This is a genomic window from Plantactinospora sp. B5E13 (assembly GCF_039871775.1).
In the GTDB taxonomy this organism is placed as follows: domain Bacteria; phylum Actinomycetota; class Actinomycetes; order Mycobacteriales; family Micromonosporaceae; genus Plantactinospora.
The window spans coordinates 57,672-101,340 of sequence record NZ_JBDPLT010000027.1 but is presented as its reverse complement, the minus strand read 5'-3'; the positions used below and the strand labels follow the sequence as shown (position 1 = coordinate 101,340).

At 71.7% G+C, this 43,669-nt stretch carries 39 protein-coding genes, 1 tRNA gene and 1 other RNA gene (1 of these 41 running past the window's edge); 29 read left to right on the top strand and 12 right to left on the bottom strand.

Going from position 1 to position 43,669, the window contains the following annotated elements; translation table 11 throughout:
• The first annotated feature begins 254 nt into the window (after positions 1-254).
• From ABGB05_RS23340 to ahcY, 8 genes are all read left to right on the top strand, one after another.
• Positions 255-926: an endonuclease V gene (locus ABGB05_RS23340; protein WP_347655600.1), complete on the top strand. Its 672-nt coding sequence runs from the start codon at positions 255-257 to the stop codon at positions 924-926.
• A gap of 176 nt (positions 927-1,102) precedes the next feature.
• Positions 1,103-2,485: a hypothetical protein gene (locus ABGB05_RS23335; protein WP_347655592.1), complete on the top strand. Its 1,383-nt coding sequence runs from the start codon at positions 1,103-1,105 to the stop codon at positions 2,483-2,485.
• A 124-nt stretch (positions 2,486-2,609) separates the two neighbouring features.
• Positions 2,610-3,995, top strand: coding sequence for a phosphomannomutase/phosphoglucomutase (locus tag ABGB05_RS23330; protein WP_347655591.1), 1,386 nt, complete (start codon positions 2,610-2,612; stop codon positions 3,993-3,995).
• A 62-nt stretch (positions 3,996-4,057) separates the two neighbouring features.
• A complete protein-coding gene (locus tag ABGB05_RS23325; protein WP_347655590.1) occupies positions 4,058-4,279 on the top strand; it encodes a Trm112 family protein in 222 nt (73 codons plus the stop codon).
• Positions 4,279-5,472, top strand: coding sequence for an SIS domain-containing protein (locus ABGB05_RS23320; protein WP_347655599.1), 1,194 nt, complete (start codon positions 4,279-4,281; stop codon positions 5,470-5,472). The genes ABGB05_RS23325 and ABGB05_RS23320 overlap by 1 nt, the downstream gene beginning before the upstream one ends.
• A 52-nt stretch (positions 5,473-5,524) precedes the next feature.
• Entirely contained in the window at positions 5,525-6,493 is a 969-nt protein-coding gene (locus tag ABGB05_RS23315) for a cation diffusion facilitator family transporter (RefSeq protein WP_347655589.1), read from the top strand.
• A gap of 3 nt (positions 6,494-6,496) precedes the next feature.
• On the top strand, positions 6,497-7,684 hold the full coding sequence (gene manA, locus ABGB05_RS23310; RefSeq protein ID WP_347655588.1) for a mannose-6-phosphate isomerase, class I: 1,188 nt from the start codon (positions 6,497-6,499) through the stop codon (positions 7,682-7,684).
• Between the two features lie 457 nt (positions 7,685-8,141).
• Positions 8,142-9,641: an adenosylhomocysteinase gene (gene ahcY, locus ABGB05_RS23305; protein ID WP_347655587.1), complete on the top strand. Its 1,500-nt coding sequence runs from the start codon at positions 8,142-8,144 to the stop codon at positions 9,639-9,641.
• Between the two features lie 131 nt (positions 9,642-9,772).
• Here ahcY and ABGB05_RS23300 read toward each other — a convergent pair whose 3' ends face one another.
• A complete protein-coding gene (locus ABGB05_RS23300; protein ID WP_347655586.1) occupies positions 9,773-9,916 on the bottom strand; it encodes a hypothetical protein in 144 nt (47 codons plus the stop codon).
• The gene (locus tag ABGB05_RS23295; protein WP_347655585.1) at positions 9,913-11,115 is read right to left on the bottom strand and encodes an RDD family protein; all 1,203 of its coding nucleotides are present in this window, start codon (positions 11,113-11,115) and stop codon (positions 9,913-9,915) included. The genes ABGB05_RS23300 and ABGB05_RS23295 overlap by 4 nt, the downstream gene beginning before the upstream one ends.
• Positions 11,116-11,158: 43 nt before the next feature.
• On the opposite strand from ABGB05_RS23295, the gene ABGB05_RS23290 reads away from it, so the two are divergent.
• Positions 11,159-12,193 (top strand): stage II sporulation protein M, encoded by a 1,035-nt coding sequence (locus ABGB05_RS23290; RefSeq protein WP_347655584.1) that lies wholly within the window; start codon positions 11,159-11,161, stop codon positions 12,191-12,193.
• 36 nt (positions 12,194-12,229) lie between these two features.
• Here ABGB05_RS23290 and ABGB05_RS23285 read toward each other — a convergent pair whose 3' ends face one another.
• The 5 genes from ABGB05_RS23285 to ABGB05_RS23265 form a co-directional block, all read right to left on the bottom strand.
• Positions 12,230-13,540 carry a DUF58 domain-containing protein gene (locus ABGB05_RS23285; protein ID WP_347655583.1) on the bottom strand — a complete coding sequence of 437 codons (1,311 nt, stop codon included), beginning with the start codon at positions 13,538-13,540 and terminating at the stop codon, positions 12,230-12,232.
• Positions 13,537-14,466, bottom strand: a complete 930-nt coding sequence (locus tag ABGB05_RS23280; RefSeq protein WP_347655598.1) for a MoxR family ATPase — start codon at positions 14,464-14,466, stop codon at positions 13,537-13,539. The genes ABGB05_RS23285 and ABGB05_RS23280 overlap by 4 nt, the downstream gene beginning before the upstream one ends.
• 101 nt (positions 14,467-14,567) lie before the next feature.
• Entirely contained in the window at positions 14,568-16,037 is a 1,470-nt protein-coding gene (locus tag ABGB05_RS23275; RefSeq protein ID WP_347655582.1) for a DUF4350 domain-containing protein, read from the bottom strand.
• On the bottom strand, positions 16,034-16,648 hold the full coding sequence (locus ABGB05_RS23270) for a DUF4129 domain-containing protein (RefSeq protein ID WP_347655581.1): 615 nt from the start codon (positions 16,646-16,648) through the stop codon (positions 16,034-16,036). Before ABGB05_RS23270 ends, ABGB05_RS23275 begins: the two co-directional genes overlap by 4 nt.
• On the bottom strand, positions 16,645-17,490 hold the full coding sequence (locus ABGB05_RS23265) for a hypothetical protein (protein WP_347655580.1): 846 nt from the start codon (positions 17,488-17,490) through the stop codon (positions 16,645-16,647). The genes ABGB05_RS23270 and ABGB05_RS23265 overlap by 4 nt, the downstream gene beginning before the upstream one ends.
• Positions 17,491-17,839: 349 nt before the next feature.
• Here ABGB05_RS23265 and mtrA point away from each other — a divergent pair, with 349 nt between their 5' ends.
• The 5 genes from mtrA (at position 17,840) to raiA (ending at position 24,003) form a co-directional block, all read left to right on the top strand.
• Positions 17,840-18,529: an MtrAB system response regulator MtrA gene (gene mtrA / locus ABGB05_RS23260; RefSeq protein ID WP_331212357.1), complete on the top strand. Its 690-nt coding sequence runs from the start codon at positions 17,840-17,842 to the stop codon at positions 18,527-18,529.
• 76 nt (positions 18,530-18,605) lie between these two features.
• Positions 18,606-20,453 carry an MtrAB system histidine kinase MtrB gene (mtrB, locus tag ABGB05_RS23255; protein ID WP_347655597.1) on the top strand — a complete coding sequence of 616 codons (1,848 nt, stop codon included), beginning with the start codon at positions 18,606-18,608 and terminating at the stop codon, positions 20,451-20,453.
• The gene (locus ABGB05_RS23250; protein WP_347655579.1) at positions 20,450-22,267 is read left to right on the top strand and encodes an LpqB family beta-propeller domain-containing protein; all 1,818 of its coding nucleotides are present in this window, start codon (positions 20,450-20,452) and stop codon (positions 22,265-22,267) included. The genes mtrB and ABGB05_RS23250 overlap by 4 nt, the downstream gene beginning before the upstream one ends.
• A 34-nt stretch (positions 22,268-22,301) precedes the next feature.
• Positions 22,302-23,012, top strand: coding sequence for a ComF family protein (locus ABGB05_RS23245; protein ID WP_347655578.1), 711 nt, complete (start codon positions 22,302-22,304; stop codon positions 23,010-23,012).
• 334 nt (positions 23,013-23,346) lie between these two features.
• Positions 23,347-24,003: a ribosome-associated translation inhibitor RaiA gene (gene raiA / locus ABGB05_RS23240; protein ID WP_347655577.1), complete on the top strand. Its 657-nt coding sequence runs from the start codon at positions 23,347-23,349 to the stop codon at positions 24,001-24,003.
• A gap of 57 nt (positions 24,004-24,060) precedes the next feature.
• On the opposite strand, the gene ABGB05_RS23235 is transcribed toward raiA, so the two are convergent.
• The gene (locus tag ABGB05_RS23235; protein WP_347655576.1) at positions 24,061-25,371 is read right to left on the bottom strand and encodes a GNAT family N-acetyltransferase; all 1,311 of its coding nucleotides are present in this window, start codon (positions 25,369-25,371) and stop codon (positions 24,061-24,063) included.
• Positions 25,372-25,569: 198 nt separating this feature from the next.
• Between ABGB05_RS23235 and secA the strand changes: the two genes are divergently transcribed.
• On the top strand, positions 25,570-28,443 hold the full coding sequence (gene secA, locus ABGB05_RS23230) for a preprotein translocase subunit SecA (protein ID WP_347655575.1): 2,874 nt from the start codon (positions 25,570-25,572) through the stop codon (positions 28,441-28,443).
• 95 nt (positions 28,444-28,538) lie between these two features.
• On the opposite strand, the gene ABGB05_RS23225 is transcribed toward secA, so the two are convergent.
• Positions 28,539-28,901, bottom strand: a complete 363-nt coding sequence (locus tag ABGB05_RS23225) for an Rv3235 family protein (RefSeq protein WP_347655574.1) — start codon at positions 28,899-28,901, stop codon at positions 28,539-28,541.
• A 775-nt stretch (positions 28,902-29,676) separates the two neighbouring features.
• Complete coding sequence (locus ABGB05_RS23220) at positions 29,677-29,904, bottom strand: helix-turn-helix domain-containing protein (RefSeq protein ID WP_347655573.1); 228 nt, start codon at positions 29,902-29,904, stop codon at positions 29,677-29,679.
• A gap of 292 nt (positions 29,905-30,196) precedes the next feature.
• Between ABGB05_RS23220 and ABGB05_RS23215 the strand changes: the two genes are divergently transcribed.
• Positions 30,197-30,709 (top strand): hypothetical protein, encoded by a 513-nt coding sequence (locus ABGB05_RS23215; protein WP_347655596.1) that lies wholly within the window; start codon positions 30,197-30,199, stop codon positions 30,707-30,709.
• An 86-nt stretch (positions 30,710-30,795) separates the two neighbouring features.
• On the opposite strand, the gene ABGB05_RS23210 is transcribed toward ABGB05_RS23215, so the two are convergent.
• Positions 30,796-31,959: a hypothetical protein gene (locus ABGB05_RS23210; RefSeq protein ID WP_347655572.1), complete on the bottom strand. Its 1,164-nt coding sequence runs from the start codon at positions 31,957-31,959 to the stop codon at positions 30,796-30,798.
• Between the two features lie 413 nt (positions 31,960-32,372).
• Here ABGB05_RS23210 and pruA point away from each other — a divergent pair, with 413 nt between their 5' ends.
• The 11 genes from pruA to ABGB05_RS23155 all read left to right on the top strand — a co-directional run bounded on the left by pruA (position 32,373) and on the right by ABGB05_RS23155 (position 41,597).
• Positions 32,373-34,001 carry an L-glutamate gamma-semialdehyde dehydrogenase gene (gene pruA, locus ABGB05_RS23205; protein ID WP_347655571.1) on the top strand — a complete coding sequence of 543 codons (1,629 nt, stop codon included), beginning with the start codon at positions 32,373-32,375 and terminating at the stop codon, positions 33,999-34,001.
• 430 nt (positions 34,002-34,431) lie between these two features.
• On the top strand, positions 34,432-34,947 hold the full coding sequence (locus tag ABGB05_RS23200; protein ID WP_347655570.1) for a helix-turn-helix transcriptional regulator: 516 nt from the start codon (positions 34,432-34,434) through the stop codon (positions 34,945-34,947).
• A 90-nt stretch (positions 34,948-35,037) separates the two neighbouring features.
• Positions 35,038-36,159, top strand: coding sequence for a peptide chain release factor 2 (gene prfB, locus ABGB05_RS23195; protein ID WP_347655569.1), 1,122 nt, complete (start codon positions 35,038-35,040; stop codon positions 36,157-36,159).
• A gap of 164 nt (positions 36,160-36,323) precedes the next feature.
• Positions 36,324-37,004 (top strand): cell division ATP-binding protein FtsE, encoded by a 681-nt coding sequence (gene ftsE / locus ABGB05_RS23190; RefSeq protein WP_331212371.1) that lies wholly within the window; start codon positions 36,324-36,326, stop codon positions 37,002-37,004.
• 79 nt (positions 37,005-37,083) lie between these two features.
• Positions 37,084-37,959, top strand: a complete 876-nt coding sequence (gene ftsX / locus ABGB05_RS23185) for a permease-like cell division protein FtsX (RefSeq protein ID WP_347655568.1) — start codon at positions 37,084-37,086, stop codon at positions 37,957-37,959.
• A gap of 151 nt (positions 37,960-38,110) precedes the next feature.
• On the top strand, positions 38,111-38,587 hold the full coding sequence (gene smpB, locus ABGB05_RS23180) for an SsrA-binding protein SmpB (RefSeq protein WP_347655567.1): 477 nt from the start codon (positions 38,111-38,113) through the stop codon (positions 38,585-38,587).
• A 164-nt stretch (positions 38,588-38,751) separates the two neighbouring features.
• Positions 38,752-39,127, top strand: a transfer-messenger RNA (tmRNA) gene (ssrA, locus tag ABGB05_RS23175).
• Between the two features lie 427 nt (positions 39,128-39,554).
• Positions 39,555-40,145, top strand: coding sequence for a YqgE/AlgH family protein (locus ABGB05_RS23170; protein ID WP_347655595.1), 591 nt, complete (start codon positions 39,555-39,557; stop codon positions 40,143-40,145).
• 118 nt (positions 40,146-40,263) lie between these two features.
• A tRNA-Ala gene (locus tag ABGB05_RS23165) sits at positions 40,264-40,336 on the top strand.
• 474 nt (positions 40,337-40,810) lie between these two features.
• A complete protein-coding gene (locus tag ABGB05_RS23160) occupies positions 40,811-41,056 on the top strand; it encodes a hypothetical protein (protein ID WP_347655566.1) in 246 nt (81 codons plus the stop codon).
• A gap of 1 nt (position 41,057) precedes the next feature.
• The gene (locus tag ABGB05_RS23155; RefSeq protein ID WP_347655565.1) at positions 41,058-41,597 is read left to right on the top strand and encodes a DUF3322 domain-containing protein; all 540 of its coding nucleotides are present in this window, start codon (positions 41,058-41,060) and stop codon (positions 41,595-41,597) included.
• A 248-nt stretch (positions 41,598-41,845) separates the two neighbouring features.
• Here the strand turns inward: ABGB05_RS23155 and ABGB05_RS23150 are convergent, their stop codons facing one another.
• On the bottom strand, positions 41,846-42,232 hold the full coding sequence (locus ABGB05_RS23150; protein WP_347655564.1) for a hypothetical protein: 387 nt from the start codon (positions 42,230-42,232) through the stop codon (positions 41,846-41,848).
• A 230-nt stretch (positions 42,233-42,462) separates the two neighbouring features.
• Here ABGB05_RS23150 and ABGB05_RS23145 point away from each other — a divergent pair, with 230 nt between their 5' ends.
• Complete coding sequence (locus tag ABGB05_RS23145) at positions 42,463-42,864, top strand: hypothetical protein (RefSeq protein ID WP_347655563.1); 402 nt, start codon at positions 42,463-42,465, stop codon at positions 42,862-42,864.
• Positions 42,865-42,912: 48 nt separating this feature from the next.
• Positions 42,913-43,669, top strand: partial view of an AAA family ATPase gene (locus ABGB05_RS23140; protein ID WP_347655562.1) — the beginning only. The gene runs 2,069 nt beyond the window's last position; only the first 757 of its 2,826 coding nucleotides appear in the window; its start codon is at positions 42,913-42,915; the stop codon falls past the right edge of the window.

Here is a 43,669-nt window from a genome sequence, read left to right as displayed (position 1 = left end):
CGCTGGCGGACCCTTCGTCACACCACCGCCAGCCCACGGCAGATCGGCGACATCGTCCGCGCCGCTCTCCACCTCACCCACTTCGAATACCGATACCTACCGAATCCATGCTGAGATCACGTCAATGTTGATCCGTCAAGGGTGTCGTGACCTTCTGGTGATCGGGAGGCCGTTGGCGGCGGATTCTCGGTGCGCCCGGGTTGCCTCCCCGGCCACCCGGGCACCATCCTGCGTCGGTGGACGTGACAACCGCGATGACCTCGCCGCCACGTACGGTCGCCGAGGCGGAGGCCGTCCAGGACCGGTTGCGACCGCGGGTCGACCTGGTCGGGCCGGGGCCGGCCAAGCCCCGGACGGTGGCGGGCCTCGACGTGGCGTACGCCGAGGACGGTGACCGGCTCGCGGCGGCGGTGGTCGTGCTCGACGCCGCGACCCTGGCGGTCCGGGACGCGGTGGTGCTGCCCGGCCGGGCAGCCTTCGCCTATGTCCCCGGCCTCTTCGCGTTCCGGGAACTGCCGACCCTGCTGGCCGCGCTCGACCGGCTGACCGTCGAGCCGGAACTGCTGGTCTGTGACGGGCACGGGTTGGCGCATCCCCGGCGGTTCGGGCTCGCCTGCCACCTGGGGGTACTGACCGGGCTGCCGGCGATCGGGGTCGGCAAGACCCCGTTGGTCGGCCGCTGGGACGAACCCGGGCACGGTCGCGGCTCCTGGACGGCGCTGGTGGACGGCGTGGACGAGGTGGGGCGGGTGCTGCGTACCCGGGACGGGACCAAACCGGTCTTCGTCTCGGTCGGGCACCGGATGAGTCTGGACAACGCCGCCGCCCAGGTGCTCAACCTGGCCCGCCGGTACCGGCTGCCGGAGACGACCCGGGAGGCGGACCGGCTGTGCCGTACGGAGCTTCGCCGGCTCGGTGGCGGCTGAGCCCCGACGACGGGACTCGGCGCCGGGAGCCGCCATCGGTGGCCGTGGATCCGAACCGGATGTCGGGTCGGGAGTCGGACGATTCGGCCGGCGACGCACGGGGCATGAGAGGAAGGGACGGTGGTCGGCCACCGGTAGCCTGTGCCCGGACCCGAACTGCGACAAGCGAGGTAATCATGTCCCTGCGGCGTGGCATCACCTGGTTCGGAACGCTCTGCGCGGCCGTCGGTGCCACGCTCGCGGCGGGGGCCGTGCCGGCCGCCGCAGCCGGGGAGACGGTCCGGGTCAGCGCGTCCAGCAGCTTCAGCGCCGGCGGCTCACCGGGCGCGGTGTCGGTCAAGGTCTCGATGCGGTCCGGCGAGTGTGTGAACGTACGGACCCGGGTCGGCGTACAGCTGCCGGGGCTGACCCCGGCCCTGGTGCGGATGCACGTCGCGGCGGACGGCGCCTGGCGGCCGGTGCCGGTGAGTCAGGGCGGCGACGGACTTGTCGTCTCCGAGCGCACCGCGCCGGGCCAGGCCGAACTCTGTGCCCGGAAGAGTGTCAGCAGCCGGTACCGGGTCACCATGCTGGCCGGTGCGCCGCCCGGCCGGATGACCGTGCTGGGTGAGGCGTACGCGGTGGGTGGGGGGCTGCTCGGCCAGCACATCGACACCGCCCGGATGACCGGCCGGACCGGGGCGCTCGCGCTGCCGACCCGGTCGACCCCGACCCCGACGCCGGAGGCCACCGAGTCGGCCGAGTCCGACGAGCCGGCGGCGGAGTCCACCCAGGATGTGGCCGCCGGTCTGCCGGCCACGTCGAACGCCGCCGAGAACTCCGGTGGCGGTTTTGGGATCGGGACCCTGGTGATCCTGGTCGGCCTGGTGATGGTCGCGATCGGGATCGCGCTGCTGGTGGTGCTGGTCCGGCGGGGTCGGGCGGACCGGGCCGAGCGGGCCGGCCGGACCGTCGCCCCGGCCCGGGGTGGCCTGCCGCCGGTCGACACCCTGCCGACGGCGCCGATCCAACGGGGGGCCAGCCTGTACGGCGGTACCGGGCGTCCCGGCCCGACCGGCCGTCCGCCGGCCGGTCCCCTCGGTTCCGGGCCGGTTGGCTCCGGTCCGGTCGGCGCGGCACCGATGGGCAACGGCCCGGTGCCCGGCAATCCCGTGCCCGGCGGTCCGGCCGGTGCCGAGCGCACCCTGATCCTGCCGACGAGCGGATACAGCCGGTCCCGCCGGGACAGCCGGTCGACGGCGGGCGCCCCGGTTTCACCGGCACCTGGCACTCCGGTTTCACCTCCGGCTCCGGGCAGCCGGGTAGGGCCGGGTTCGGTCGCGCCGGTGTCGCCCGGCCAGCCGGTGCCGACCCAGTCGGGTGCGGAGCCGACGCAGCGAATCACGCCGGGTGTGGGTGCGGAGCCGACGCAGCGGATCACGCCGGGTGTGGGGGCCGATCCGACGCAGCGGATCACCCCGGCTGTGGACCGGACGCAGCAGATGGCGGCCGGGGACGGGGCGGCCGGTGGGGTCGACGCCACGTTCATCCTGCCCCGTACTCCTCCGCCGCAGGCGTAGGGAGGTATCTCCGCCGCCCGCCGGTACGGCCCCGGCGGGCGGTGCATCGGCATGGGGCGGGTCGGGGCGTTCGGCTCCGATACGCTCAAACCGTTGACCAAGTGGCCGGCTGAGGGGCGAGATCTTGTCTGATTTGTCCGCTATTGTCAAGGCGTACGACGTCCGTGGCACCGTTCCCGAGCAGTGGGACACGCGTGCGGCCGAGGCGTTGGGCGCGGCCTTCGCACAGCTGCTCCGTACCTCCGGGGAACAGCGCGAGACCGTCGTGATCGCCCACGACATGCGGGCGTCCTCGCCCGGGCTGGCCGCCGCCTTTGCCGCCGGGGTCCGGGCCGAGGGGCTCGGCGTGCTCGACGTCGGACTCGGCAGCACCGACCTGCTCTACTACGCCTCGGGCAGCCTGGACCTGCCCGGCGCGATGTTCACCGCCAGCCACAACCCGGCGCAGTACAACGGCATCAAGATGTGCCGGGCCGGTGCGAAACCGATCGGCCAGGACAGCGGACTCGCCGAGCTGCGGGACCGCGCGCAGGCGCTGCTGGACAAGGAGGAAGCCCGGCCCACGCCGCAGGTGCTGCCCCCGCTGGAGCGCCGGGACCTGCTCGCCGCGTACGCCGCCCACCTGCGTACCCTCGTCGACCTCTCCGGGATCCGGCCGCTGAAGGTGGTCATCGACGCCGGCAACGGCATGGGCGGACACACCGTGCCGGCGGTGCTCGGCGACGCGGTCCTGCCGGCCCTGCCGCTGGAGATCGTGCCGCTCTACTTCGAACTCGACGGCTCGTTCCCGAACCACGAGGCGAACCCGCTCGACCCGGCGAACCTGGTCGACCTGCAGGACGCCGTACGCCGGCACAACGCCGACCTCGGGCTGGCCTTCGACGGCGACGCGGACCGCTGCTTCGTGGTCGACGAACGGGGCGAGCCGGTCTCCCCGTCCGCGATCACCGCCCTGGTCGCCGTCTGTGAGCTGGCCAAGCACCCCGGCGCCACGATCATCCACAACCTGATCACGTCCAGCGCCGTGCCGGAGATCGTCCGCGAGCACGGCGGCCAGCCGGTCCGCAGCCGGGTCGGGCACTCGTTCATCAAGGCCGAGATGGCCCGGACCAACGCGGTCTTCGGCGGCGAACACTCGGCGCACTACTACTTCCGCGACTTCTGGTTCGCCGACACCGGCATGCTGGCCGCGATGCACCTGCTGGCCGCCCTCGGCGAGCAGGACGGCCCGCTCTCCGCGCTCGCCGCGGACTACGAACGGTACGTCGCCTCCGGTGAGATCAACTCGACGGTACGGGACCAGCGGGCGAAGCTGGCCGAGGTACGGCAGGCGTACCCGGACGCCGAGACCGACGACCTGGACGGGCTGACCATCCGGTTCCCCGACGGGGCCTGGATCAACCTCCGCCCGTCCAACACCGAACCGCTGCTGCGGCTCAACGTCGAGGCGCCGACCGCGCAGCGGATGGCGACGCTGCGCGACGAGGTGCTCGGGCTGGTCCGTCGATAAGATCCCTCGGGCCGGTTCGGCATGTCACCCGGCCCGCCCACCCACGTGGAAGGAGCCGCGAAGTGGCCCTCGACCCGCAGTTGCTGGAGATTCTGGCCTGCCCGGACACGCACCACGCCCCCCTCGACTACGACGCGTCGGCGCAGACCCTGACCTGCACCGAGTGCGGGCGGATCTTCGAGGTACGGGACGACGTACCGGTGCTGCTCCTGGACGAGGCCCGTGGCGGCCCCGTCGAGCTGCTCGCCGACGAGACCGGCGGACCGGCGGAGCCGCGGTCATGATGATGGACGGCACGGCGGGCCTGCGCGGACGCCCGGTCGCGGACGACACGCTGCTCGACGACGTGGCGGCGCTGAGCGAGAACGACCCGGGCGGCATGCTCCGGCACACCGCCTCGGCCGGCGCCCAGGTCCGGGAGACCGCGGCGCTGACCGCCGAGGCCAACCTCGGGGTCCTCGCCGACGAGGGACGTCCCCGAGCCGTGGTGATCGCCGGCATCGGCACCGCCGCGCGGACCGGTGAGGTGCTCGCCACCGTCGCCGGACCGCGCTGCCCGGTACCGGTGATCCAGCACCGCAGCGCGGGGGTCCCCGGCTGGGTGGGCGCGGCCGACGTGGTCATCGCGGTCAGCGCCTCCGGACGCAGCCCGGAGGCGCTCGGCGCGGCCGAGGCCGCCGCCCGCCGGGGCGCCCGACTGGTCGCCGTCGGCGCCCCGGACTCCCAGCTCCAGTCGGTGGCCGAGGGGGCCCGGGCGCCGTTCGTCCCGGTGCCCCGCCGGGCGCCCGCCCGGGCCAGCCTCTGGGCGCTGACCGTGCCGGTGCTGCTCGCCGGACGCGCGCTCGGCCTGGTGAAGGTCAACGAGGCGGACCTGGCCGAGACGGCGGCCCGGCTGGACGCCGACGCCGACCGCTGCCGGCCCTCCGCCGAGTCGTTCGTCAACCCCGCCAAGTCCCTGGCGCTCGGGCTGGCCGGATCGGTACCGATCGTCTGGGGCTCGTCGCCGCTGGCGACGCTCGCGGCCCGACGGTTCGGTGACACCCTGTCGGCGAACGCCCGGTACCCGGTGGTGGCCGGCGCGCTCGGCGAGGCGGGCCGGGGCCGCGTCGGGCTGCTCGACGGGGTCTTCGGTGGCCTGGCCGAATCGAGCCGGGACATCTTCGCCGACCCTGACGAGGAGTCGACCGGGACACGGCTGCGGCTGGTCCTGCTCCGCGACGGCGGCCTGAACGCCGACGACGACACCGACGAGCCGCTGGTCGTGGAGGAGCGCCGGGCGGACGCGGTGCAGACCCTCGCCGACCGGCGCGGGGTGCGCTGTGACGTGGTCACCGCCGAGGGCGGCTCCACCCTGGAGCGGCTCGCCTCGTTGATCGCGGTACCCGACTTCGCCTCGATCTACCTCGCGCTGGCCCACGGCCTCGACCCGATGGCGGTACCGGCCATCACCGAGATGAAGGAGCTGGCCAACCCGTGACCGAGCAGATCGTCCGGCCCGGCGGCAGAGTGCCCCACCCCGGGGTGTCGTCGTGAGCGCCGGCGGGGGCACCAGGGCCATCGTCGCGGCCCTGCTGGCCAACCTGGGCATCGCCGCGACCAAGTTCGTCGCGTTCGCGCTCAGCGGCTCCTCGTCGATGCTGGCCGAGTCGATCCACTCGGTCGCCGACTCCGGCAACCAGGCGCTGCTGCTGCTCGGCGGGCGTCGGGCCCAGCGCAAGGCGACCCCCGAACACCCCTTCGGGTACGGCCGGGAGCGCTACATCTACGCCTTCATCGTCTCGATCGTGCTGTTCAGCCTCGGTGGCCTGTTCGCGCTCTACGAGGCGTACCACAAGTGGCACGAGCAGATGGACCACCCGGGCGGCATCGAGAGCTGGCGGTGGCTGCCGGTTGTCGTGCTGGTCATCGCGATCGGCCTGGAGTCGTACTCGTTCCGGACCGCGATCAAGGAGTCGAACGCGATCCGGGGCAAGGCCTCCTGGAAGGAGTTCGTCCGCCGGGCCAAGGCACCCGAGCTGCCGGTCGTGCTGCTGGAGGACCTCGGCGCGCTGCTCGGCCTGGTCTTCGCCCTGGTCGGTGTCTCGATGACCCTGGTCACCGACAACGGCTACTGGGACGCGGCCGGCACCGCGGCGATCGGTCTGCTGCTGGTGACGATCGCGATCGTGCTCGCCTTCGAGACCAAGAGCCTGCTGATCGGCGAGGGCGCCAACCCGGAGGACGTGGCGAAGATCGAGCGGGCGATCACCGACGGCGACGAGGTCGAGCGGATCATCCACATGAAGACCCTGCACCTCGGGCCGGAGGAACTGCTGGTCGCGGCGAAGGTCGCGGTGCGGCCGTACGAGACGGCGGCGGACCTCGCCGAGGGGATCAACACGGTCGAGGCGCGGATCCGCAACACGCTGCCGATCGCCCGGGTGATCTACTTGGAGCCGGACATATACCGGAACGCGGAGCAGCCGGCCGACGGGGTTTCGCAGCTCAAGGAGGCATAGAGGGTGGAGCCGCTGCACGGACGGATCCGCGACTACGCGTGGGGGTCGCGGACCGTCCTCGCCGAACTGCAGGGTCGTCCGACGCCGACCGAGGGGCCGGAGGCGGAACTGTGGTTGGGCGCCCACCCGGGCGATCCGAGCACGCTGCTGCGCGGCGACGCGCCGGTCAGCCTCGTCGAGGCGTTCGCCGCCGACCCGGAGCACTGGCTCGGCGCGGACGTGCTCGACCGGTTCGGGCAGCGGCTGCCGTACCTGCTGAAGGTGCTGGCTCCGGAGGCGCCGCTGTCGTTGCAGGCGCATCCGGACGCGGAGCAGGCCCGGGCCGGGTACGCGGCGGAGACGACGGATCCGGAGCTGACCCATCGCAACTACGTCGACCCGTACCACAAGCCGGAGATGCTGGTCGCGGTCTCGCCGTTCCAGGCGCTCTGCGGGTTCCGGGACCCGGCCCGTTCGGCGGAGTTGCTGGAGGCGTTCGGGGTGCCGGCGCTCGCGCCGGTGGTGACCGCGCTGCGCGGCGGGCTCGACGGGTTGCGGGACGCGGTCCGTACCCTGCTCAGCTGGCCCGCCGACGAGCGGGCCGGGCTGGTCGCGGCGGTGGTGGCGGCGGAGGTCCCGCCGGGGTACGCCCCAGCCGCCGACCTGGCCCGCGACCTGGCCGTACGCTATCCGGCCGACCCGGGCGTGCTGGTCGCGTTGCTGCTCAACCACGTCCACCTGGAGCCGGGTGAGGCGATCTGGATGCCGGCCGGCAACCTGCACGCCTACCTGTTCGGCGCCGGGGTGGAAATCCTCGCGTCCAGCGACAACGTGCTGCGTGGCGGGTTGACCCCGAAGCACGTCGACGTGCCGGAGCTGCTCCGGGTGCTGCGTTTCGAGGTGCTCGCCGATCCGGTGGTCAAGCCGGTCCCGGTGGTCCCCGGCGTGGTGACCTGGCCGGTGCCGGTCGACGACTTCGCCCTGCACGGGGTACGCCTCGACGACACCGTCGGGTCGGCGAGCGTCGAGGTCCGTGGGCCCCGGATCGTGCTCTGCCTCGCCGGTGCGGTGACGGTGGCCGACGCGGCCGGGTCGGTGCTGCTCGGGCCGGGGCAGTCGGCGATCGGGCCGGCGGACGGCGGGCCGGTGACGCTGAGCGGTGCGGGTGAGGCGTACGTGGCGTCGGTGGGTTCGCTTCCTCTTCCGGACTGAGGCTTGCGGGGCGTGCCGGGTGGGGGGTGGGGGCGGGGCGGGCGGGGGGCTCTGGGCGGTCAGGCTTGATCCCGTCGCGGGTCACCCGGCCCCACCCTGCCGCAGGGCCGGGCCGCCGGGGGCGACGCGCGCTACCCGGGACGGGGGAAAACAAACGTGAGTCGCCGCGAAACGGGAATTTGCGGATCGACTTGACACGGCTTTTGCTCAGTGTGACTCTGTGGGTACGCAGCGTTATCGCGACACGGGTCCGAGACGCGCGCGGGGAACCAAACCGGGGGGATGCGCGGGGCGGCCGGACACTGGGCGGGAGACGCCCGGGGACCGACCGCCCCGCGCGCTGTCCGGCGGTCACGGCCGCTTAGTGTCCGGATTGCGACCCCACCGTGCGCTGCCCCGATCCGTGCGGCGCGTAACGTGGAGGGTCGGCCAGCCGACCAGTACGACAGGAGCGTTCATGACCAGCACCCTCCCGGCACCCGCAGGTGGTCCGTCCGCCGGACCCCGCCCCGCGACCGTCGCCGAGGGCGACTACAAGGTGGCGGACCTGTCCCTCGCCGCGTTCGGGCGCAAGGAGATCCAACTCGCCGAGCACGAGATGCCCGGCCTGATGTCGATCCGTCGCGAGTACGCGGCGGAGCAGCCGCTGCGGGGTGCCCGGGTCACCGGCTCCCTGCACATGACGATCCAGACCGCCGTGCTCATCGAGACGCTGGTGGCGCTCGGCGCCGAGGTCCGCTGGGCCTCGTGCAACATCTTCTCCACCCAGGACCACGCCGCCGCCGCGGTCGTGGTGGGTCCGGAAGGGACCGTCGAGGAGCCCAAGGGCGTGCCGGTGTACGCCTGGAAGGGCGAGTCGCTGGAGGAGTACTGGTGGTGCACCGAGCAGGTGCTGCTCTGGCCCGACGGCCAGGGGCCGAACATGATCCTCGACGACGGTGGCGACGCCACCCTGCTGGTGCACCGCGGTGCCCAGTTCGAGGGTGCCGGCGCGGTACCGCCGGTGGAGACCGCCGACTCCGAGGAGTACGCGGTCATCCTCGGCCTGCTGCACCGGTCGCTGCGCGAGGACGACCGGCGCTGGACCCGGATCGCCGCCGGTATCAAGGGCGTGACCGAGGAGACCACCACCGGTGTCCACCGGCTCTACGAGATGCAGCAGAACGGCACCCTGCTCTTCCCGGCGATCAACGTCAACGACTCGGTCACCAAGAGCAAGTTCGACAACAAGTACGGCTGCCGTCACTCGCTGATCGACGGCATCAACCGGGCCACCGACGTCCTGATCGGCGGCAAGACGGCCGTCGTGATGGGCTACGGCGACGTCGGCAAGGGCTGCGCCGAGTCGCTGCGCGGCCAGGGCGCCCGGGTCATCGTCACCGAGGTCGACCCGATCTGCGCGCTGCAGGCGGCGATGGACGGCTACCAGGTCGCCACCCTGGACGACGTGGTGGAGACCGCGGACATCTTCGTCACCGCGACCGGCTGCTTTGACGTCATCCGGCACGACCACATGGCCCGGATGAAGCACCAGGCGATCGTCGGCAACATCGGCCACTTCGACAACGAGATCGACATGGCCGGGCTGGCGAAGCGTTCCGACGTGCAGCGGGTCAACATCAAGCCGCAGGTGGACGTCTGGCAGTTCGACGACGGCCACTCGATCATCGTGCTCTCCGAGGGCCGGCTGCTGAACCTCGGCAACGCCACCGGGCACCCGAGCTTCGTCATGTCGAACTCGTTCGCCAACCAGACGATCGCCCAGATCGAGCTGTTCACCAAGACCGAGCAGTACCCGGTCGGGGTCTACACGCTGCCGAAGCACCTGGACGAGAAGGTGGCCCGGCTGCACCTGGACGCGCTCGGCGCCAAGCTGACCGAGTTGACCAAGGAGCAGGCGGCGTACCTCGGCATTCCGGTCGAGGGTCCGTACAAGCCGGAGCACTACCGCTACTGAGCGCCGGCGCCGGCCGGGCCCGCCGAGTGCGGGTGCGGCCGGCGCGCGACCGTCGGAGCAGGGGAGCCCGGACCGTGGGCGGCATGCTGGCCGTCGCCGGTCCGGGCTCCGTCCGTTCCGGGTCGGTCGGGTCACCGGCGCTGCGGGCGTACCCAGGTCCAGACGCAGTAGACGAGCCAGACGACCGCGACCGCCGTGGCGAGTGGCCGCAACCGCAACGCGTTAAGCGCGATGATCAGCGCCAGGACGAACAGCCAGGGCAGGAACGCCTTCATCGGGCGGACTCACCGGCCCGGCCGGACTCGACCAAACCGTCCATGCCCGGCTGGTGGGGCCCGGGTGGCCCGGTCAGGGGCGCCGTGGGCGACGGCAGGGTCAGGACGCCCGGACGGCCCGGACCCGCCGGAACCGGAGCGGACCAGGGCCGGGCCGCGGTGGGCGGTGGCGTCGCCGCGCGTACCGCCGCCGCTGACCGCACCGCCGGCTGTGCCTCCGGTGCCGCCGGTCGTACCGTCGGTGCCGGGACGGTGTCGGCACCGGGCGGCGGAGTCTGGTCGCGGTCGGCCCGAGTGCCTCCGTCGTCGGCCGTGACTTCCGGCCAGAGCGCCATGGTCACCGACCGGGACCGGGCGAGCCGCTGCCGGGCCCGGAGATGCCGTTCGGTCAGCACCGCCGACAGGTACGCCCAATCGGGCAGGCCCGGCGGAGGCGGTGGGGAGGTCACCGCGGCGACCTCGGCCCAGAGCGAGGCGGCCAGCTGCCGTCGGGCCGGATCGGCCAGCGTCGGACCTCGGCTGAGCAGTTGGCGGACCGCCAGCGCGAGGCCGTCGTCCAGCCGGGTGAGGTCGAGGGTACGGGCCCAGCCCGCCAGCGCCGGCGTGGTGCCCGGTTGGTAGTGCGTGGCGGCCGGACTCCGTTCGTGGATGACCAGGGTGCCGGCCGCCAGATCGCCGAGCCGCCGACCGCGGGCGTCGGAGAGCATCACGGTCACCCCGGCCACCCAGGTGAGCAGTGGCAGCACCAGACCGGGCCACTCGACGGCGACCCCGACCAGGGCCCGGGTCACCGCCTGGCGGAAGCCCACCGGACCTCCGTCGTCGCGGACCACCCGGAGCCCGACGGCGAGTTTGCCGAGTGAACGGCCGTGGTTGAACGTCTCCCAGAGCACCGGATAGCCGATCAGGACCAGCACCGCCAGGACGGTCTGCAGGCCGCGGCCGACCGCCATGTCCGGCAGCCCCACGATCCCGCTGGCGGCTAGGGCACCGAAGGAGAGGGTGAGCACCGCCGCCAGGAGGAGGGCGAGCAGCACCTGGACGACCACGTCGATCAGGAGCGCGAGGACCCGCGAGCCGAGCCGGGCGACCCGGACGTCCAGTTCGACCGCCTCTCCGCTGACCAGACCGGCGTCGGCGCCGAGGCCGGCCGCGAATGCGGTCCGGGCCGAGCTCGGCCTCGGTGGTTGCGCTGTCACGTGCACAGTGAACACTATGGTCGCGAACTGACGAGGAGACGAGTTGGATCTCGATGCGTACGTGGCGGAGCACAACGCGCAGTGGCGACGGCTGGCCGTGCTGTGCCGGCGCCGCCGGTTGACGGCGGAGGAGGCCGACGAGCTGGTCGCCCTCTACCAGCGGGCGACCACCCAGTTGTCCGTGGTACGCAGCCGCCTGCCCGACCCGGCGCTGGTGGCCCGGCTGTCCCGGCTGGTCCTGGTCGCCCAGGGCCGGCTCACCGGGCGGCCCGGGTTCTCCTGGTCGATGGTCGGCCGGTTCTTCTCGACCAGCTTCCCGGCGGCGGTCTACCGGACCTGGCCGTGGTGGTGCGCGGTGGCGGTCGGGTTCTGCCTGGTCGCGGGCTTCTTCATGTGGTGGATCGCGGACCATCCGGAGCAGGCCGCGGCGCTGGTCGGCGACGAGGCCGCCGCCGAGATGTTCGCGTCGCGCTTCGTCGGCTACTACAGCGAGTACGCCGCGCCCAGCTTCGCCTTCCAGCTCTGGACCCACAACGCCTGGATCGCGGTCCGCTGCCTCGCCTCCGGGGTGCTCATCCTGCCGGTGTTCTACCTGCTCTGGCAGAACGCCCTGAACATCGGGGTGACCGGTGGGGTGCTGGCCTCCTTCGACCGCACCGGACTCTTCTTCAGCATGATCACGCCACACGGTCTGCTGGAACTGACCGGCATCTTCGTCGCCGCCGGTGTCGGGCTGCGGATCGGCTGGGCGTGGATCGCGCCGCCCGCCGACCTGACCCGGGGACAGTCGGTCGTCCGGGCGGCCCGTACCGGGATGGTGGTCGCGCTCGGCCTGGTCGGCTCGTTCGCGGTCGCCGGCCTGGTCGAGGCCTTCGTGACCCCGGCGGCGGTGCCGACCGCGGTCCGGATCGGCATCGGAGTGCTCGTCTGGCTCGGCTTCCTCGGCTACGTGGTCGTCTTCGGCCGCCGGGCGTTGGCTGCCGAACGTGCGGCGGCGGCCGAGGAGGAGGTGGGCACCGCCCGGCCGGCGGCCGAATCCGTGACGGCGTATCCGGGCGCCGCACCCGGGACGGTGTAGCCGGGTGCCGGGCCGCCGACCCGGCGGTGCACCCGGTCAGAGCCGGCCGAGTGCCTTGAGCCGCAGATAGGTGTCGCTGACCATCGACGCCAGCCGGTCGGCCGGGGCGTCCACCACGGTCACCCCGTGCCGGTGCAGTGCCTGCCGCACCCGGTCCCGGTCGGCCAGCGCCCGCCAGGCGGCCGCGGTCGCGTACGCGTCCTGGACCCGCTCCGGTCTCCGGGTGCTGAGTTCCGCCAACACCGGATCGTGCACGGCGGCCACCAGCACCTGGTGCCGGGCGGCCAGCCGGGGAAGCACCGGCAGCAGCCCCTCGCCGAGCGCCCCCGCCTCCAGCGCGGTGAGCAGCACCACCAGGCAGCGGCGCCGTTCCCGGCGGAGGATCTCCCCGGCGACCATTTCGAAGTCGGTCTCCACCAGGTTCGGCTGCAGCGGCGCGAGCGCGTTGACCATCCGGGGGAGCGCGCCCGACTGGTTGCCCCCGGTCACCGCCACCCGGACCGCGTTGTCCACCGCGAGCAGGTCGACCCGGTCACCGGCCCGGCCGGCCAGCGCGGCGAGCAGCAGCGCCGCCTCGATCGAGGCGTCGAGCCGGGGTACGTCACCGACCCGTACCGCCGCCGTCCGTCCGGTGTCGAGTACACACACCACCCGGCGGTCACGTTCCGGTCGCCAGGTCCGGACCAGTACGTCGGCCCGCCGGGCACTGGCCCGCCAGTCGACCGAGCGGACGTCGTCGCCGACGACGTACTCGCGCAGGGTGTCGAACTCGGTGCCCTGGCCGCGTCCCCGGGCCACCTGGGTGCCGTCGATAACCCGCAGCCGGGCCAGTTTCTCCGGCAGATGCCGGCGGGACTCGAACCGGGGCAGCACCCGCAGGGTCCACGGTGGGGTCGCCGGCTGACCGGAGCGCTGCCGGAAGGCGAGTCCCAGCGGCCCGTACGAGCGCAGGGTGAGCCGTACCGCCGGCCGGTCACCGCGGCGGCTGGGGGTGAGCTGGGTCGGCAGCACGACCCGGGCCCCGGCCGGGATCCGTAGCTGCCGGTTGTCCGGGAAGTCGGGGCGGGCTCCGGCCGACGGCACCCAGGCGTCCCGGACCAGTGCGCGCAGCGTCCGGTGGGAGGTGTTGTGCAGCTGCACCGAGACGGTGGCGGTCTCGCCGAGGCGTACCGTCCGGGCGCCGTGGCGGCTCGCCACCACCGCCGCGGGTGGTACGGCGAGCGTCCGGTCGACCACGGTCAGCGCCAGCACCGCGCCGGTCATCAGCAGCACCCCCAGCCAGGGGGCGGACCAGAGCGGGAGGGTCAGCGCCCCCGCCCCGAGCAGGGCTGCGGCCCGCCAGGTCATCGTGGCGTCGGCACGGTGTCGAGTACCGCGTCCAGGACCGCGGCGGTGGTGACCCCCTCCAGTTCCGCCTCCGGGCGCAGCCGGAGCCGGTGCCGGAGGGTGGGCCGGGCGACCGCCTTCACGTCGTCCGGGGTGACGTGGTCGCGGCCGGCCAGCCAGGCCCACGCCTTGGCGGTGCCGAGCAGCGCGATCGCGCCCCGGGGCGAGGCACCCAACTCCAGGGCCGGGGTGCGCCGCGTCCCCCGGCAGAGGTCCACGATGTATCCGAGGACCGGTTCGGCGACCGCGACCCGGGCCACCGCCGCCCGGGCCGCCGCCAGGTCCGCGGCGTTCGCCACCGGGCGTACGCCGGCACTGGTCAGCTCGCGCGGGTCGAAGCCGGCGTGGTGGGCGCGGAGCACGCCGAGTTCCTCGTCGCGGTTCGGCAGCGGCATGGTCAGGTTGAGCAGGAACCGGTCGAGCTGGGCCTCGGGCAGTGGGTACGTCCCCTCGAACTCGATCGGGTTCTGGGTCGCGGCCACGATGAACGGGTCCGGCAGCGGTCGCCGGTTACCCTCCACCGACACCTGCCGTTCCTCCATCACCTCCAGCAGCGCCGCCTGGGTCTTCGGCGGGGTGCGGTTGATCTCGTCGGCGAGCAGCAGGTTGGTGAAGACCGGCCCCTCCCGGAAGGTGAAGGCGGCGGTACGCGGGTCGAAGATGAGCGATCCGGTCACGTCGCCGGGCATCAGGTCCGGGGTGAACTGGAGCCGCTTGGACTCCAGGTCGAGCGCGGCCGCGATGGTCCGGACCAGCAGGGTCTTGGCCACCCCGGGTACGCCCTCGAGCAGCACGTGACCCCGGCAGAGCAGGGCGAGCACCATGCCGGTGACCACGCTGTCCTGTCCGACGACCGCCTTGCCCACCTCGATCCGGAGCCGGTGCAGGGCCGCCCGGGCGTCGTCGGCCCCGACGGGGGTGGGGCCCGGCTGGGTCGGTACCCCGTGCGGTGGGACGGCGAGCGGATCTGCGGTTCCGGCGGGTCGGGTCACCGGGTCTCTCCTTCGAAGTGGTCGTGCCGGGGCGGGTGGGGTGGGTGCTGCCCGGCCGGGGGAATCAGGTGGTCGAGGGCCCGGGCCAGGTCGAGCAGCTCCGGGTTGCTGGTCGGGTCGGGCCCGAAGAGCAGGTGGTGTACGTCGTCCGGGGATCGTCCGGTGTTCGCCGCGACGACCCGTACCACCTCTGCCTCCGGCGTCTCCGGTGTCAGGTTCAGCACCGGCCCGAGCCGGTGCAGCGCCGCGGCCCGCAGGATGCCGGCGGTCGGCCCGTACGCCCGGGCGCGGTGGTAGAGCCGGCCCCGGCCGATCGTGGTCTCGGCGGCGGGCACCGTCACCGGCAGCGGCTCCGGTACCGGCGGGCCGAGCCGGCGGGAGCGCCAGAGCGCGGCGATGAGCAGGGCCAGGGCGAGTTGGACGAGAAGTGCCCAGAACCACGGAGGGAAGGCGTCCGCCAGTGGGTTGCGGTTGTCCGGACCGTCCGCCCGCCGGTCGTCCGGCTGCTGCCGCTGCTCCGGTTGCCACGGCTGGCTGCCCTCGGAGCCCTGCGACGGCCCGCTCCCGCTCCCGTCACCGTCGCCGGAGCCGGGCGCCGGGTCGTAGCCGCCCGGCGGCGGGCTCCACTCCAGCTCACCGTCGGGGTGGGCGGGCGGTACCGGTTCCGGGCCGGCGAGGTCGAGCCAGAGCACCCGTCGGTGTACGCCCAACAGTCCGGCGGCCAGGTCACGGTTGTGCCACTCGTCGATCCGGTCGTTGCGGAACGGGTCACTGGCGCCAACCACCACCATGTCGTTGCCGCGCCATCTGCTCCGGGCCACCCCTCCCGCGAAGCAGAGGTCGGCCCGGAACGACAGCTGGGGCGGGTCGGCGTACCGCTGCCGGAACACGGCGGCGGGGCCGACCGTGCTGATCTCCGGCAGCCGGCACGGCCGGCCGTCCGGGGCGGCGGACGGCGCCGTCCCGGTGGCCCAGCGCCGGCCGGCGTCGACCAGGGGCACCCGGGCCACCGACAGCACCTGCGGTGGTGGGTCCACCAGCAGCACCCGGACGTTCTCGGCGGGGTCGACCAGCACCTGCCAGTACGCCGGATGGACCAGGCCCGGTGTCGGTACGAAGATCGTGACCCCACCTCCGGCGGCCCGGCCCAGCGCCTGCGGGGTGGTGGTGACCCGTTCGACGGTGACGCCCCGGGCGCGCAGTTCGGCGGCGAGCCGGCTGCCGCCGACGTCGGCGCTGCCGGTCGGGGCGAGCAGACCCGGGTCCGGGTCGGGTTGGTCGACCTCCCGGGTGACCAGGGTGGTGGTCAGCAGCGCGGCGGCGACGCCGAGCGGAATGACCACCCGGTGCCAGCGGCGGCGACGTCGGGCCCGGTCCGGGGCCCGGCCGGGTGGTGCAGCGGCGGCGGGGCCCGCCGGCTCCGTCGACGGGGCGGTCGTCGGGTCCGGGGGTGAGGTGGTCGTCATGTCCGGGCGCTCCCGTCGCCGCCGGAGGCGGATCGGCCGGCGAGGACCTCGTCCAGTTCGGCGGCGAGGTCCCGCATCCGTTCGTCGTGTTCCGGACGGGCCGGACGTTGGCCGTACCAGAGGTCGGAGAAGATCTGGCCGGCGTCGTGCAGCGGCCGGTTCAGTTCGGGCCGGCTCCGGGCCGCCGTGGCGGCGATCTCGACGACCGTCATCCCCGGCTGGTGTTCCAGCACCCGCCGGTCGACCAGGCGGCGGACCATGCCCCGGAGCCGCTCCCGGACCGCCTCGGCGTACCGGCCGTCCCGGGCCAACCGGTCGGCGAGCGAGACCAGCGTGGCGACCGGCACGTCGGGCAGTTCGGGCCCCGGTTCCGCCTCGGGTTCGGCGACCGGCTCCGGTGCCGCCTCCGGCACGGGCTGCCGTCGGGGTCGTCGTCGCCACCGCCGGAAGAGCCGCCAGCGGGGCAGCCGCCGGGGCACCCAGGCCGGGAAGTGGTACCAGGCGAGCGCGACCAGGATCGTGGCCAGCACCAGCAACAGTGCGGCCAGCGGCAGCGGGACGTGGTCGCCGAGCGCCGCCGTGGCCTCGGTCCACCACCGGCTGACGCTCACGGCCGGACCGCCGACGGGGTGGGCCGGAGTTGGCCCGTACGGCGGGCCTGGGCGATGGCGATGTCCATTCCCTCCGTACGGATCCGGGTCTCCAGGTGGACGACGGCGTCGAGGCAGGCGAGCACGGAGTAGGCGATGCTGTTGATGACGGCCCAGAGCACCGCCCCGAACGGCACGAGCCAGGCCGGGTCGAGCAGGCCGACCCCGTCCAGGCCGACGAAGACGCCGATCGTCAACCCGACCCGCAGGATCCACCAGACGAGGTAACCGAGCACCCGGATTCCCGCCGCCCGGCCCCCGAGCCGTAACGCGAGGGAAGCCGACCGGCCCAGTGCCCGCAACGGTCCGACCCGTTCCAGGGCGACCGCCGGCGCCAGACCGCCGAGCAGTGCGATGGCGACGATCCAGGCCGGCATGGCGAGGGCGGCGAGGAACATGAGGAGGCCACCGAGGGCGGCGACCGCCACGGTCGGGCCGTACCGGGCGCCGGTCGGCCGGAGCATGTTCGGTAGCGGCGCGGTCGGATACACCAGCAGGGTTCCGGCCGCACGTGCCGTCAGGTTGCCCAGCAGCGCGATGATCACGACCTCGGCGGCCGCCCCGACGGCCAGCAGGAACCAGTACCCGCCGAGGTTGTCGAAGTCCGGCAGGTAGCCCGGTGGTGCGACCCCGGTGGCGAGGCGCAGCGGATACAGCAGGAGTTGTTCCGACGCGGCGAGCCCGATCGCGACCGGGAGCAGGGTCCGGGCCTGGCGGCGGAAGAGCAGCACCGCCGAGTCGAGGAGTTCACCGACCGTGAGTGGGCGCAGGGGCAGTACGGCGGTCGGACCGGCGTCGGACAAACGCACTCCTGGCGGCAGCGGGGGTTCAGCGGGGAGACGCAGCAGTCATGGTGACACGGCGGGTCATCCGGCCGTGCGCCCGCTCGGTCCGATCCGGTACCAACGGCCGGGAATGATTACGTTAAGTATTTCGTGCAGTTGCACTGAGTGTCTGGCGGTGTGTCCGGCGGTGCTTGTCCTGACGGCGATGAGCAGCGGATACGTGGTGCCGCCGGTGGTTCGGAGGCTGGTGCCCCGTCACTGCCCACGGTAAGCTACTGCGCTTCGTGACCATGGTTTGACCGACGCGCCCGCCGCACCGGCGGGCGCGGGACCCACGGTGTTGAACAGAGGATGGAAGATTAGTCCCATGAGAGCCCGGGTACTGGTCGTCGACGATGACCCCGCACTTGCCGAGATGCTCGGTATCGTGCTGCGCAGCGAGGGGTTCCTCCCGTCGTTCGTCGCCGACGGCGAGCGGGCGCTGACCGCGTTCCGGGAGAACCGGCCCGACATCGTCCTGCTCGACCTCATGTTGCCGGGAATGAGTGGGATCGACGTCGCCCGGGCGATTCGTGCCGAGTCGGGCATCCCGATCGTCATGCTGACCGCCAAGAGCGACACCGTCGACGTGGTGCTCGGGCTGGAGTCGGGGGCCGACGACTACGTCGTGAAGCCGTTCAAGCCCAAGGAGCTGGTGGCCCGGATGCGGGCCCGGCTGCGGCGGGGCGAGGACGCCGCACCCGAGCTGCTGACCATCGGGCCGCCCGGCAACCAGATCAGCATCGACGTACCGGCCCACACCGTGAGCCGGGACGGCGAGGAGGTCAAACTGACCCCGCTGGAGTTCGACCTGCTGGTGGCGCTGGCCCGCAAGCCGCGTCAGGTCTTCACCCGTGAGGTGCTGCTGGAGCAGGTCTGGGGATACCGGCACGCCGCCGACACCCGACTGGTCAACGTGCACGTGCAGCGGCTGCGCGCCAAGATCGAGCCGGATCCCGAACGACCCGAGGTCATCCTCACCGTGCGGGGAGTCGGCTACAAGGCGGGCACCGGATAGCCTGGGGTGCACTGTGGCCCGCACCCTGACCTCGGTCTCCGCCCTGCTCGCCCACGTCGCCCCGGCCGGGCGGCGGCTGTGGCGCGTCGGTTCGGCCCGGACGACGGCGACCGCGGCCGGGTTGCACCGCACCTGGCGGCGCTCACTCCAGGTCCGGGTCGTGACCATCACCCTGGTCGCGTCGAGCCTGCTGGTGGGCGGTTTCGCCTACCTGGTGGTGCACAACATCACCGACATTGTGCTGGAGAACGCCCGACGGGACGTCAAGAGTCGGCTCTCCGATGGTCAGGAGTACGCGGCCAAGCAGCTCAGCAACCACACCGCCCCGTCCGAACAGGGGCTGCGGGCCACCTTCGAGAGCACGGTCAACTATCTGGCCGGCGGTGATCCGGCACAGCTCGGCGGGGTCGTGGTGGCCCTGGAGGCCGGCGGATCCCCGGACGTCCCGCCCGCGACCTCGCCGCAGGTGGACGTGGACGGGATCCTCAGTCCCGAGCTGCGCGAGATGGTCGAGGACGGCAAGGTCGCCGACCAGATCCGCACCGGTGACCTGTTCAGCACCGGGCACACCACCAAGTACCTGATCTACGGGTCGCCGGTGCCGACCCGGTTCGGCCAGGTCGAACTCTACTATTTTGTCCCGTTGACCCGGTGGGACCAGATCGCCACCGGGGCTCGGTCCACCGTACTGGCCACCGGGTTCGCGCTGGTCGTCCTGCTCGGCCTGCTCGCCGGCCTGGTCACCCGGCTGGTGGTCAATCCGGTACGGGTGGCCGCCCGGACCGCCCAGCGGCTCTCCGCCGGGCTGCTCGACCAGCGGATGGTGGTCAACGGCGAGGACGACCTGGCGATGCTCGCCGCCTCGTTCAACCAGATGGCGACGAACCTGCAACGGCAGATCGTCCGGTTGGAGGAGATGTCCCGGCTGCAGCGCCGCTTCACCTCGGACGTCTCGCACGAGCTGCGTACCCCGCTGACCACCGTACGGATGGCCGCGGACCTGATCTACGCCGAGCGGGACGGGTTCGACCCGGCGGTCACCCGTACCGCCGAGCTGTTGCACGCCGAACTCGACCGGTTCGAGGACCTGCTCACCGACCTGTTGGAGATCAGCCGGTTCGACGCCGGCTTCGCCATGCTGGACGCCGAGCCCACCGACCTGGTGCCGGTGGTGCGTCGGGTCGCCGACCGGTTGGAGTCGCTCGCCCGCCGGTGCGGGGCGCCGCTGCGGCTGGTGGTGCCGGACGCCCCGGTGATCGCCGAGGTCGATCCACGCCGGGTGGAGCGGATCCTGCGCAACCTGGTCGGCAACGCCGTCGAACACGGGGTCGGCAAACCGGTCGAGGTGGTCCTCGGGGTGGACGAGACCGCAGTCGCGGTCACCGTCCGTGATCATGGAGTCGGGTTGAAGCCCGGCGAGGAGAAGCTGGTCTTCAACCGGTTCTGGCGGGCCGACCCGTCGCGGGCCCGGCAGACCGGCGGCACCGGGCTCGGCCTGTCGATCAGTCTGGAGGACGCCCGGCTGCACGGCGGTTGGCTGGAGGCGTGGGGTGCCCCGGGCGAGGGGGCGCAGTTCCGGCTCACCCTGCCCACCCGGGCCGGTGACCGGTTGACCTCGTCGCCGCTGCGGCTGGTGCCGGCCGACGCCCCGGACGCGGTCACCCTCCGCTGGCCCGCCGAACCGCTGCCCGCCGGTCCGGAGTCGGCTCCCCGCCGGTCGGCCGGTACGGAGCCGCGCGGCGTCGACGAGCGGTCCGGTCCGGCCCCGGTCCCGTCGTCCGGCACGGAACCGCGCGGCGACGGACCGGACGAGCTGCCCGACCCGGCACCGCCCGCCCAACCGGCCGACCCGGCGGCACCGCCGTCCCGACGGGTCGGCCCGAGAGCTGCGGTCGAGACCGGACACCGCGAGGTGACCCGATGAGGTGGCGGCTTCCCGTCGTACTGCTCGCCGTGCTGCTGCTGCCGGCGGCGACGGCCTGCGGCATCCCGGACGAGACCGAGGTCCGGGTCAACGGCTCGGGGCCGCAGGCGGAGACCGGCCCGGCGGGCCGGCCCGGCGATCCGCCGCGCAGCCGCGCCGAGAGCAGCAGCGACGAGTTCCGGTTCGCCCAGGATTTCCTGACCGCCGCCGCCGGTGAGGCGGACGAGGCCTACCAGCGGTTCAACGACTTCATCGTGCCGGAGAAGCGGCTGGCCCCCCAGCCGGGCAACGAGATCAACGTCATCCGACTGGACGCGCCGCCGCTTGTCACCTTCAACAACGACGGCACCACGTCGATCACCATCGAGCGGGTGCAGCAGGTGGGCGTGCTGCGGGCCAACGGATCGATCGGCGAGCCGATCGCCACCGAGAGTTCGTACACGTTCACGGTCGGGCAGGCGCCGACCGAACCGGGTGAGGTCGGCGGGCTCTGGGTGCTGGACCCGCCGCCGGTCGTGCTGATGACGGACGAGGCGCTGCAGCAGTACTACCGGGAGCACACCATCTACTTCTGGAACGTCAACCGGGACGCCCTGGTGCCGGACCTGCGCTACCTCCCGGTCACGGTGCCGGTGCAACGGCAGGCCACCGAGGTGCTCGACTGGTTGATCGGCGGCCCGACGGACTGGCTCGGCACGGCCGTCGTACGGCTGCCGGACGGTACCGGTCCGCTGGGCAACGTTCCGGCGCCGAAGGAGGGCGGCCGGCTGGAGGTCAACCTCTCGGTGAAGGCGGGAGTACTCGACACGGACGTCGAACTGGACAAGCTCTTCAACCAGATCGTCTGGTCGCTCAAACTGAGCCCGACGCTGTACAGCGAACTCGAGTTGAAGATCCAGAACCAGAGTCGGAAGGTCGCGGTCGCCGAGGACTGGCGGCGGAACCACCCCCTCTACCAGCTCGGTGCACCCCCGGTCCGGTACGGCGTGCTGGCCGGCACCGTCTACCCGTTGTCCGAGCCGGGCGAGGAGCCGATCGTGCCGATCGCGCCGGAGGCCAACCGGGACATCGTCGCGGCGAGCCTGAACCGGGCCGGCGCGACGATCTCGGCGGCACTGGTGACCAGCGAGCAGACCCGGTTCCGGCTCCGTACCGGCGCGGGAATCGGTACGGTCCGCGAGTTCCGTACCGGGCGGAAGTCCTTCGGCACGATGGGCCGACCGGTGTGGTTGAAGCGGGCCGGCAACGTCGGCCCGACCGGGCTGGTCGTCGCGGACGGCGGACTCTACGAGTTCCGTACGGACAACCCCACGCTGACCCCGGTGCCGCTCACCGGCGCGTCCGGTCGGGTGACCGCGGTGGGAGCGGCCCTGGACGGCAACCGGATCGCCTTCGTCGTCAGCGGCCGGCTCTACGTCGCGGGGGTCCGGACCGTCGACGGCACGTTGAGCGTCGGGCCGTCCCGTCAGGTCGTCACCTCGTTGCGTGACCTGACCGCGGTCGACTGGTACGGGGAGAACTCCCTGGCGGTGGCCGGTGTGGAGCGGAACGGTCGGGCCGCGGTCTACAAACTGAACGTGCACGGGGCGCAGGAGACGGCACTGATCACGGACGTCGGTGCGGCGGTCACCCAGTTGGCGACGTACCCGGAGAACCCGGATGCCCCGGTGCTGTCCCGCCCTCCGCTGTACGAGGCCAACCAGGTCGCGTACGGCACCGGCGGCAGCCCGATCGGCCGGGACCAGGTGGTCGCCGGTGCCTCCGGACTGCCACCCGGCTCGGCCACCCCGACCGCGCCGTTCTACCTCTACTGACGACCGGCTCTTCGAACGGCGGACGGGGGCAGTGGTGCTGGCGGGGATCTGGTCCGACCTGGCCGATCTGGTGCTGCCCGCCGAGTGTGCCGGCTGCCGAGGGCTCCGGCTGCCGCTGCGGCAGGGCGCCTGCGCCGCCTGCGTCGACAGGCTCGCGGCCCTGCGTCCGGCGCCGACTCGCCCGACACCGGCGCCGGTGGGACTGCCGGATCTGGTGGCCCTCGGCCCGTACCAGGAGGTGTTGCGGGAGGCGCTGCTGTCGTACAAGGAGCGGGGCCGGCACGGGTTGGCCCGGCCGTTGGGCCGGCTGCTGGCCGAGGTGGTGGCGGAGGCGGTCGGTGAACCGCGGCCGGTACTGCTGGTGCCGGTACCGGCGACCGCCCGGGCCGTCCGGGCCCGGCACGGCGACCACCTGCGGCGGCTGGCCCGGCAGACGGCTCTCCGGTTGCGGGCGGCCGGCTGGTCGGTGGCGGTCGCGTATCCGCTCCGGGCCCTGCCCCGACCCGACTCGGCCACGCTGGACAGCGCCGGCCGGGCCGCCGCGGCGGAGGCCGCGTTCCCGGCCCGGGTCGGGCGGGTGCCGGCGGCCCGGCGGGCCGCCACCGGTCGGGCCGTCGTGGTGCTGGACGACATCGTGACCACCGGCGTGACCCTCGCCGCCGTGACCCGGTCGCTGCGCGGCGCCGGCATTCCGGTGTACGCCGCAGCGGTGCTCGCCGCCACCGTGCGCCGTGGTCGCGGCTGACCCGTACCCCGTCGGCGCCGACCCGCGCGGCTGGCGCCGTGCCCGGCGGGGGTGAACCGCACGGCCCGTGCTGACTCTGCGTGCCAGTGTTTTCACCCTATCGCGTCCGCTGTGGAATCTTTCGGAATTGGTCTTGGTGAGTGGGGTGACGACCGGCCCGACAGGCGTTAGCGTTTTGTTTACCGGGGGTATGAGGGGTGTTCCAGCCCTCCGGGAGCACCTGGAAGGAGGCGCAGCCGCAGCGATCCGGTCGAGCCGAATGGACTTCCCAGGGGGCGGGCTGACCGGGATTTTTGTTTCTGCACGACTCTCCGACGGCGCAGGGAGGTCACGCATGGATCTCGTGGTAAAGGGCCGAAACGTCGAGGTGCCGGATCATTACCGGCAACACGTAGCCGACAAGCTCGCGAAGATCGAGCGCTATGATCACAAGCTTATTCGGGTCGACGTGGAACTCTTTCACGAACGCAATCCGCGACAGTCCGATCACTGCCAGCGAATAGAGATTACCTGCATCTCCCGAGGTCCGGTGGTGCGCGCCGAGGCGTGTGCGAAGGACTTCTACTGCGCACTCGACGCCGCGATCGCGAAGCTCGACACCCGGCTCCGCCGGGCCGCCGACCGGCGCCGCGTACACCGGGGGCGGCATGCGCCACTCTCCGTCGCCGAGGCGACCGCGAACCTCCCGGTGGCCGACTTCGGCGACGCCGCCGTGGCCACCCTGACCCGGCCGGCGCCGGAGCAGACCCGGAACGGACGGGAGGCCGAGCCCGAGTACGACGGCTACGAGGAGTACGACGACGCGCAGCCCTGGCACATCGCCCGGGAGAAGGTCCACCCCGCCGAGCCGATGACGGTCGACGACGCCCTGTTCCAGATGGAACTCGTCGGGCACGACTTCTATCTGTTCCTGGACAAGGAGTCCGGCCGGCCGAGCGTGGTCTACCGACGCAGGGGCTACGACTACGGCATCATCGCGCTGACGAACTGACCGTCGGTACCACCCCGTCGGGTCCGGGGGCCACCCCCGGACCCGGTGCGGTGGGGTTCAGGCGCCGGTCCTGGCGGGCGTGACCAGCCCGAGGTCACCGGGGAGCAGTGATCCGACCCAGGCGTCGGTCCGGGTGCCACGGTGGTTCAACGCGTGCCGGGCGGTGCCCTCGAAGACGAAGCCGACCTTCTCCACCGCCCGCCTCGAGGCGGTGTTGCCGACGTTGGCCCGCCACTCGATCCGGGCCAGCCCGAGGGTGGTGAAGCCCCAGGTGCAGATCGCCGTCACCGCGGCCGGACAGTAGCCACGACCGCGCGCGTACGGCGGCACCAGGAATCCCAGGTCGCCCACCAGCGGGTCGGCCGGCGACACCCGGAGTTCCATGACCCCGGCGAACCGGTCGTTGTCGTCGGCGATCGCGAACGCGGCGCCGGTCGCCCGACGCCACACCGTCGGGCCGTGCTCGTGGACGAAGAACTCCGCGTCCGACGGCTGGTACGGGTCCGGCACCGTGGTCCAGCGGACCGTCTCCGGGTCCTGGCAGGTGGTCACGAGGTCGGCCAGGTCGCGTTCGTCGAGCGGACGCAGGCGCAGTTCCGTACCGGCCGGCGTGCGGGCGAACAGCACCGGCTGGGCGGTGCCGAAGACGGCCGCCCGGCGGGCCTCCAGCGAGCCGGGACCCCCGGGCAGCGGTCGGCCGGGATCCCCGGCCGGTGCGCCGCTGTCCGCGGGCGGCGGTGCGGAGGGATCCCCGGCCCGTGGGCCGGTGCCGGCGGGCTGCGGTGCGGCCGGCCCCCCGGGGTGCGCTCCGGCCAGGTCCTCGGCGAGCAGCGAGCCGATCCAGCCGTCGTCGCAGCCGGTCCGACCCGGGTGGGCGAGCCGGAGCCGTCCCTCGATCCGGAAGCCGGCGCGGAGCGCGACCAGCCGGGAGCCGTGGTTGCCGACCTCGGCCTGCCAGATGATCCGGCGCAGCCCCAACTCCCGGAACGCCCACCGGCACAGCGCCCGGGTGGCCCGGACGGCCACGCCGCGCCCCCGGGCCCAGGGGGCCGTCCAGTAGCCGACCTCCGCCGTGTCCAGGCTCGGGGTGATCGCGACCAGTCCGCAGGAGCCGAGCAACTCGCCGGTGGCCGCGTCGCAGACCGCGAACGGAGCGCCGCTTCCGGTCGCCCAGGCCTGCGGGGCGATGGTGCCGACGAAACCCTCGGCGTGTTCCATCCGGTACGGCGCCGGGATGGTGGTCCAGCGCTGGATGTCCGGATCCTGGCAGGCCCGGTACACGGCCTCGGCGTCCTCGGGCCGCCACGGCCGCAGCACCAGTCCGTCCTCGGTGATGGTCACGGACCCTGTCGGGGCGTTCCGGGTCATTCGGTCATCTTGCTCCTGTAGCTGCACCCACGCATGATCGCAGCGGGTTCGCGCTCGGCGTAATCGGATTTGCTGCGCGCCGGCCCGCTGGTCGGGCGAAATGTCTGGCTCAGTCAAGCTGGAGGGCGGCGCGACTGACGGCGGGGCCGGTGATGCGCCTACGATGGTTCGGCAGACTGTCTAGGGGAGCGTTGATCCGTGTCGATTCTTGAAAAGGTCCTTCGCGCGGGCGAAGGGCGCATGCTGCGCCGGCTCAAGGCGATCGCGGCTGCCGTCAACTCGATCGAGGACGACTTCGTCAACCTCACCGACGCGGAGCTGCGCGGCATGACCGACCAGTTCCGGGAGCGGCTGGCGGACGGCGAGACCCTCGACGACCTGCTGCCCGAGGCGTTCGCCACGGTACGCGAGGCGGCCTCCCGGGTGCTCGGCCAGCGTCACTACGACGTACAGATCATGGGCGGCGCCGCGCTGCACTTCGGCAACATCGCCGAGATGAAGACCGGTGAGGGCAAGACCCTGACCTCGGCGCTCCCGGCGTACCTGAACGCGCTCTCCGGCAAGGGTGTGCACGTCGTCACCGTGAACGACTACCTCGCCGAGCGGGACGCCGCCTGGATGGGGCGGGTGCACGAGTTCCTGGGCCTGACCGTCGGGGTGGTCCTGCCGAACCGTCCGGCCGCCGAGCACCGGGCCGCGTACGAGGCCGACATCACGTACGGCACCAACAACGAGTTCGGCTTCGACTACCTCCGGGACAACATGGCCTGGAGCAGGGACGATCTCGTCCAGCGGGGGCACAACTTCGCGATCGTCGACGAGGTCGACTCGATCCTGATCGACGAGGCCCGTACGCCGTTGATCATCTCTGGTCCGGCCGAGCACTCCGCCCGCTGGTACGGCGAGTTCGCCCGGGTGGTGGACCGGCTGCAGGCCGGCAAGGACGGCGAGGGTGACTACGAGGTCGACTACGCCAAGCGGACCATCGCGGTGACCGAGCGGGGCGTGGCCAAGGTCGAGGACCGGCTCGGCATCGACAACCTCTACGAGTCGGTCAACACCCCGCTGGTCGGCTACCTGAACAACGCGATCAAGGCCAAGGAGCTCTACAAGCGCGACAAGGACTACATCGTCAACGAGGGCGAGGTCCTGATCGTCGACGAGTTCACCGGCCGGATCCTGCACGGCCGCCGCTACAACGAGGGCATGCACCAGGCCATCGAGGCCAAGGAAGGCGTGGAGATCAAGCAGGAGAACCAGACTCTTGCCACGATCACCCTGCAGAACTACTTCCGGCTCTACAGCAAGCTCTCCGGGATGACCGGTACGGCCCAGACCGAGGCCGGCGAGTTCAACAAGGTCTACAAGGTCGGGGTCGTCACCATCCCGACCCACCGTCCGATGGTCCGGGTGGACCGGCCGGACGTGATCTACAAGACCGAGAAGGCCAAGTTCAACGCGGTGGTCGAGGACATCGCCGAGCGGCACGCCATCGGGCAGCCGGTCCTGGTCGGCACGGTCTCGGTGGAGAACTCGGAGATCCTTTCCCAGCTGCTGCGTCGCCGGGGCATCCCGCACGCCGTCCTCAACGCCAAGTTCCACGCGCGGGAGGCGGAGATCGTCGCCCAGGCCGGGCGTAAGGGTGCGGTCACGGTGGCCACCAACATGGCGGGCCGTGGTACGGACATCCTGCTCGGCGGCAACCCGGAGTACCTGGCCGCCACCGAGCTGCGCCAGCGTGGCCTGGACCCGGTCGAGCACGCCGACGACTACGCCAAGGCGCTGGAGGAGATCCTCCCCAAGTGGAAGCAGGCGTGTGACGCCGAGGCCGAGGAGGTTTCCGCCGCCGGCGGCCTCTACGTGCTGGGCACCGAGCGGCACGAGTCGCGGCGCATCGACAACCAGCTGCGCGGTCGGTCCGGCCGACAGGGTGACCCGGGCGAGTCCCGCTTCTACCTGTCGCTGCAGGACGAGCTGATGAAGCGGTTCCGGGCCGGCGCGGTCGAGGCCGTGATGGAGCGCTTCAACATCCCGGAGGACGTGCCCATCGAGTCGAAGATGGTCACCCGCCAGATCAAGAGCGCCCAGGCCCAGATCGAGGGCCAGAACGCCGAGATCCGTAAGAACGTCCTCAAGTACGACGAGGTGATGAACAAGCAGCGCCAGGTGGTCTACGCCGAGCGCAAGCGGGTGCTCGACGGCGAGGATCTGAACGACCAGATCCAGCACATGATCGAGGACACCATCACCGCGTACGTCACCGGGGCGACCGCGGACGGCTACGCCGAGGACTGGGACCTCGACCAGCTCTGGTCGAGCCTCAAGCAGCTCTACCCGATCGGGATCACCGTCGAGGACGTGGTCGAGGAGTCCGGCGGGGAGCGCAACACCCTGGACGCCGACTTCCTGCTCGAGCAGGTCAAGCAGGACGCGTTCGCGGCGTACGGGCGACGCGAGGAGCAGCTCGGCAGCGAGGCGATGCGCCAGTTGGAGCGGATGGTGCTGCTCCAGGTGATCGACCGGAAGTGGCGTGAACACCTGTACGAGATGGACTACCTGCAGGAGGGCATCTCCCTGCGGGCGTACGCCCAGCGCGACCCGGTGGTGGAGTACCAGCGCGAGGGCTTCGACATGTTCGCCACCATGATGGACGGGATCAAGGAGGAGACGGTCGGTTTCCTCTACAACGTGGAGGTCCAGGTCGAGGAGGCCAGGCCGGCCGCGTCCGACCAGGCCGAGGTGGACGCCGAGGCCGGGCCGGCGGAGCCGCCGGTGGAGATCCGGGCCAAGGGCCTCGGTCGGGCTCCCCGCACCCAGGGGCTGCAGTACTCGGCCCCGACCATCGACGGTGAGGCTCCGGCCACCGGTGGTGTGGCGGTCGAACGGCCGCAGCCCCAGCCACAGGCGCCGGCGCTCGGGGTCGGTGGCCCGCCCGCCCCGGCGGCGATGTCTCGGCGTCCCGCCCAGGGGCAGGCCAGCGGTGCGGCGAACGCCCCGTCCCGGAACGCGCCGTGTCCGTGTGGGTCGGGCCGGAAGTACAAGCGCTGTCACGGAGCGCCCGGCGGCGCCTGACCGCTGACCCGTACGTACCCGCGCGACCCGGCCGCCCCGTGACGGCCGGGTCGCGCGGTGTTTCGCCCCGGTTCCGCCGGCAGGCGCCGGGCGGTTCAGAGCAGTTCGGCCGAGACACCGAGCCATCGGCCCTGGCGTCGCTCCATCCGGAACGCCAGGGCCCAGGTGCGCCCGGTCACCCCGACCGCGGCGGCGGCCTCGACGACCCCGGGTCGCGGCTCGCAGACCCGCAGTCGGCGTAGCTGCAGGGTGCGCGGCGGCTGGCCGGGGCGGCGAGGACTCAGGATCCGGGCGGCCGCCGAGGCGAGCTTCTCCACCACCTGACCGGCGTCGCCGGGGTGGCACCGGGGCCGGATGTGCCCGGCCGGACGGAAGCCGTTGACGATCTCCAGGCACGGGTGGAGGAACGACCTCGCCGCCCGCCTGGCCTCGGGGCTGGCACCGGCGAGGCTCTCCACCGGCGCTCCCGGCGCTCCCGGCGCTCCCGGCGCTCCCGGCGTTCCCGGCGTTCCCGGCGCTCCCGGCGCTCCCGGCGCTCCCGGCGCTTCCGGCGTTCCCGGCGCTCCCGGCGTGGTCGGCCCCGGCCCGGTGCCGGCGCCGGGATCACCGGCTGGCGGGCGGGGCAGCGGGACCGCGTCCGGAGCCCGGCGGCGCCGGCTGTGCGGGGCGGAACGGGCGGCGTACCCGGGGGCGGCGGGCGTCCCCGGCCGGGCGACCGGTGGCCCGGTCTGCGGACTGTGCCGGCTGCCCGGTGTGGCCCGTCGGTGTCCCGGACCAGAGTGCGCGCCGTCAACCCGGGCGGCTGACTCGGCTGGTTCGGCCGACACCGGGTCACCGGGTCGCCCGAACCAGACTCCGGGCGTGCGCTCGTCGTCGAACGGCGGGTCGAGAGGCGGTACGGGGCGCAGTCGTACGGCGGGACGGACCGGGGGCCGGCTGCGGGTGGAATGCATCCGAGATCCTCCATGATCTTGCGTTTGCCTTCGTTTGCCTCCGACAGCGCCAATTTGTAGCTGATTCAGTGCTCGTCGTCAATGCGTGCGGCGGGCATGGGACCCACGTTCGCCGGCTTGTTATCAACCGGAGCGGTTCGGCAACCGACGATCGGGGCGCGGCCGGACGCCACGGACCGGCCGGACCGGCACCGACGGTGGTTGACCCGGACGGTAGCCGGCAGGACCGACAGGACCGGGCGGGCGTGGTGGGGGAGGTGAGGGCCGAGGGCCGGGGGAACTACTCGGCGTCCCGCTCCACCAGCGGGTTGCCGGCCACCCACTCGGCCGTCTCGGCGTACTTGCGCTGGATGTACTCCTCGAGGCGGGCGCGTTCGACCCGCCACTGCCCCCGGCCGCCGATCTTGATCGCCGGCAGTTCACCGCTGCGGACCATGTGGTAGACCTGCGAATCCGAGACGTTCAGCTCGGCGGCGACGTCGGACAGCAGCAGGAATCTCGGCGTCACGTAAGAACTCCCGCAGGTCGGTGGTTGCCTTAGTTTGCCATCGACCGCGTCGCGCTCGCCTCGGCCGTCAGGCTCTCCGCTTCACCGGTCCGCCCCGGCGACGGCGGGGCACCGACCGACCGACGCGGTCGTCGTACCCGGCGGTCGGCCACGGCCCGGCACGGGATCCGCTGCCACCTGGCGTGCGCCTGGTGTATTACCGTCGCGGGTGACAGAGGAACCGGCGCCGGCCGTGCTCGGCGTGGACGCGACGGCCGCCGTCGCGGGCAGCCGTCGAGCGGGAGAGACGATCGTGGCAGAACAGCTCGTCCGGGTGTACGTCCCGGCCACCGTGCCGATGCTCGCCGAGTTGCGGCAGGAGGGCTGGATCCTCGCCCCGCACGCCCACGCGGTGACTCCGGAACTGCGGGAGTGGTACGCCGAGGGCGACGACGAGGAACTCGAGTACGTGGCGTTCACCCGGGCCGCCCAGGAGGCGCTGCGCCTGCTGCACGCCGATCCGGACGCTCCCCGACGCCGGGTCGTGGTCTCCGCCGACCTGCCCGCCCCGGCCCTGCGCCGGCACGACCCGGAGCTCGGTTCCAGCACCGTACGGCTGGACGGGCGGATCGCCGTCGGCGCTGTCGCGGCGATCCACCTCGACGGGGTCGACGCGCTGGACGACGTCGCGGCGGCGGTCGACGTGGTCGAGCAGGCCCTGGCCGGTGACGCGGACGCGCAGTTCACCGTCGACGGCGTCGAGGACCACGAACTGGAGTGGTACGACGTGTCGGAGCTGGACACCCTCTGCGACCCGACCCCCTGACGCGCGGCGGTGCCGACTGAGCCGACCTGGGCTGGTCGGCGGTGCCGACTGAGCCGACCTGGGCCGACCTGGGCCGGTCGGCGGACTCAGCGACCGGCGACCGGCTCCGGCGAGTCCGTCGCCGGAGTGGTCGTCGGCTCGCCGTCGGCCGGGTCCTCGTCGACCGGAGTCCCGTCGGTCCGGTCCGCGGACGACCGGGTCAGTTCGGTCGGGGCCCGACCGCTCGTGCCGGGACCGTCCGGGTCGGTGGGCCGGGGCGGTGTCTCGACCGCCGACCCGTCGGCCGGACGGAGGGTCCGGCCGAAGGCGATGACCGTGGTGAGCGCCCCGACGAAGAACACCACCATCACGTGCTCGAACCGCTGCCCGTCGAGCCAGCTCTGCCCGACGTGGTCGGCCTCGCTGACCGCACCGGCCATCCGGAGCACCTCGGCACCGGCGGTCCGGGTGAGCACCTCGGCGATGAGCAGCAGCACACCCGGTCCGCCGCCGGCGATCAGGTACGCCGGCCAGCGCAGTGCCGCGCCGCCGGCCCCCCGAGCGGCGGCCCGGCGACCGGCGATCCGCAGGTAGCCGAACGCCAGCAGGCCGGCGGCCAACCCGCTGGCCAGTGAGGACGTCCAGGAGAACCACTGGAGGGCGGTGTACTGGGAGGTGTAGGTGTCGCCGGCGCCGTAGAGGGAAAGCAGCGGCTCCTGGAAGTAGCTCAGCGCGAAGCCGACCGCGAAGACGGCCAGCCCGGCGGTGACGACCGCGGCCACCACGAGAGTGTTGCGCAGTCCGCCGGCGATGCCACCGACGGTGGCCGCGGCGGCGGTGGTGCCGGCGAGGACCATGATCGCCGAGCCGTCGCCGTAGCTGAGGTTCACCGCGAGCGCGGCGAGCAGACCGGCCGCCAGGCCGGCGGCGAGCGCCGCCGCGAAGCGCGGGGTGGCCCGTCGCACGCCGAAGCGGCTGAGTACGGCCGCCAGGGTGAGGCTGACCGCCGCTCCGCTGACCAGGCTGGCCGAGATGATCCCCGGCAGGGCGTACGCGGCGGAGGTGATCGCGATCGAGGTGAAGCCGGCGGAGGTGATCGCCCACTTGGCGGACCAGAGCATCGCGGCGAGCCAGCCGATGGCCAGCAGAGCGAGCACCGGGGCGCCGGGAGCCGGCACGGGTACGCCGGGCTGGGTGGCGGTCGTCGCCGACCCCGTTTCGACCGGTCGGTCGGGAGCGGAGGTCGCGGTGGTGCCGGACTCTTCTGTCATCATCTCCCCTTCACAAGCTGACCGGCCGTGTCGACCCCGGCAACGACGGGGCCGCCAGGCGGCCGCCGGTCCCTCAGCGTACGCGGGCCGGCCGGGGCGGCGGATCGCCGCCGGTACGGTCCGGCCGGGTCCCGCCTGGCCCCGGGCGACGCTGCCCACGGCGGCGGTACGACGGCGTGGCCCGGCCGGCCGTCGGTGTGACGCCCGCCACCGGGTACCTGGTTGGGCTGCGACGGGGTCGGGACAATGTCCTGCCGGGCCGGCCCGGAGATCCGCACATGGGAGGATTGGCGCAGGTCCCGCCCTCGTACTCCCTGGAATCCCCGGGGTGTCGGGGCAGGGTGACCGGCCGACCAGCCGGCCCCGGCGGGACCGATCCCGTCACCGCAGCCGAGATCGCCCGGGAGTAAACCATGGACGCCGTTCTCTCCGTACCCGAGCCGCGTAACGAGCCGGTCCGCGACTACGCGCCCGGTAGCGCGGAGCGGGACAGCCTGCAACGCCGGCTCGGCGAGTTGGCCGCCGAGCGGCGGGACCTGCCGATGACCATCGGCGGCGTGCAACGGATGGGGGCGGGTGCCGCGATCGACGTCGTACAGCCGCACCGGCACCAGCATGTGCTGGGGGTCACCCACAACGCAACCAACGCGGATGCGCTGGCGGCGGTGACGGCCGCGAAGCAGGCTGCCCCGATGTGGCGTGATTTGTCCTTTGCCGAGCGGGCGGCGGTCTTCCTCCGTGCGGCGGACCTGCTCTCCGGTCCCTGGCGGGACACCCTGAACGCGGCCACCATGCTCGGCCAGTCGAAGACCGCCATCCAGGCCGAGATCGACTCTGCCTGCGAGCTGATCGACTTCCTGCGGTTCAACGTCGCCTTCGCCCGTCGGCTCCTCGGCGAGCAGCCGCTCTCCTCGCCCGGGGTGTGGAACCGGTTCGACCACCGGCCGCTGGAGGGCTTCGTCTACGCGATCACCCCGTTCAACTTCACCGCGATCGCGGGCAACCTGCCGGCCGCGCCGGCGCTGCTCGGCAACACCGTGGTCTGGAAGCCGGCGCCGACCCAGCAGCTCGCCGCGCACTTCACCATGCGGCTCTTCGAGGCGGCCGGCCTGCCGCCGGGTGTGATCAACATGGTCACCGGGGACGGCATCGCCGTCTCCGAGGTGGCGCTCGCCGACCCCGACCTGGCCGGCATCCACTTCACCGGCTCGACCAAGGTGTTCCAGAAGCTCTGGCGGATGGTCGGGGAGAACATCGCGAACTACCGGGGCTACCCGCGACTGGTCGGCGAGACCGGCGGCAAGGACTTTGTCGTCGCGCACGCCAGCGCCGACGTCGACGCGCTGCACACCGCGCTGATCCGCGGGGCGTACGAGTACCAGGGGCAGAAGTGCTCGGCCGCCTCTCGGGCGTACGTGCCCCGGTCGTTGTGGGAGGGCGGGCTGCGGGACCGGCTCGCCGCCACCGCCGACGGGCTGGCGTACGGCGACGTCACCGACTTCACCAACTTCGGTGGCGCGGTGATCGACGCGAAGGCGTTCGCCCGGCACACCGACGCGCTCGACATGATCTCGAACGACCCGCACTGCCGGATCGTCGCCGGAGGCACCGCTGACGACTCGGTCGGGTACTTCGTCCGGCCCACCCTCTTCGAGTGCGACGACCCGGCACACGACTCGTTCACCACGGAGTACTTCGGTCCGATCCTCGGCGTGCACGTCTACGACGACGCCCGGTACGACGAGGTGGTCCGGCAGGCCGAGTCGATCGCCCCGTACGCGCTCACCGGGGCGATCTTCGCCACCGACCGGCGGGTGATCGACCGGACCAGCGAGGTGCTCCGCTACGCCGCCGGCAACTTCTACGTCAACGACAAGCCGACCGGCGCGGTGGTGGGCCAGCAGCCGTTCGGCGGCGCCCGGGCCAGCGGCACCAACGACAAGGCCGGTTCCTGGCACAACCTGATCCGGTGGATGTCGCCGCGCACGGTCAAGGAGACCTTCGTGCCGCCGACCGACCACCGCTACCCGCACATGGGCTGAGTACGACGCCCCGGCTCCGCCTCCTGGTCCGCGCCAGGGGGCGGAGCGGAGCCACGGCCGTGCCAGGGAGCGGGAGCCCCGGCCGTGCCCCTGGTCCGCGCCGCCACGCGCCACCCGGATCGGCGTGGTCGCGGTCGGGATACGGCAGTTCCGGCAAACAGCCACATAAACGATGAAAGTTGACTAACCTCCCCAATTGGCGCAGGTCGCGTCGAGGCCCGGGTTCCGCCCGGGCGCCGGGCCGTGCCGTCGTCGGGTGATATCGCCCGGCCATCGCCCTCGGTCGATCAGTTCGGCCGGGCTGCCGCGTGCCCTTCCATTGATCGTCCTCATCCGACAGTCTCCGCCAGACAGTGCACAATGGAGACTTTGACCAGCGGATAGTGCCAAATCCTGGACGGGACGCCGGCAAAGTGGCAGCGTGGAGGGCATGGCGGATGTTGGTATCAACCCCACTGCGGCAGCCCTGCTCGGGCTGCTCCACGAAGGACCGATGACCGGCGGTCAGTTGATGGCCGCCGCTGAGCGGCGTCTGGCGCCGTACTGGTCGATGACCCGGAGCCAGGTCTACCGGGAGTTGCCGGCCCTGGCCGAGCAGGGACTGGTCCGGCTCGGCAAGCCCGGCCCCCGGTCCAGTCAGCCGTACGCGATCACCGCGGCCGGAAAACGGACATTCTCCCGATGGCTGACCGAGGCGCCGGGCAAGGACACGATCCGTAACCCGACGGCGCTCCGGGTGGCCTTCGGCCCGCAGCACTCGGCGAACCAGATGCGTGCCCTCTACAGCAACGCGAACGAATATCACACCGAGGCCCTCGCCTCGGCCCGGGAGCAGGCCAGGGACGCGAAGAAGGCCGGCGACTCGTACGGCGCGGCCGCGCTCGAGTTCGCGGTGGCGTACCACAAGGCGGCGCTCTCCTGGCTGAAGAGCGCCCCGGCCAGCTGACCGGGACCGACGGGGCTCCCGGCGCCGGCCCCGGCGCGGTTCGTCGCCGCGACGGTCCGGTCGTCCGGGCGACCAGTACTCTTGACTGTCGTGACCGCTGCCGAATACTCCGACCAACTCAAGGATCTTGACGCCACCCTGCGCAACATCGAGGCTGTCCTCGATGTCGACCGGCTGCGTCAGAGCAAGGCAGAGCTGGAGGAGGCGGCCTCCGTGCCGGATCTCTGGGACGACCAGACCCGGGCCCAGGAGGTGACCTCCAAGCTCTCGTACGTCAACGGCGAGCTCGCCAAGCTGGAGAGCCTGCGCGGTCGGCTCGACGACGCCCGCGTTCTGCTCGAACTGGCCGAGGCGGAGGCGGACGCCGGGGTGCTCGGCGAGGTCGAGACGGAGATCGGCGGCCTGCGGAAGTCGATCGAGGAGCTGGAGGTCCGCACCCTGCTCTCCGGCGAGTACGACTCCCGGGAGGCGCTGGTGGCGATCCGGGCCGGTGCGGGTGGCGTGGACGCCGCGGACTTCGCCGAGATGCTGCTCCGGATGTACCTGCGCTGGGCCGAACGGCACGGCTACCCGACCGAGGTCTACGAGACGTCGTACGCCGAGGAGGCGGGCCTGAAGTCGGCCACGTTCGCGGTCAAGGTCCCGTACGCCTACGGCACGCTCAGTGTCGAGGCCGGTACGCACCGGCTGGTCCGGATCAGCCCGTTCGACAACCAGGGGCGGCGGCAGACCAGCTTCGCCGGGGTCGAGGTGCTGCCGGTCACCGAACAGACGGACCATATCGACATTCCGGAGAACGAGCTGCGGGTCGACGTCTACCGGTCCTCCGGCCCCGGCGGGCAGAGCGTGAACACCACGGACTCCGCGGTCCGGATCACCCACCTGCCCACCGGGATCGTGGTGACCTGTCAGAACGAGAAGTCCCAGCTGCAGAACAAGGCGTCCGCGTTGCGCGTGCTGCAGGCCCGGCTGCTGGAGCGCAAGCGCCAGGAGGAACAGGCCAAGCTCGAGGGGCTCAAGGCCGACGCCGCCGGGTCGTGGGGCGACCAGATGCGCTCGTACGTCCTGCACCCTTATCAGATGGTGAAGGATCTGCGTACCGAACAGGAGACGGGCAACCCGGCCTCGGTGTTCGACGGCGACCTGGACGCGTTTATCGAGGCGGGAATCCGTTGGCGGAAGCAGCGTCAGCTCGCCGGTGACGCGGCGTGAACACGCCTCGCGTCAGTATGGATGCGAGGCGTGGTCGGAATTGATCGCCAGCGTGTGCGTGGTGTGAGCGAGGATCAACGCAGCGCAAATTCTGCACAAATGTCGGGCGGACAGGCCGGGCTCCGGTCTTGGCCTTTTCGTTACGACGCGTAGACTCACCACCCGTGATTCAGCTTGAGCAAGTGACGAAGACGTACCCGAAGGCGTCCCGGCCATCGCTCGACAGCGTGTCGGTCTCGATTGAGAAGGGTGAGTTCGTCTTCTTCATCGGTCCCTCCGGATCCGGCAAGTCGACGATCATCAAGCTGCTGCTGCACGAGGTCACCCCCACCAAGGGGCGGGTCGTCGTGAACAACAAGGACGTCACCTCGATGCGGTCCTGGAAGATCCCCAACTTCCGCCGCTCGATCGGCTGCGTCTTCCAGGACTTCCGGCTGCTGCCCAACCGCACCGCGTACGAGAACGTCGCCTTCGCCCTCGAGGTCATCGGCAAGACCAAGGCGGTCGCCCGTCGGGTCGTGCCCGAGGTGTTGGAGCTGGTCGGCCTCGGTGGCAAGGAGCACCGGTACCCGCACGAACTCTCCGGTGGTGAGCAGCAGCGTGTCGCGGTTGCCCGCGCCTTTGTCAACCGACCACTGATCCTGCTGGCCGACGAGCCGACCGGAAACCTCGACCCGGACACGTCGATCGAGATCATGCGTCTGCTGGACCGGATCAACCGCACCGGAACCACGGTCGTGATGGTGACGCACGATTCCAACATCGTGAACCAGATGCGTCGTCGTGTCATCGAGATCGAGAGCGGTCGGATCGTCCGGGACCAGGCGCGGGGTGTCTACGGCTGACCGGGTCGCCTCGGACCCGTGCCGACGGCCCTGATTCGACGACGAACGACCCCCTGCGGAGATCCGGAAGGAACCCCCGATGCGCTTGAAATACGTCCTGTCCGAGGTGATGGTCGGACTGTGGCGGAACGTGACCATGACCATCGCGATGATCATCACGATGGCGGTCTCACTGACCATGCTCGGCGCGAGCGGCCTGATGTACCTCCAGGTCGACGCGATGAAAGACGCGTACTACAAGGACATCGAGGTCTCGATCTTCCTTGACGCCGCGGTCACCGAGCAGCAGCGCACCGAGCTGCAGACGGAACTGGAGAACGACCCCCTGGTCCGGGAGGTCAAGCACGAGACCAGGGAGGAGGCGTACGAGCGGTTCAAGCAGCTGTTCGCCGACTCGCCCGACCTGGTCAACGCGGTGCAGGCGGACAAGCTGCCCGAGTCGTTCCGGATCAACCTGAAGAACCCCGAGCAGTACCAGCAGATCTTCGACCAGTACAAGGACAAGGAGGGGATCGACGACATCATCGACCAGCGTCGACTCCTCGAGCAGATCTTCAACATCCTCGGCGCGATCCAGAACATGGCGTTGGCGGCGGCCTCGGTGATGGCGATCGCGGCCCTGCTGCTGGTCGCGAACACGATCCAGGTGGCGGCCTACAGCAAGCGCCGCGAGGTCGCGGTGATGAAGCTGGTCGGTGCCTCCAACTGGTTCATCCAGGCCCCGTTCGTCCTGGAGGCCGTGGTCGCCGGTCTGCTCGGCGCGATCATCGGTTTCGGTCTGATCGTGATCGGCAAGGTCGTCCTGCTCGACGGCTCGCTGCGGGACCTGACCGACCTGCTCACCCCGATCCAGTGGGGCACCGTCCTGCTGATGCTCCCCTTCATGGCGGCGGTCGGCGGACTGGTCAGCGCGGTCACCGCCTGGGTGACGCTCCGCTTCTACCTGCGGGTCTAGCTTCTCCTCCCTACCTTGCGGGTCCCTTTCCGGACCCCGGAGCATCGGTGGTGCGCACAGGGCCCCGGCCGGCGCGAAAAGCGCGAGCCAGGGGCCCTGTGCCGCGAGGTAGCATTGCGCGGTTGTCCAGCGGATGAGGAGGTGTGGCGCCATGCCACGGGAGAAGGGGCGCAAGGTCGTCGCCTCCAACCGGAAGGCGCGGCACGACTACGCCATCCTCGACACGTACGAGGCGGGCATGGCGTTGACCGGCACCGAGGTCAAGTCGTTGCGGGCCGGACGCGCCTCACTTGTCGACGCCTTCGCCCAGGAACGGGACGGCGAGATCTATCTGCACGGCATGCACATCCCGGAGTACGCCCAGGGCACCTGGACGAACCACGAGCCGCGCCGGACCCGCAAGCTGCTGCTCAACCGGCAGGAGATCATCCGGCTGATCGGCAAGCTGCGGGAGAGTGGGCTCACCCTGGTGCCGCTGTCGGTGTACTTCTCCGACGGCTGGGCCAAGGTCGAGATCGGGCTGGCCAAGGGCAAGAAGGCGTACGACAAGCGACAGGACCTGGCGAAGCGCGACGCCGACCGGGAGATCCAGCGGGTCAGCGGCCGACGCGGCAAGGGCATGGAGTAACCGCCCCGTCGTCCGGTTCGACACCGGTCGCGGCGTACCGGAGACGTTGATCACTTCCTCCGGATGGCCGGGCACGCCGGGCCGGTATCCGGAATGAACTCGTCGGGGTGAGGCGTTAGGCTAGGAGTGGCCGTCGGGCAGTCGCCCGGATGGCAGGGATACCAGGGGGTGACTGGTTTCGACTTCGTACGTTGAGGCAGGGGAAGCGAGCCGAGGAAGCCGACGTCGTCTCGAGAATCGGTCGTCGGAAACCAATAAGCGCCAAGAGCAATCGCGCTGACTACGCTCTCGCCGCCTGAGGCGAGTAGCTAGTCTGTCGGCCTGGGAGTGCCTTCGGCCCAGTTAGCCGGCATCAGCTAGGAGGCTGGCCAATCGAACCCGGTCGCGGGGTTCGTGCGGCGAGATTAATCAGCGACTGGGCCCGTCACACCGACTCGCTCGCGTGATCGGAGGGGCCGAGTAGAGGCACAGCGAGCTGCGCTCGGAGAAGCCCTGGCAAGGCGACGAAGGACCCGGGTTCGATTCCCGGCACCTCCACGGACACCTTGGCTGTGCCCCGGTCACACCGACCGGGGCACAGCTGTGTCTGCGCCGGTTACTCCATCCGCACCCGTACCGGCCAGGCGACCGGTCCAGCGCTGGGCGAGGCGACCGGTCCAGCTCTGGGGCCGGGCCGGGCTGCCGGTCCCGCTCGGGCCGCCGTCCGGTTCCTCGGCTGTTCTGGATGGCCTCCTGGCCGATTGAGCTGTCAGCAAAGCGCTCAGCGGACTGGCCCTCCAGGCCTTAACCATCCGCAGTGGTCCAGGCTATGGTGCGAGGCATGGCGTTTACTGCGCGCAGGATCACCATCGACGCTGCGGATTGGGTCGCCTCCCCGCGGCCCGGTGTTGGCCTCTCCGACGGATCGACGCGGCGGGCCGACCTGCGGTTCGTGTCGTCCGGGCGGGCCGAGTAGCGGGTGGCGGGCGTGTTCGGTGAGGGGCAGGCGATCGGGGGACGGTCGATGGAGTCGATGACCGGGCAACTGCTGGTCGCGACCCCTGCGTTGAAGGACCCCAACTTCGACCGGACCGTGGTGCTGCTGGTCGCCCACGAGCCCGGCGGCGCGCTCGGCGTGGTGCTCAACCGGGCGACCGAGGTGCCGGTCTCCGAGGTGCTCGGCGCCTGGGGCGGGCTGGCCAGGGACCCGGCGGTGCTCTTCGAGGGCGGCCCGGTGCAGCCGGAGTCCGCGATCTGCCTGGCCAGGATGCGTACGCCGAACCAGCGGGTGAAAGGCATCCACCAGGTCACCGGCTCGGTCGGCACGGTCGACCTCTCCGTCGACCCGGAGCAGCTCCGGGACGCGGTCACCGGGATCCGGGTCTTCGCCGGCTACTCCGGTTGGTCGCCCGGGCAGGTGGAGGAGGAGGTCGCCCGCGGCTCGTGGTTCGTCCTGGACGCGCTGCCCGGGGACGCCTTCATGGAACGGCCGGATGATCTCTGGGCGATGGTGCTGCGCCGGCAGGGTGGCATCATGGCGGCGGTTGCCCACTTCCCGCCGGACGTCCTGATGAACTGATCGGCCCCTGGTTCGGGCCGGTCGGGGCGGCCGGCGGCGCGCGGTGGGGCCCCGGATGACCGGGGCGCCGGAGGTGTGTACTATTCCGTGAGTGCCCGGGAGACCGGGCAGCAGGTGAGGGGCCGTGGCGCAGCTGGTAGCGCACCACACTGGCAGTGTGGGGGTCAGGGGTTCGAGTCCCCTCGGCTCCACCCAAACCGCAGGTCAGACCAGCGCCCTGGTCGGAAGCGAGACTTCCGGGCCAGGGCGTTCGTCGTATCTGGCACCGGTAGAACGTCACGTGCCAGATCTGTGCCAGACCAGGTTGTGATCTTGGTTCTCGCCTCCGTGATCAGAGCGTCCAGCGCTGCCGCGATGGTGTGATCGCGATCACGGATCGCGTGCTGACAAAATATCGCAGCCAGGGTGCTTGAATGGCCGGTCCGAGCCATCAGCTCCTTGAGTCGCGCCGCTCTGCGCGGACCAGGTGCTGCCCGTGTGCCGGAGGTCGTGTAAGTGCAGACCGGTGTCCGTCGGGATGCTGGCATCCCTGAGCGCCTTTGTGTCCGACCCGGTAGAAGTACGGCAGCCGTCGTTCGGGATCTTGGTGCGGGTCGGTAAATGCGGAGCGGCCACCGCGTGATCGTCTGTGTGTTGTGGACAAACAATCGGATCTTGCGGTGGCCGTGGGTCACAGCGTAGACGCTGCCGGATGGCGGCGCGCGCTCGCCCTGTTCCAACGAATCGGCCTGCAACTGCTGATCGTGACCCCGTTGCAGAAGATCCACGTCATCGAACCGTACGTGGCCGCGGTCGGGTTCGTGGACAACCCGAACGGCAACTACTCGCGCTTGCAGAGCCTGACCATCGAGGAGTACCACGAGCGGCGGCAGGCACACGAATTGGGCGCGTCGTCCGCGTCCCAGGCCTGACATGGCCGCTGCCTCGCGGGTACCACGCTGGACCGAGCCCGACGATCTGGTCGAACGGCTGCGTCGTCGATGGGAGACGGGGGAGCTCCTGACTGCGCTGGGACGGGGTACGCCGTGGCAGCCGGTCGTCGTACCGCTGCGCGCCCCGACCGCAGCCGAACTGGCCGATCATTTCGGCGCGGCTCAGGAGTGGATCGGCCGATGGCGGAAGGTCGACACGGATCTCGTACGGCTTGAGCAGCGTACCGTCGGCGGCCGGTTGATCGGCGCCAACCGTGTGCCCGCCCGGGCGGTGATCGACACTCCCGAGCAACTCTGGGCACTGTTGCGGGTTGGTGCGCAGGTGGCGACGTACGAACGACTACTGAAGGCCACCCAGGTCAGCGCACCGGCATTACTGGACTGGATGGCGGCCCATCCGATGCAGGTGCTCGGGCACGCGGATCGGTGGAGCAACCTGGTTGACGCCGTGCTCTGGATCGACCGGAACGGGCGGCCGGAGACGTACCTGCGGCACGTCGACGTGCCGGGAGACCCGTGATCCTGCCGGACCAGTTGGCGTCGGTCACCAGGGACGGAGTCCCCCAAGGGTTGAACTCGGGCCAGACGCAGAGCACGCCCTGCGGGCAGTTCCCGGGCGGATAGATGTCGTCCGACGTCTGGGAAAGCGCCGCCGAGGCGGGAGAGGTGGCGGCAAGCGCGCCTGCGACGGCTGCGGCGACAGCGAAGGACCTCAGCACGGTTCACCTCCTTGTCGATCGATGGGTGTCGGACTCGCCGTGTGGAGGATCAGCGGCAGTTGTGCGTGTGGAAGTCCACCCTCGTCACGGTCACGGGCACGTACAGGTGCCCGTCGCCGGAGGTGGCGCAGAGGGTGCCGGTGTAGACCGTCCCGCCCCAGTTGGCGGTCCAGGTGATGTCGACGTTGCGGGAGGTGTAGTTGTAGAAGTTGAACACCGTGACATTGCCGGCCCAGTCCGTGGTGGTGACCAGGGACGGAGGCGCGGTGGGACCTTCCGGCGGGTGATCCGTGTTGGCCCAACCGCAGAACGTGCCCTGCGTGCAGTTCCCGGGTGGCCAGATTCCGTAACCTGCTTGCGCGGTTGCCGCCGAGGTGGGAGAGGCGGTGGCCAGCACGCCTGCGACGGCCGCGGCGACAGCGAGGGACTTCAGCACGTTGCACCCACTTTCCAGAGAAACATATCGATGTATGTGAAATTTACGCGGGGAAAATTGACCAGTCAAGCACCTGACGTGACCCGCTCACCCGGCAGTCACCGGCGCTGGTCTCACCAGGCCAGGTGACCCGCGACAGACCGACCTGAGCCAGCCGGACCGGGGCGGTCGGCCGGTGGATCGCCGTGATGACACCGCTGGTGTCCGCGGACATGACCGTGAGGAGGCCCATGACATCTCTGCGGGCACGGCTGGAGGATGAGCTCGTCGCGCTCAACGAGCGGTTCGGGGAAGGTGTATCCGCGTACCGGGTGCAGCCGCTGCGGTCCCGCTCCTTTGTGGGCACCGAGTCGCGGCTGAACATCGCGCCGGAGTTGCTGCGGCAGGTGGCGTTCGGCGCCGAGACCGATCCGGGGGTCCCGTTCTCCGGCTCGCGGAGTGCGGTACCGCCGGGACCCCAAGGTCCCGGTGACCGTCCGACCGGTGGCGACTGTGTCGTAGACCACTTCCGGGAAGCCGCGCATACCGTGCTCGGGCACGAGGACGAGGTCGGCGTCGGTCCACCCGGCGTCCACCCGGTCCGAACCGACCCCGTCGCGCCCGGAAGCATGTACGCCGGCGGCCCCGGATGAGACCGATGCCCCCGTCGGGCACGGCAGCAGCCGGTAGGTTCGATACCCATGCGGACAGGGGCGGGCCACGACACGATCCCGCTCGTCGGACGGGCCGATGACGAGCAGCGGCTTCGATCCGCCCTGCTGTCCCTGGCCGCGGGCAACGGTGGCTGCGTCATCATCGAGGGACCGGCGGGTATCGGCAAGAGCCGGATGCTGGCCGAGGTTGCGGACCAGGCTGTTGAACTCGGGCTGGTGATGGCCCGGGGACGAGCGACCGAACTCGACCATGTCGCGCCGCTCAGCACCCTGTTGAACGCGCTGAGCGGGTCGGATCAGCCAGTGCTGAGCAGGTCTGACCTCACCAACCTGCGCAGACACGAGGACGGTCGGTTCTGGCTGGTCGACCAGCTCACCGGGCTGATCGAGAACTACAGCCAACAGCACGCACTGGTGGTCTGTCTCGACGACGTGCAGTGGGCCGACGAGCTCAGCGCGCTGACGCTGCGGATACTCGTGCCGGCGCTGCGCTCGTCGCCGGTCCTGTGGCTGCTGGCCTGCCGGCCGTTGCCGGCACGATCGTCCACGCGGCACGTCTTCGACTGGTTGATCGCCGAGGGAGCGGGCCGGCTGCCCCTCGGCCCGCTCCCGGAGCAGGCCGTCGCCGAACTCTGCGTGGAGATTCTCGGCGCCCAGCCCGGCGAGTCGCTGCTCGCCCTGGTCCGCGGCAGCGGCGGCAATCCGTTCCTCCTGGAGACCCTACTCACCAGCCTGCGTGACGGAGACCGGATCCGGATCGTCGACGGCGTGGCGGTCCCCGTCG

Bases quoted from the DNA above. Each gene is read 5' to 3' on its own strand.
- ABGB05_RS23340 (WP_347655600.1), top strand. From the start codon at position 255: ATGACCTCGCCGCCACGTACGGTCGCCGAGGCGGAGGCCGTCCAGGAC.
- ABGB05_RS23335 (WP_347655592.1), top strand. From the start codon at position 1,103: ATGTCCCTGCGGCGTGGCATCACCTGGTTCGGAACGCTCTGCGCGGCC.
- ABGB05_RS23320 (WP_347655599.1), top strand. From the start codon at position 4,279: ATGATGGACGGCACGGCGGGCCTGCGCGGACGCCCGGTCGCGGACGAC.
- ahcY (WP_347655587.1), top strand. From the start codon at position 8,142: ATGACCAGCACCCTCCCGGCACCCGCAGGTGGTCCGTCCGCCGGACCC.
- ABGB05_RS23300 (WP_347655586.1), bottom strand. From the start codon at position 9,916: ATGAAGGCGTTCCTGCCCTGGCTGTTCGTCCTGGCGCTGATCATCGCG.
- ABGB05_RS23285 (WP_347655583.1), bottom strand. From the start codon at position 13,540: ATGACCTGGCGGGCCGCAGCCCTGCTCGGGGCGGGGGCGCTGACCCTC.
- ABGB05_RS23275 (WP_347655582.1), bottom strand. From the start codon at position 16,037: ATGACGACCACCTCACCCCCGGACCCGACGACCGCCCCGTCGACGGAG.
- mtrA (WP_331212357.1), top strand. From the start codon at position 17,840: ATGAGAGCCCGGGTACTGGTCGTCGACGATGACCCCGCACTTGCCGAG.
- ABGB05_RS23250 (WP_347655579.1), top strand. From the start codon at position 20,450: ATGAGGTGGCGGCTTCCCGTCGTACTGCTCGCCGTGCTGCTGCTGCCG.
- raiA (WP_347655577.1), top strand. From the start codon at position 23,347: ATGGATCTCGTGGTAAAGGGCCGAAACGTCGAGGTGCCGGATCATTAC.
- ABGB05_RS23235 (WP_347655576.1), bottom strand. From the start codon at position 25,371: ATGACCCGGAACGCCCCGACAGGGTCCGTGACCATCACCGAGGACGGA.
- ABGB05_RS23210 (WP_347655572.1), bottom strand. From the start codon at position 31,959: ATGACAGAAGAGTCCGGCACCACCGCGACCTCCGCTCCCGACCGACCG.
- pruA (WP_347655571.1), top strand. From the start codon at position 32,373: ATGGACGCCGTTCTCTCCGTACCCGAGCCGCGTAACGAGCCGGTCCGC.
- ABGB05_RS23200 (WP_347655570.1), top strand. From the start codon at position 34,432: ATGGCGGATGTTGGTATCAACCCCACTGCGGCAGCCCTGCTCGGGCTG.
- ftsX (WP_347655568.1), top strand. From the start codon at position 37,084: ATGCGCTTGAAATACGTCCTGTCCGAGGTGATGGTCGGACTGTGGCGG.
- smpB (WP_347655567.1), top strand. From the start codon at position 38,111: ATGCCACGGGAGAAGGGGCGCAAGGTCGTCGCCTCCAACCGGAAGGCG.
- ABGB05_RS23155 (WP_347655565.1), top strand. From the start codon at position 41,058: ATGGCCGCTGCCTCGCGGGTACCACGCTGGACCGAGCCCGACGATCTG.
- ABGB05_RS23145 (WP_347655563.1), top strand. From the start codon at position 42,463: ATGACATCTCTGCGGGCACGGCTGGAGGATGAGCTCGTCGCGCTCAAC.